At 68.7% G+C, this 56,742-nt stretch carries 56 protein-coding genes (2 of these 56 running past the window's edge); 17 read left to right on the top strand and 39 right to left on the bottom strand.

Annotated elements, in window-relative coordinates; all coding sequences use genetic code 11:
* The 4 genes in view from CI089_RS12640 to pgl are tightly spaced (at most 13 nt apart) and all read left to right on the top strand, a layout consistent with a single transcriptional unit that may run on beyond the window.
* Window positions 1–94: the end of a glucose-6-phosphate isomerase gene (locus CI089_RS12640; protein ID WP_094261858.1), read on the top strand. 1,529 nt of this gene lie to the left of the window's left edge; only the last 94 of its 1,623 coding nucleotides appear in the window; its start codon lies off the left edge, out of view; it ends in the stop codon at window positions 92–94.
* Window positions 95–107: 13 nt separating this feature from the next.
* On the top strand, window positions 108–1,655 hold the full coding sequence (gene zwf / locus CI089_RS12645; RefSeq protein WP_094261859.1) for a glucose-6-phosphate dehydrogenase: 1,548 nt from the start codon (window positions 108–110) through the stop codon (window positions 1,653–1,655).
* Entirely contained in the window at window positions 1,652–2,593 is a 942-nt protein-coding gene (locus tag CI089_RS12650) for a glucose-6-phosphate dehydrogenase assembly protein OpcA (protein ID WP_094261860.1), read from the top strand. The genes zwf and CI089_RS12650 overlap by 4 nt, the downstream gene beginning before the upstream one ends.
* 1 nt (window position 2,594) lies before the next feature.
* Window positions 2,595–3,368, top strand: coding sequence for a 6-phosphogluconolactonase (gene pgl / locus CI089_RS12655; RefSeq protein ID WP_094261861.1), 774 nt, complete (start codon window positions 2,595–2,597; stop codon window positions 3,366–3,368).
* 78 nt (window positions 3,369–3,446) lie between these two features.
* On the opposite strand, the gene CI089_RS12660 is transcribed toward pgl, so the two are convergent.
* The 11 genes from CI089_RS12660 to CI089_RS12710 form a co-directional block, all read right to left on the bottom strand.
* Window positions 3,447–3,803, bottom strand: coding sequence for an RNA polymerase-binding protein RbpA (locus CI089_RS12660; RefSeq protein WP_023951465.1), 357 nt, complete (start codon window positions 3,801–3,803; stop codon window positions 3,447–3,449).
* On the bottom strand, window positions 3,803–4,051 hold the full coding sequence (gene secG, locus CI089_RS12665; protein ID WP_091500670.1) for a preprotein translocase subunit SecG: 249 nt from the start codon (window positions 4,049–4,051) through the stop codon (window positions 3,803–3,805). Before secG ends, CI089_RS12660 begins: the two co-directional genes overlap by 1 nt.
* 114 nt (window positions 4,052–4,165) lie before the next feature.
* A complete protein-coding gene (gene tpiA, locus CI089_RS12670; RefSeq protein ID WP_094261862.1) occupies window positions 4,166–4,954 on the bottom strand; it encodes a triose-phosphate isomerase in 789 nt (262 codons plus the stop codon).
* Entirely contained in the window at window positions 4,945–6,159 is a 1,215-nt protein-coding gene (locus CI089_RS12675) for a phosphoglycerate kinase (protein ID WP_094261863.1), read from the bottom strand. Before CI089_RS12675 ends, tpiA begins: the two co-directional genes overlap by 10 nt.
* A 5-nt stretch (window positions 6,160–6,164) precedes the next feature.
* Window positions 6,165–7,169: a type I glyceraldehyde-3-phosphate dehydrogenase gene (gene gap, locus CI089_RS12680; RefSeq protein ID WP_094261864.1), complete on the bottom strand. Its 1,005-nt coding sequence runs from the start codon at window positions 7,167–7,169 to the stop codon at window positions 6,165–6,167.
* 137 nt (window positions 7,170–7,306) lie between these two features.
* Window positions 7,307–7,927, bottom strand: a complete 621-nt coding sequence (locus CI089_RS12685) for a superoxide dismutase (RefSeq protein ID WP_023951473.1) — start codon at window positions 7,925–7,927, stop codon at window positions 7,307–7,309.
* 156 nt (window positions 7,928–8,083) lie between these two features.
* A complete protein-coding gene (gene whiA, locus CI089_RS12690) occupies window positions 8,084–9,061 on the bottom strand; it encodes a DNA-binding protein WhiA (protein ID WP_023951475.1) in 978 nt (325 codons plus the stop codon).
* A 41-nt stretch (window positions 9,062–9,102) separates the two neighbouring features.
* On the bottom strand, window positions 9,103–9,978 hold the full coding sequence (gene rapZ, locus CI089_RS12695; RefSeq protein ID WP_094262488.1) for an RNase adapter RapZ: 876 nt from the start codon (window positions 9,976–9,978) through the stop codon (window positions 9,103–9,105).
* Window positions 9,979–10,012: 34 nt separating this feature from the next.
* Window positions 10,013–11,911 (bottom strand): excinuclease ABC subunit UvrC, encoded by a 1,899-nt coding sequence (uvrC, locus tag CI089_RS12700; protein ID WP_094261865.1) that lies wholly within the window; start codon window positions 11,909–11,911, stop codon window positions 10,013–10,015.
* A 1-nt stretch (window position 11,912) separates the two neighbouring features.
* Window positions 11,913–14,798: an excinuclease ABC subunit UvrA gene (gene uvrA, locus CI089_RS12705; RefSeq protein ID WP_094261866.1), complete on the bottom strand. Its 2,886-nt coding sequence runs from the start codon at window positions 14,796–14,798 to the stop codon at window positions 11,913–11,915.
* 52 nt (window positions 14,799–14,850) lie between these two features.
* Window positions 14,851–15,297 carry a MarR family winged helix-turn-helix transcriptional regulator gene (locus CI089_RS12710; protein ID WP_094262489.1) on the bottom strand — a complete coding sequence of 149 codons (447 nt, stop codon included), beginning with the start codon at window positions 15,295–15,297 and terminating at the stop codon, window positions 14,851–14,853.
* A gap of 60 nt (window positions 15,298–15,357) precedes the next feature.
* Between CI089_RS12710 and CI089_RS12715 the strand changes: the two genes are divergently transcribed.
* Window positions 15,358–15,594, top strand: a complete 237-nt coding sequence (locus tag CI089_RS12715; RefSeq protein WP_370877317.1) for a hypothetical protein — start codon at window positions 15,358–15,360, stop codon at window positions 15,592–15,594.
* Between the two features lie 21 nt (window positions 15,595–15,615).
* On the opposite strand, the gene uvrB is transcribed toward CI089_RS12715, so the two are convergent.
* Both uvrB and coaE read right to left on the bottom strand, forming a co-directional pair.
* Window positions 15,616–17,697 (bottom strand): excinuclease ABC subunit UvrB, encoded by a 2,082-nt coding sequence (gene uvrB, locus CI089_RS12720; protein ID WP_094261868.1) that lies wholly within the window; start codon window positions 17,695–17,697, stop codon window positions 15,616–15,618.
* A 63-nt stretch (window positions 17,698–17,760) separates the two neighbouring features.
* On the bottom strand, window positions 17,761–18,369 hold the full coding sequence (gene coaE, locus CI089_RS12725) for a dephospho-CoA kinase (RefSeq protein ID WP_094261869.1): 609 nt from the start codon (window positions 18,367–18,369) through the stop codon (window positions 17,761–17,763).
* A 91-nt stretch (window positions 18,370–18,460) separates the two neighbouring features.
* Between coaE and CI089_RS12730 the strand changes: the two genes are divergently transcribed.
* On the top strand, window positions 18,461–19,189 hold the full coding sequence (locus CI089_RS12730; RefSeq protein WP_094261870.1) for a response regulator transcription factor: 729 nt from the start codon (window positions 18,461–18,463) through the stop codon (window positions 19,187–19,189).
* An 18-nt stretch (window positions 19,190–19,207) separates the two neighbouring features.
* Here the strand turns inward: CI089_RS12730 and CI089_RS12735 are convergent, their stop codons facing one another.
* The 4 genes from CI089_RS12735 to CI089_RS12750 form a co-directional block, all read right to left on the bottom strand.
* The gene (locus CI089_RS12735) at window positions 19,208–20,371 is read right to left on the bottom strand and encodes a diguanylate cyclase domain-containing protein (protein WP_094261871.1); all 1,164 of its coding nucleotides are present in this window, start codon (window positions 20,369–20,371) and stop codon (window positions 19,208–19,210) included.
* Entirely contained in the window at window positions 20,368–22,044 is a 1,677-nt protein-coding gene (locus CI089_RS12740; RefSeq protein WP_094261872.1) for a sensor histidine kinase, read from the bottom strand. The genes CI089_RS12735 and CI089_RS12740 overlap by 4 nt, the downstream gene beginning before the upstream one ends.
* 124 nt (window positions 22,045–22,168) lie before the next feature.
* A complete protein-coding gene (gene rpsA, locus CI089_RS12745) occupies window positions 22,169–23,626 on the bottom strand; it encodes a 30S ribosomal protein S1 (protein ID WP_023951490.1) in 1,458 nt (485 codons plus the stop codon).
* A gap of 229 nt (window positions 23,627–23,855) precedes the next feature.
* Window positions 23,856–24,386 (bottom strand): YchJ family protein, encoded by a 531-nt coding sequence (locus tag CI089_RS12750; protein ID WP_306426975.1) that lies wholly within the window; start codon window positions 24,384–24,386, stop codon window positions 23,856–23,858.
* On the opposite strand from CI089_RS12750, the gene CI089_RS12755 reads away from it, so the two are divergent.
* From CI089_RS12755 to CI089_RS12765, 3 genes are all read left to right on the top strand, one after another.
* The gene (locus tag CI089_RS12755; protein WP_094261874.1) at window positions 24,366–24,914 is read left to right on the top strand and encodes a hypothetical protein; all 549 of its coding nucleotides are present in this window, start codon (window positions 24,366–24,368) and stop codon (window positions 24,912–24,914) included. The genes CI089_RS12750 and CI089_RS12755 overlap by 21 nt on opposite strands.
* A gap of 233 nt (window positions 24,915–25,147) precedes the next feature.
* Complete coding sequence (locus CI089_RS12760; RefSeq protein ID WP_094261875.1) at window positions 25,148–25,606, top strand: hypothetical protein; 459 nt, start codon at window positions 25,148–25,150, stop codon at window positions 25,604–25,606.
* Window positions 25,607–25,651: 45 nt separating this feature from the next.
* Window positions 25,652–26,569, top strand: coding sequence for a 5'-3' exonuclease (locus CI089_RS12765; RefSeq protein WP_094261876.1), 918 nt, complete (start codon window positions 25,652–25,654; stop codon window positions 26,567–26,569).
* Window positions 26,570–26,587: 18 nt separating this feature from the next.
* On the opposite strand, the gene CI089_RS12770 is transcribed toward CI089_RS12765, so the two are convergent.
* The 3 genes from CI089_RS12770 to trpD all read right to left on the bottom strand — a co-directional run bounded on the left by CI089_RS12770 (window position 26,588) and on the right by trpD (window position 29,270).
* Complete coding sequence (locus tag CI089_RS12770; protein ID WP_179223326.1) at window positions 26,588–27,586, bottom strand: PHP domain-containing protein; 999 nt, start codon at window positions 27,584–27,586, stop codon at window positions 26,588–26,590.
* A 49-nt stretch (window positions 27,587–27,635) separates the two neighbouring features.
* Window positions 27,636–28,127, bottom strand: a complete 492-nt coding sequence (locus tag CI089_RS12775) for an aromatic ring-opening dioxygenase LigA (RefSeq protein ID WP_094261878.1) — start codon at window positions 28,125–28,127, stop codon at window positions 27,636–27,638.
* 93 nt (window positions 28,128–28,220) lie between these two features.
* Window positions 28,221–29,270: an anthranilate phosphoribosyltransferase gene (gene trpD / locus CI089_RS12780; RefSeq protein ID WP_094261879.1), complete on the bottom strand. Its 1,050-nt coding sequence runs from the start codon at window positions 29,268–29,270 to the stop codon at window positions 28,221–28,223.
* A gap of 121 nt (window positions 29,271–29,391) precedes the next feature.
* Between trpD and ctaE the strand changes: the two genes are divergently transcribed.
* From ctaE to CI089_RS12805, 5 genes are all read left to right on the top strand, one after another.
* Entirely contained in the window at window positions 29,392–30,036 is a 645-nt protein-coding gene (ctaE, locus tag CI089_RS12785; protein WP_094261880.1) for an aa3-type cytochrome oxidase subunit III, read from the top strand.
* 18 nt (window positions 30,037–30,054) lie between these two features.
* The gene (gene qcrC / locus CI089_RS12790) at window positions 30,055–30,855 is read left to right on the top strand and encodes a cytochrome bc1 complex diheme cytochrome c subunit (protein ID WP_094261881.1); all 801 of its coding nucleotides are present in this window, start codon (window positions 30,055–30,057) and stop codon (window positions 30,853–30,855) included.
* A 36-nt stretch (window positions 30,856–30,891) separates the two neighbouring features.
* Window positions 30,892–31,968, top strand: a complete 1,077-nt coding sequence (gene qcrA, locus CI089_RS12795; RefSeq protein ID WP_023951508.1) for a cytochrome bc1 complex Rieske iron-sulfur subunit — start codon at window positions 30,892–30,894, stop codon at window positions 31,966–31,968.
* On the top strand, window positions 31,965–33,815 hold the full coding sequence (gene qcrB / locus CI089_RS12800) for a cytochrome bc1 complex cytochrome b subunit (RefSeq protein WP_094261882.1): 1,851 nt from the start codon (window positions 31,965–31,967) through the stop codon (window positions 33,813–33,815). Before qcrA ends, qcrB begins: the two co-directional genes overlap by 4 nt.
* Window positions 33,816–33,896: 81 nt before the next feature.
* Window positions 33,897–34,304: a rhodanese-like domain-containing protein gene (locus CI089_RS12805; protein ID WP_094262490.1), complete on the top strand. Its 408-nt coding sequence runs from the start codon at window positions 33,897–33,899 to the stop codon at window positions 34,302–34,304.
* Window positions 34,305–35,103: 799 nt separating this feature from the next.
* Here CI089_RS12805 and CI089_RS12810 read toward each other — a convergent pair.
* From CI089_RS12810 to CI089_RS12830, 5 genes are all read right to left on the bottom strand, one after another.
* On the bottom strand, window positions 35,104–35,541 hold the full coding sequence (locus tag CI089_RS12810) for a cytochrome c oxidase subunit 4 (protein WP_023951514.1): 438 nt from the start codon (window positions 35,539–35,541) through the stop codon (window positions 35,104–35,106).
* Window positions 35,542–35,544: 3 nt separating this feature from the next.
* Window positions 35,545–37,311, bottom strand: a complete 1,767-nt coding sequence (gene ctaD, locus CI089_RS12815; protein WP_094261883.1) for an aa3-type cytochrome oxidase subunit I — start codon at window positions 37,309–37,311, stop codon at window positions 35,545–35,547.
* Complete coding sequence (ctaC, locus tag CI089_RS12820) at window positions 37,311–38,219, bottom strand: aa3-type cytochrome oxidase subunit II (RefSeq protein WP_094261884.1); 909 nt, start codon at window positions 38,217–38,219, stop codon at window positions 37,311–37,313. The genes ctaD and ctaC overlap by 1 nt, the downstream gene beginning before the upstream one ends.
* 109 nt (window positions 38,220–38,328) lie before the next feature.
* Window positions 38,329–38,688, bottom strand: coding sequence for an iron-sulfur cluster insertion protein ErpA (gene erpA, locus CI089_RS12825; protein WP_023951519.1), 360 nt, complete (start codon window positions 38,686–38,688; stop codon window positions 38,329–38,331).
* Between the two features lie 98 nt (window positions 38,689–38,786).
* Window positions 38,787–40,181 carry a dipeptidase gene (locus CI089_RS12830; protein WP_094261885.1) on the bottom strand — a complete coding sequence of 465 codons (1,395 nt, stop codon included), beginning with the start codon at window positions 40,179–40,181 and terminating at the stop codon, window positions 38,787–38,789.
* 47 nt (window positions 40,182–40,228) lie between these two features.
* Between CI089_RS12830 and CI089_RS12835 the strand changes: the two genes are divergently transcribed.
* Window positions 40,229–40,798 (top strand): DUF3043 domain-containing protein, encoded by a 570-nt coding sequence (locus CI089_RS12835; protein WP_094261886.1) that lies wholly within the window; start codon window positions 40,229–40,231, stop codon window positions 40,796–40,798.
* Here the strand turns inward: CI089_RS12835 and CI089_RS12840 are convergent.
* Genes CI089_RS12840 through dnaE form a run of 5 tightly spaced genes read right to left on the bottom strand, consistent with a single transcriptional unit; the run spans window position 40,773 to window position 48,471 of the window.
* A complete protein-coding gene (locus CI089_RS12840; protein ID WP_094261887.1) occupies window positions 40,773–41,816 on the bottom strand; it encodes a quinone-dependent dihydroorotate dehydrogenase in 1,044 nt (347 codons plus the stop codon). The two genes, CI089_RS12835 and CI089_RS12840, sit on opposite strands and share 26 nt — an antisense overlap.
* A gap of 11 nt (window positions 41,817–41,827) precedes the next feature.
* On the bottom strand, window positions 41,828–42,310 hold the full coding sequence (gene nrdR, locus CI089_RS12845; RefSeq protein ID WP_094261888.1) for a transcriptional regulator NrdR: 483 nt from the start codon (window positions 42,308–42,310) through the stop codon (window positions 41,828–41,830).
* A gap of 12 nt (window positions 42,311–42,322) precedes the next feature.
* Window positions 42,323–43,621: a histidinol dehydrogenase gene (gene hisD, locus CI089_RS12850; protein ID WP_094261889.1), complete on the bottom strand. Its 1,299-nt coding sequence runs from the start codon at window positions 43,619–43,621 to the stop codon at window positions 42,323–42,325.
* A gap of 31 nt (window positions 43,622–43,652) precedes the next feature.
* Window positions 43,653–44,903, bottom strand: coding sequence for a hypothetical protein (locus CI089_RS12855; RefSeq protein WP_094261890.1), 1,251 nt, complete (start codon window positions 44,901–44,903; stop codon window positions 43,653–43,655).
* Window positions 44,904–44,952: 49 nt separating this feature from the next.
* Window positions 44,953–48,471: a DNA polymerase III subunit alpha gene (gene dnaE, locus CI089_RS12860; protein WP_094261891.1), complete on the bottom strand. Its 3,519-nt coding sequence runs from the start codon at window positions 48,469–48,471 to the stop codon at window positions 44,953–44,955.
* A gap of 47 nt (window positions 48,472–48,518) precedes the next feature.
* Here dnaE and CI089_RS12865 point away from each other — a divergent pair, with 47 nt between their 5' ends.
* Complete coding sequence (locus CI089_RS12865; RefSeq protein ID WP_094261892.1) at window positions 48,519–48,992, top strand: NUDIX hydrolase; 474 nt, start codon at window positions 48,519–48,521, stop codon at window positions 48,990–48,992.
* Window positions 48,989–49,591, top strand: coding sequence for a cyclodeaminase/cyclohydrolase family protein (locus CI089_RS12870; protein WP_094261893.1), 603 nt, complete (start codon window positions 48,989–48,991; stop codon window positions 49,589–49,591). The genes CI089_RS12865 and CI089_RS12870 overlap by 4 nt, the downstream gene beginning before the upstream one ends.
* Before the next feature lie 33 nt (window positions 49,592–49,624).
* Here the strand turns inward: CI089_RS12870 and CI089_RS12875 are convergent, their stop codons facing one another.
* The 9 genes from CI089_RS12875 to murC form a co-directional block, all read right to left on the bottom strand.
* Window positions 49,625–50,545, bottom strand: coding sequence for an RluA family pseudouridine synthase (locus CI089_RS12875; RefSeq protein ID WP_094261894.1), 921 nt, complete (start codon window positions 50,543–50,545; stop codon window positions 49,625–49,627).
* 1 nt (window position 50,546) lies between these two features.
* Entirely contained in the window at window positions 50,547–51,125 is a 579-nt protein-coding gene (gene lspA / locus CI089_RS12880) for a signal peptidase II (protein ID WP_094261895.1), read from the bottom strand.
* Between the two features lie 3 nt (window positions 51,126–51,128).
* Window positions 51,129–51,707: a DivIVA domain-containing protein gene (locus CI089_RS12885; protein ID WP_094261896.1), complete on the bottom strand. Its 579-nt coding sequence runs from the start codon at window positions 51,705–51,707 to the stop codon at window positions 51,129–51,131.
* A 121-nt stretch (window positions 51,708–51,828) separates the two neighbouring features.
* On the bottom strand, window positions 51,829–52,131 hold the full coding sequence (locus CI089_RS12890) for a YggT family protein (RefSeq protein ID WP_094261897.1): 303 nt from the start codon (window positions 52,129–52,131) through the stop codon (window positions 51,829–51,831).
* Between the two features lie 6 nt (window positions 52,132–52,137).
* Window positions 52,138–52,596, bottom strand: coding sequence for a cell division protein SepF (locus tag CI089_RS12895; RefSeq protein WP_023951545.1), 459 nt, complete (start codon window positions 52,594–52,596; stop codon window positions 52,138–52,140).
* 31 nt (window positions 52,597–52,627) lie between these two features.
* Complete coding sequence (locus tag CI089_RS12900; protein WP_094261898.1) at window positions 52,628–53,314, bottom strand: YggS family pyridoxal phosphate-dependent enzyme; 687 nt, start codon at window positions 53,312–53,314, stop codon at window positions 52,628–52,630.
* 12 nt (window positions 53,315–53,326) lie between these two features.
* The gene (ftsZ, locus tag CI089_RS12905) at window positions 53,327–54,478 is read right to left on the bottom strand and encodes a cell division protein FtsZ (protein ID WP_088380394.1); all 1,152 of its coding nucleotides are present in this window, start codon (window positions 54,476–54,478) and stop codon (window positions 53,327–53,329) included.
* Between the two features lie 220 nt (window positions 54,479–54,698).
* Window positions 54,699–55,733, bottom strand: coding sequence for an FtsQ-type POTRA domain-containing protein (locus tag CI089_RS12910; protein ID WP_094261899.1), 1,035 nt, complete (start codon window positions 55,731–55,733; stop codon window positions 54,699–54,701).
* Between the two features lie 3 nt (window positions 55,734–55,736).
* Window positions 55,737–56,742: the 3' portion of a UDP-N-acetylmuramate--L-alanine ligase gene (murC, locus tag CI089_RS12915; protein WP_094261900.1), read on the bottom strand. Its footprint extends 395 nt past the window's final position; 1,006 of the gene's 1,401 nt are visible here — the last part of the coding sequence; its start codon lies off the right edge, out of view; its stop codon occupies window positions 55,737–55,739.

Here is a 56,742-nt window from a genome sequence, read left to right on the forward strand (position 1 = left end):
CGCAGTCCTCGCCGAGCGCGGCCGACCGGTCGTGACGCTCACCCTGACGGACCCCGCCACCGAGGTCCTCACCCTTTTCGAAGCCGCCCAGTAGGAAGTCCCCTCCCATGACCGTGGAGATCTCGCGCGCCCACAACCCCCTGCGCGATCCCGACGACCGCCGCATGAACCGCATCGCCGGGCCGAGCGCCCTGGTGATCTTCGGTGTGACCGGCGACCTGTCGCGCAAGAAGCTCATGCCCGCCGTGTACGACCTCGCCAACCGCGGGCTGCTTCCCCCGGGGTTCGCCCTCGTCGGATTCGCCCGGCGCGACTGGGAGGACCAGGACTTCGCCGAGGTCGTGCACGCAGCGGTGAAGCAGCACGCCCGCACCCCGTTCCGGGAGGAGACGTGGAAGCAGCTCCTCCAGGGCATCCGCTTCGTCTCGGGCGAGTTCGGCGACGCCGACGCCTTCCGCCGGTTGCGCGAGACGGTCGAGAAGCTCGACGTCGATCGCGGGACGATGGGAAACCACGCGTTCTACCTGTCGATCCCTCCGAAGGACTTCCCAATCGTCGCGAAGCAGCTGAAGGACTCGGGCCTGGTCGACGAGCACGCCGACGCGGACACCTGGCGGCGCGTCGTCATCGAGAAGCCGTTCGGCAGCGACCTGAAGACGGCCCGCGAGCTCAACGCGGCGCTCGAGGTGGCCTTCCCGGCGGATTCGATCTTCCGGATCGACCACTACCTCGGCAAGGAGACGGTGCAGAACATCCTCGCGCTGCGCTTCGCGAACGAGATGTTCGAGCCGATCTGGAACGCGAACTACGTCGACCACGTGCAGATCACGATGGCCGAGGACATCGGCGTCGGCGGGCGCGCGGGATACTACGACGGCATCGGCGCAGCGCGTGACGTCATCCAGAACCACCTCCTCCAGCTCCTCGCCCTCACCGCGATGGAAGAGCCCATCTCGATGGAGGCGAACCACCTCCGCGCCGAGAAGGAGAAGGTGCTCGCCGCGGTCCAGCTGCCCGACGACCTGTCGACGGCGACCGCTCGCGGGCAGTACGCCGGCGGGTGGCAGGGCGGCGAGGAGGTCACCGGCTTCCTCGACGAGGACGGGATGAACCCCGAGTCGACGACCGAGACGTACGCCGCCATCAAGGTCGACATCGCCACGCGTCGCTGGGCCGGTGTGCCGTTCTATCTGCGAACGGGCAAGCGCCTGGGCCGCCGCGTGACCGAGATCGCCGTCGTGTTCAAGCGTGCTCCGCAGCACCTGTTCCTGCGCAATCAGACAACCGAGCTCGGTCAGAACGCCCTCGTCATCCGGGTTCAGCCGGATGAGGGCGTCACGATCCGGTTCGGGTCGAAGGTGCCCGGTGCGGCCACCGAGGTGCGCGACGTCACGATGGACTTCGGCTACGGCCACGCGTTCACCGAGTCGAGCCCGGAGGCGTACGAGCGCCTCATCCTCGATGTCCTCCTCGGCGACCCGCCGCTGTTCCCCCGCCACGAAGAGGTGGAGCTGTCGTGGCGCATCCTCGACCCCGTGGAGGAGTTCTGGGCGAAGCAGGGCGGTCCGCTCGAGCAGTACGCCCCCGGCTCCTGGGGTCCCACTTCCGCAGATGAACTGCTGGCCCGCGACGGCCGCGTCTGGAGGCGTCCATGATCGTCGATCTGCCCGACACGACGGTGTCGAAGATCGCCCGCGAACTCGTCAACGTGCGCGAGGAGGGTGGCGCCGTCGCTCTCGGGCGGGTGCTGACCCTCGTCATCGCCACCTCGCACGGACTCGAAGAGGACGCTATCGAGGCGGCCAACGACGCATCACGCGAGCACCCGATGCGCGTGATCGTGCTGATCACCAATCCGGAGGGTGAATCGAAGCTCGATGCGCAGATCCGGGTCGGCGGAGACGCCGGCGCGAGCGAGGTCATCGTTTTGCGCGCCAGCGGCGGAGCCGCGAGCAACGACGAGGCGCTCATCACGGGGCTGCTGCTCCCTGACGCCCCCGTCGTGGCATGGTGGCCCGACCGTCCGCCGGCCGAGCCCTCGCAGTCCCCCATCGGCCGCATCGCGCAGCGCCGCATCACCGATGCCGCAACCCTGCCCTATGACAGCGGACGGCTCGCCGCCCTGGGCGCGGGCTACGCCCCCGGCGACACCGATCTCGCGTGGACCCGCCTGACGCATTGGCGCGAGCAGCTCGCCGCCGTGCTCGACCAGCCGCCCTACGACCCCGTGACCGAGGTCGAGGTCGTCGGAAGCGGCAGCTCGCCGTCGACGGGTCTGCTCGCCGCGTGGCTGTGCCTGATGCTGGATGTTCCCGTGCAGTGGCAGTACGCCCCCCGCGAGGAGTGGGAGCACGGCATCCGCAGCGTACGGCTGAAGCGTCCGAGCGGCGACGTGCTGCTCGAGCGCACCACGACGGTGGACGCGACCCTCACGCAGCCGGGTCAGCCCTCGCACGATCTCGTCCTCCCCCGTCGGACGCTCCGCGAGTGCCTGGCGGAGGAGCTTCGGCGCCTGGGACCCGATGTGCTCTACGGACGCGTCATCACCGACGGCTGGGCGCGGCTTCACCGGTCGCCGGCGGGAGACGCCTGACATGCCCACCGCCGAGAAACGCGTCGTCATCAGTCCCGACGTCGACACCCTCACCGGCTCCATCGCGTCGCGCTTCCTCGACCGCGTCGCGAAGTGGGGCGCGGACGGGCGGACCGTCAACGTCGGACTCGCGGGCGGCGGGATCATCGGCCACGTGCTCGAGCGGTTGGGCTCCCACCCGGATCGCGACAGCGTCGACTGGTCGCGGGTGCACTTCTGGTGGGTCGACGAACGCTTCGTTCCGCGCGACAGCGACGACCGGAACGAGGCCGTCGCCCGCCGGGCGTTCCTCGACGCGATCGCGGTGCCCGCCGAGAACGTGCACCCCATCGCGGCATCCGACGAGGCCTCGGATGCCGAGGCCGCGGCCACGGCGTACGCTGCAGAACTCGCATCGGCCGGATCGGACGGGGCGGCCTGGCCCGTGTTCGACATCTGCTTCCTCGGCGTCGGCCCCGACGGCCATATCGCCTCGCTGTTCCCGGACCGCGGTGAGATCCGCATCACCGACAGCCCAGTTTCAGCCGTCCACGACTCCCCGAAGCCGCCGTCCGACCGAGTGACTCTCACGCGCCCCGTGATCAACGCGTCCAAGCGCGTGTGGATGGTGCTGGCCGGACCCGACAAGTCGGCGGCGCTCGGGCTCGCCCTCGCCGGCGCCAGCTATCACAGCGTGCCCGCCGCCGGGGCGAAGGGCACGCGTCGCACGATCCTGTTCACCGACGAGGCGACCGCCGCTCAGGTGCCGCCGGAACTCATCGACGACCAGTACTGACGTCGCCGACCCAGACGAACGAGGAGAGCGGATGCCGTGGCATCCGCTCTCCTCGTTCGTCGCGATGTGTGTCTCGCGTCAGTTCAGTCCACGACGCTCGCGAAGCTGCTGCAGGGCCTCGTCGAGGAGCTGCTCGGCTTCTTCGTCGGTGCGACGCTCCTTCACGTAGGCGAGGTGCGTCTTGTACGGCTCGGTCTTGGCGACAGCCGGCGGATTCGCCTTGTCGCGGCCGGCCGGCAGACCCGAGTGGGGCGAATCGATGGTCTCGGGGATCTCTTCCTCGGCGATACCGGCAGCGAAGTAGCGCACGGTCTCGTTGCCGAGAGCATCCCAGTACGAGATCGCCACACGATCAGCGTGGTGACCGTGGTCCTGCTCGCCCATGGGGCCCGCGCCGACGCGGGTGCCGCGGATCGCGTTTCCTCCTGTGGCCATCAGATCACCGTGAACTTCGTGATGAGGCCGAGGGCGACGATGGAGAGGAACCACGCCAGCGCGAGCACGATCGTGAAGCGGTTGAGGTTGCGCTCGGCGAGGCCCGACGAGCCCATCGCGGAACTCATCCCGCCGCCGAACATGTCGGACAGGCCGCCGCCACGCCCCTTGTGGAGCAGGATCAGCAACGTCAGGAGCAGGCTGGTGATGCCCAGAAGCACCTGCAGCACGAACTCGAGGATCTGCACGGTGGTCGTCACCTTTCCGGCGATCGTTCCGATCGCACGAGGGTCAAGTATATCCAGCAGCCGCGCGGATACGCGTACGGCCCGGCGACCGGTGGGTCGCCGGGCCGTACGACGTCACACGCCGACGTGCTTCTGGTAGCGGATGATCGCGGCGAACTCGTCCGCGACCAGGCTCGCGCCGCCAACGAGGGCGCCGTCGACATCGGGCTCGCGCATGAATCCGGCGATGTTCGCCGACTTCACCGAACCGCCGTAGAGGATGCGCGTGCGCGCCGCCGCGTCAGCGCCGAGCACGGAGCCGACGACCTCGCGGAGCTTCGCGCACACGTCCTCTGCCTGCTGCGGCGTCGCCGCCTGTCCCGAGCCGATGGCCCACACCGGCTCGTAGGCCACGACGATGTCGGCATCCGCCGCCACGCCCGCGAGGGCCGCCTCGAGCTGCGCCACCGGAACAGCCGAAGCGCCGTGCTTCTCGAGGTCTTCCGCCGTCTCGCCCACGCAGATGACCGGCGACAGACCGTGACGGAGGGCCGCCTGGACCTTGGCCGCAACGACCTCATCGGTCTCGGCGTGGTACTCGCGACGCTCGGAGTGACCGATGATCACATACCGGCAGTCGAGCTGCTTGAGGAACGCTCCCGAGATCTCACCGGTGTACGCACCGGAGTCCTTCGTCGAGAGGTCCTGAGCGCCGAGCGCGAACGCGATCTTATCGGCGTCGAGCAGCGTCTGCACCGTACGCAGATCGGTGAAAGGCGGGAAGACCGCCACCTCGACCGAGTCGTCCTCGTGCTTGGCATCCTTCAGCGTCCAGTGGAGCTTCTGCACGAACGCGACCGCCTGCAGGTGGTCGAGATTCATCTTCCAGTTGCCCGCGATGAGGGGCATACGGTTCATGCCCATCCGAGCACCTCCAGACCGGGCAGCTTCTTGCCCTCCAGGAACTCCAGCGACGCGCCGCCGCCGGTCGAGATGTGGCCGAACGACGAGTCGGAGAATCCGAGCTGGCGCACCGCGGCTGCGGAGTCCCCGCCGCCGACGACCGACAGGCCGTCGACCTCGGTGAGCGCCTGGGCGACAGCGCGGGTGCCCGCGGCGAACGCTGGCATCTCGAACACGCCCATGGGCCCGTTCCAGAAGACGGTGCGGGAGCTGCGGATCGCGTCGGCGAACAGCTCCGCCGTCTTCGGGCCGATATCCAGGCCCATGCCGTCGGCACCGAAGGCGGTGTCCTCCAGCGCATCGGCCGGAGCGACGACGTGGTCGGCGTCGGCGGCGAAACCGGAGGCCATGACGGCATCGACGGGGAGGACGAGCTCGACGCCGCGCTCCTTCGCCGTGGCGATGTAGCCCTTCACGGTCTCGAGCTGGTCGCTCTCGAGCAGGCTCTTGCCGACCTTGTGCCCGAGCGCGGCGAGGAAGGTGAACAGCATCCCGCCGCCGACGAGGATCTTGTCGGCCCGCGGAAGCAGGTGCTCGATGACGCCGAGCTTGTCGCTCACCTTCGAGCCGCCGAGCACCACCGCGTACGGACGCTCCGGGTTCTCGGTGAGGCGGTCGAGGACGTCGACCTCCTTCTCGATGAGGAACCCGGCCGCCGACGGCAGGATCTCGGCGAGATCGTAGACCGACGCCTGCTTGCGGTGCACGACACCGAAGCCGTCCGAGACGAGCACGTCGCCGAGCGAGGCGAGCTGCTCGGCGAAGGCGCGACGCTGGGTCTCGTCCTTCGCGGTCTCCCCCGCGTTGAAGCGGAGGTTCTCGATCACCGCGACGTCGCCGTCGCCGAGCGAGGACACGACCTGCTGCGCCGACTCGCCCACGGTGTCGCCGGCGAAGGCGACGGGCTTGCCGAGCAGCTCGGACAGCCGCTGCGCGACGGGCTCGAGCGAGTACTTCGGATCGGGGGAACCGTCGGGACGGCCGAGGTGCGAGCAGGCGATGACGCGCGCGCCCTGGCCGATGAGGTGGTCGATGGTGGGCAGCGCCGCACGCACACGGCCATCGTCCGTGATGACTCCGTCCTTCAGGGGGACGTTGAAGTCAACACGGACGATGACGCGCTTGCCTGCGAGCGGGCCCAGCGAATCGAGGGTTCGCAGAGCCATGGTCGTCAGAGCTTGCTGGCGACGAGCTCGGTGAGGTCGACGAGGCGGTTGGAGTAGCCCCACTCGTTGTCGTACCAGCCGACGACCTTGACCTGGTTGCCGATGACGCGGGTCAGGCCTGCGTCGAAGATGCAGGAGTGGTCGTCGGTGACGATGTCGCTCGAGACGATCTCGTCCTCGGTGTACTTCAGGATGCCCTTGAGCGGTCCCTCTGCGGCAGCCTTGTACGCGGCCTTGATCTCCTCGACCGTGACCTCGCGCTCGAGCTCGACCGTGAGGTCGGTGGCCGAACCGGTGGGAACGGGCACGCGCAGGGCGAAGCCGTCGAGCTTGCCCTTGAGCTCGGGGAGGACGAGGCCGATGGCCTTGGCCGCACCCGTCGAGGTGGGGACGATGTTGAGGGCGGCGGCGCGTGCGCGGCGGAGGTCGCTGTGCGGGCCGTCCTGCAGATTCTGGTCGGCGGTGTACGCGTGGACCGTCGTCATGAGGCCCTTGACGATGCCGAACTCGTCGTTGAGGACCTTCGCCAGCGGCGCGAGGCAGTTGGTGGTGCACGACGCGTTCGAGATGACGTTGTGGTTCTCGGGGTCGTACAGGTCCTCGTTCGCGCCGATGACGAACGTGCCGTCCTCGCCCTTCGCGGGAGCCGAGATGAGAACCTTCTTGGCGCCGCCCGCGATGTGCTTCTTGGCGTCCTCGGCGTTCGTGAAGCGACCCGTCGACTCGATGACGATGTCGACACCCAGCTCACCCCAGGGGAGGTTGGCGGGGTCGCGCTCTTCGAAGACCTTGATGGTCTTGCCGCCGACCGTGATCGAGTCCTCCGAGTACGTGACCTCGGCGTCCAGGCGACCCAGGATGGAGTCGTACTTGAGCAGGTGGGCGAGAGTCTTGTTGTCGGTGAGGTCGTTCACCGCCACGATCTCGAGGTCCGCGCCCTGAGCGAGGGCGGCGCGGAGGTAGTTGCGTCCGATGCGGCCGAAGCCGTTGATGCCGATCTTGACAGACACGATGTCTCCCGTTTCTTGTCGCGCCGGAAAAGCCCGTGCTGGCTGACCGAAACGCGATCTGATGAAAAAGAAGAGGATGCCGGGTTCGGCTCCCGTTGCCGGGAGGAGCCCGGCATCCTCACCTGTTTATGACCCTACTACGCGAGCAGGCCGGCCGTCTTCTCCCGAGCCGTCACAAAGCGCTCAGCGACGTTCTGCCAGTTCGCGATGTTCCACGCCGCCTTGACGTAGTCCGCCTTGACGTTGAGGTAGTCGAGGTAGAAGGCGTGCTCCCACATGTCGAGCTGGAAGATGGGGATGGTGCCCTGGGCGGTGTTCGACTGCTGGTCGAACAGCTGCTGGATGATCAGCTGGGCACCGATCGGGTCCCAGCTGAGCACGGCCCAGCCGGAGCCCTGGATGCCGGTGGCGGCAGCCGTGAAGTGCGCCTGGAACTTGTCGAAGCCGCCGAAGAACTCGTCGATCGCCGCGCGGAGCTCGCCCTCGGGCTCGCCACCGCCCTCGGGCGAGAGGTTCGTCCAGAAGATCGAGTGGTTGACGTGTCCGCCGAGGTTGAACGCGAGGTCCTTCTCGAGCTTGTTGACGTTCGCGAGGTTTCCGGTCTCACGGGCCTCTGCGAGCTGCTCGAGAGCGGTGTTGGCGCCGTTCACGTACGTCTGGTGGTGCTTGGAGTGATGAAGCTCCATGATCTTGCCGCTGATGTGCGGCTCGAGAGCCGCGTAATCGTAGGGGAGCTCGGGAAGGGTGTACTTCGTCATTCTCTATCTCCTGTCAGCACCGCGCAGCGCGCGGCTCGTGCTGTCGAAGGCGCGCGACCGCACGCCTCGTGGACGTTTCTCATCCTATTGAGGGGCAACGCGTCGCACACCCCGTTGCTTCCCGTTCGGAACGCGGTGTAACGCGGGAGGGGTCGCTCAGTCGGAAAGACCCGCGGGGACGGCCGACTCGGTGTCGGGCAGACCCTCGGCGGCGGCCTTCTTGTCGGCCATCGCGAGAAGGCGGCGGATGCGGCCCGCGACGGCGTCCTTGGTGAGGGGCGGATCGGCGTGGTGCCCCAGTTCGTCGAGGCTCGCGTCCCGGTGCGCGAGGCGCAGGTCTCCGGCCTGCTTGAGGTGGTCGGGCACCTCGTCCCCCAGGATCTCGAGGGCGCGCTCCACGCGTGCGCAGGCTGCGACGGCGGCCTGGGCCGAACGGCGCAGGTTCGCGTCGTCGAAGTTGACGAGACGGTTCACGCCGGCGCGCACCTCGCGACGCTGACGCATCTGATCCCACGTGTCGGCCGTGCGGGTGGCGCCCATCTCGGCCAGCGTCTGACGAATCGCCTCGCCGTCGCGCACGACGACGCGCGGGATGCCGCGCACCTCGCGCGCCTTGGCGGCGATGCCCAGCCGGTGGGCGGCACCGACGAGGGCCATCGCGGCCTCCGGCGACGGGCACGAGATCTCGAGGGCCGCCGAACGCCCGGGGTCCGACAGCGACCCGGCGGCGAGGAACGCTCCGCGCCACAGGGCGGCAAGGTCGGGACGCGATCCCGTCGTCAGCCGGTTGGGAAGGCCGCGGACGGGGCGACGGCGCTGGTCGAGCAGGCCCGTCTGACGAGCCAGGGTCTCGCCGCCCTCGCGGACACGCACGGCGAACGTCGCGCCGTCGCGCCCGCCGGACGCCTGGATGCGGGCGAGCTCGGGGCGCACACCGTAGATCTCGACGAGCTCGCGGGCGACACGGCGCGCGAGGATCTCCGAGTCGACCTCGGCCTCGACGGCCACGCGGCCGGCGATGGAGTGCAGACCGCCCGCAAAGCGCAGGATCGCGGTCACCTCGGCCACCCGGGCGGCGGGTCGAGGGTCGCGCATCGCAGCCAACTCGGTCTTGACGTCAGCGGTCAGCGGCACGGCGCTCCTTCGGCAAAGGGTTCGGGGGACGAAGGAACAGCCTACTCGCGACCGAGGTCGCGATGCTTGAGTCGCACCGCCACACCCGGGAGGCCGGACAGCCGCTGAGCCAGCTCGCGCGCCGTCACGACGGAGCGGTGCTTGCCCCCGGTGCACCCGACGGCGACCACCGAGTGACGCTTGTTCTCCTCCTGGTACCCGCGCAGAACCGGGGCGAGCGCCGCGGCGTACGCGTCGATGAACTCGCGCGCGTTCTCGTGCGACAGCACCTCTTCGCGTACCGCGTCGTCTTCGCCGGTCAGGGCCTTGAGGTCGGGATTCCAGAAGGGATTCGGGAGGAATCGCATGTCGGCCACGAGGTCGGCGTCCGGCGGCAGCCCGTACTTGAACCCGAAGCTCATGACCGTGACGGTGTGCCGCGCCGCGCCGTCGTCGGCGAAGAGATCGGCGATGTAGGTGGCGAGCTGGTGGATGTTGTCGCGAGAGGTGTCGACGATCACATCCGCGCTCTCGCGGATGGGCGCGAGTCGCTCGCGCTCGCGGCGGATGCCGTCGACGAGCGTGCCGTCGCCCTGCAGCGGGTGCGGCCGCCGCACGGACTCGAACCGGCGTACGAGCACCTCGTCGGCGGCATCCAGGAACAGGATCCGCAGAGCGCGACCGTGTCGCAGCGCGCGGGTGATGTCGGGCAGCGCCGCGAACAGCTCGCCACCGCGCACGTCGACGACCGCCGCGACTCGTGGCAGCGCGTTGCCCGCGAGTTCGCTGAGCTCCAGGAGCGGGCGCAGCATCTGCGGCGGCAGGTTGTCGACGACGTACCAGCCGAGGTCTTCGAGGGCATTGGCGGCCGTTGTGCGTCCGGCCCCGGACATACCCGTGACGATGAGAATCTCGCCCGCCGGAACCTCGTCGGTCACCGTCACCACCCCTGTCTTTTCGCCGGTGTCCAGCCTATCCGTCCGCAAGGTGCCGATGGATCGCCTCTGCCAGGCGCGGTCCGATTCCCGGCAGCTCCTGGATCTCTTCGGGGGTGGCCTGCTTGAGCCTCGACACGGAACCGAAATGGCGCAGCAGCGCCTTGATGCGGGCCGCTCCCAGGCCGGGCACTTCGGAGAGCACCGAGGTGATGTCGCGCTTGCGCCGCTTGCGCTGGTGGACGATCGCGAAACGGTGCGCCTCGTCACGCAGTCGCTGCAGCAGATAGAGCGATTCCGAGGTACGGGGCAGGATGACGGGGTACTCCTCCCCCGGCAACCAGATCTCCTCGAGCCGCTTGGCGATGCCGCACAACGCGATCTCCGTGTGCCCGGCGTCCGCGAGCGCCCGCGCCGCGGCCTCGACCTGGGGCTTGCCGCCATCGACGACGAGCAGCTGCGGACGATAAGCGAACCGCGGTCGCTTGCGCGCCGTGACGACCTCGCCGTCGGCGGTCGCATCGGGAACCGGCTCGTCCTCCTCGTCGGGCCGGTCGAGGTAGGCGAGGCGCCGCGTGAGCACCTGGTACATCGAATCGGTGTCGTCCGTCGTCTCGTTGACGCCGAAGATCCGGTACTGATCCTTGCGCGGGAGGCCGTCTTCGAACACGACGAGCGAGGCGACCACGTTCGTGCCCGACAGATGGGACACGTCGTAGCACTCGATCCGCAGCGGAGCCTCGTCGAGGCCGAGCGCTTCCTGCAGATCCGTCAGCGCTTGGCTGCGGGCGACGTAGTCGCTCGTGCGACGCGTCTTGTGGAGCATCAACGCCTGCTGCGCGTTGATGTTGGCGGTCTTCATGAGGTCGGCCTTGCGCCCGCGCTGCGCGACCTGAATCGTCACGCGTTTGCCACGGCGCGTCTGGAGCCACTGCTCCAGCTCCCCCGCGTCGCCCGGGAGCGTCGGGACGAACACGTGGCGCGGGATGTCGCCGGCAGCGGCATCCCCGTACGTCCGCTGGAGCACCTGGTCGACCAGATCGGCGCCCGAGATGTCGATCTCCTTCTCGATAGTCGTCGCCCGGACACCGCGGATGCGGCCGCCGCGCACGACGAAGTGCTGGACGGCGGCGGCGAGCTCGTCCTCGGCGATGCCGAAGAGATCGGCGTCCATGTCGTCCTCGAGCACGAGCGCGCTCTTGTTCAGGACGGCGTCGATCGCCTGCAGCTTGTCGCGGTAGACGGCGGCCGACTCGTAGTCCATCGCGGCGGCCGCCTCGCGCATGCGCGTCGTGAGCTCGCGGGCGAACCGCTGATCGCCGCCCGACATGAAGGCGACGAAGTCGTCGACCATCGCACGGTGCTCTTCGATCGTGACCTTCATCGAGCACGGCCCGCCGCACCGGCCGATCTGACCGGGGAAGCACGGGCGCCCCGACGCCATGGCCTTCTTGTACGACGAGTCGCTGCAGGTCCGGATCGGGAAGACCTTGATCATCAGGTCGATCGTCTCGTGCACCGCCCAGACCTTGGGGTACGGGCCGAAGTACTTCGCGCCCGGAATCCGCCGGTTGCGCGTCACGATCACGCGGGGCGCTTCATCGGCGAGGGTGATCGCCATGAACGGATAGGACTTGTCGTCGCGGTAGCGGACGTTGAACGGCGGATCGAACTCCTTGATCCACATGTACTCCAGCTGGAGCGAGTCGACGTCGGTCGCCACCACCGTCCACTCGACGGATGCCGCTGTCGTGACCATCCGCCGCGTGCGCTCGTGGAGGGTGTGCAGCGGCGCGAAGTAGTTCGACAGGCGCGCCCGCAGGTTCTTCGCCTTGCCGACGTAGAGCACCCGCCCCTCCGCGTCGCGGAAACGGTAGACCCCGGGGTCGGTCGGGATCTCGCCCGCTTTGGGCCGGTAAGGAAGGACGTTCGCCACGTCAGCCCGCCTTGCGTGCCGCCGGGGCCCCCAGGATCTCGGCGAGGAACTGGCCGGTGTGACTCTCGGCGACGCCCGCGACCTGCTCGGGCGTACCGGTGGCCACGATCGTGCCGCCGCCGGCTCCGCCCTCGGGGCCGAGGTCGATGATCCAGTCGGACGCCTTGATCACGTCGAGGTTGTGCTCGATCGTGATGACGGTGTTGCCCTTGTCGACGAGGCCGTTGAGGACCTCGAGGAGCTTGCGGACGTCTTCGAAGTGCAGGCCGGTCGTGGGCTCGTCGAGCACGTAGATGCTGCGGCCGTTCGAGCGGCGCTGCAGCTCCGTCGCGAGCTTGACACGCTGCGCCTCTCCGCCCGACAGCGTCGTGGCGGACTGACCGAGCCGGACGTAGCCGAGCCCGACGTCGACGAGCGTCTTCAGGTAGCGGTGGATCGCCTGGATCGGCTCGAAGAACTCCGCGGCCTCCGAGATGGGCATCTCGAGGACCTCGGCGATGTTCTTGCCCTTGTAGTGCACGGCCAGGGTGTCGCGGTTGTAGCGCTTGCCGTGGCACACCTCGCAGTCGACGTAGACGTCGGGCAGGAAGTTCATCTCGATCTTCAACGTGCCGTCGCCGGAGCACGCCTCGCAGCGGCCTCCCTTCACGTTGAACGAGAAGCGGCCCGGCAGGTACCCGCGGACCTTCGCCTCGGGCGTCTCGCTGAACAGGGTGCGGATGCGGTCGAAGACGCCGGTGTAGGTGGCCGGGTTCGACCGCGGAGTGCGGCCGATCGGCGCCTGGTCGACGTGGACGACCTTGTCGAGGTTGTCGAGTCCGGTGACACGCGTGTGCTTGCCCGCGACGCGGCGCGCGCCGTTCAGACGGGTCGCCAGCACTTCGTAGAGGATGCCGTTGACCAGTGTGGACTTGCCCGAACCGCTCACACCCGTGACCGAGGTCAGCACGCCGAGCGGGAACTCGGCCGTGACGTTCTTCAGGTTGTTGGCACGCGCGCCGACGACCGTCAGCATCCGCTTCTTGTCGATCTTGCGGCGCTTGGTGGGCGTCTCGAGCGAGCGCCGCCCCGACAGATAGTCGCCGGTCATGGAGTTCTCGTCGGCGAGCAGAGCGTCGTAGGGGCCGGAGTGCACGACGTTGCCGCCTTCGACGCCGGCGCGGGGGCCGATGTCGACCACCCAGTCGGCCGCGGCGATCGTCTCTTCATCGTGCTCGACGACGATGAGCGTATTGCCGAGGTTCTTCAGCTTGACGAGGGTGTCGATCAAGCGCCGGTTGTCGCGCTGGTGGAGCCCGATCGACGGCTCGTCGAGGACGTAGAGCACCCCGGTGAGGCCCGAACCGATCTGCGTCGCGAGCCGGATGCGCTGTGCCTCGCCGCCCGAGAGCGATCCGGCTGCGCGCCCCAGGCTGAGGTAGTTCAGCCCGACCTCGATGAGGAAGTCGAGGCGAGCACGGATCTCACGCAGCACCGCTGCGGCGATCTTGGCCTCGCGCTCGGTGAGCTCGAGCTGGTTGAAGTAGGCCTGCGCCTCGGCGAGACTCAACCGCGCGACGTCGGCGATGGAGCGCTCGTGGACGAGGACGGCGAGCACCTCGGGCTTGAGCCGGTCGCCGTCGCACGCGGGGCACGGCACCTCGCGCAGGTACTCGGCCCAGCGCTGACGCTGCGTGTCGGTCTCGGCCTGAAGATACTGACGCTCGATGTACGGGATGACGCCCTCGAAGCCGGAGGCGTAACGCATCTCGCGCCCGTAGCGGTTCTTCCACTTGACGGTGACCTTGTAGTTCTCTCCGCGGAGCACCGCATCCTGCACGTCGCCGGGGAGGTCGCGCCACGGGGTCTTGAGCGAGAACTTCAGGTCGGATGCGAGCCCCTCGAGGAGGCGCTCGTAGTACTGGAAGAGACCCTTGCCCTGCGTCGTCCACGGCAGCAGGACGCCCTCGGCGATGGAGAGCTCCTCGTCGCCCAGCATGAGCTCCGGGTCGACCGACATCCGGGTGCCGAGGCCGGAGCACGTGGGGCACGCACCGAAGGGGGCGTTGAACGAGAACGTGCGCGGCTCGATCTCGGTGAGCTGCAGGGCGTGCCCGTTGGGGCAGGCGAGCTTCTCGCTGAAACTCTGCCACGCGGCGTCGCCCTCTTCGTCGACGAAGTTGATCTTGATGACGCCGCCGGCCAGGGCGAGCGCGGTCTCGACGGAGTCGGTGACGCGGCCGAGCAGGTCGGGACCGGCCACGAGCCGGTCGACGACGACGGCGATGTCGTGCTTGTAGCTCTTCTTCAGCGTCGGCGGCTCGGCGAGCGAGACGACGTCGCCGTCGACGACGGCGCGAGCGTAGCCCTTGGCACTGAGCTCCTTGAAGAGGTCGACGAACTCGCCCTTCTTCTGCGTCACCACGGGCGCCACGACCTGATAACGGGTGCGCTCGGGGAGCTCCATCAGCTGATCGGCGATCTGCTGGACCGTCTGACGCTGGATCCGCTCACCGCACTCGGGGCAGTGCGGAACGCCGATGCGCGCCCACAGCAGGCGCATGTAGTCGTGGATCTCGGTGATCGTGCCGACGGTCGACCGCGGGTTGCGGTTCGTCGACTTCTGATCGATCGAGACCGCCGGGCTGAGGCCCTCGATGAAGTCGACGTCGGGACGGTCGACCTGACCGAGGAACTGACGCGCGTAGGCGCTCAGCGACTCGACGTAGCGGCGCTGACCCTCGGCGAAGATCGTGTCGAAGGCGAGGCTCGACTTTCCCGAGCCGGAGAGGCCGGTGAAGACGACGAGACTGTCGCGCGGAATGTCGAGATCGACGTCCTTCAGGTTGTGGACGCGGGCTCCGCGGACGCTGAGTTTCGATGAGGAAGCGACGGGGACGATGGGCACCGCACAAGTCTAGGTGGGGCCTCCGACACTGGCTCCGAGGTTCGCCCTGGGCTCACTCCCGCAGGAGAGAAGCGTTCTCTCGAGGGACCCGGCGCCCAGCGAAGGGCTGGAGCCCGTCCCGCAGTGCGGTCACGTCGTCGACGGTCATCCCGACGGCGGCCATGACCTGTTCCGGCACGCGCACGGCATCCGCCCGCAGCGCCCGGCCGTCGGCGGTGAGGCCGATCTCGAGCACGCGCTCATCGCCTCGGCGCCGCTCACGTGTGACGAGCCCTTGGGCCTCGAGACGTTTGACGAGCGGGGACAGCGTCGCCGGTTCCATCGCCAGGTCGGCCGCCAGCTCCCCCAGCGCCTGCGGAGACGTCTCCCAGAGCGCGAGCATGACGAGGTACTGCGGATGGGTCAGACCGAGCGGCTCGAGGATCGGGCGGTAGATGGCCACGACGTTCCGGGCAGCGGTGACCAGCGCGAAGCAGAGCTGGTTGTCGAGCTTCAACATGTCGTCGGCGGAGTCCACGCTCGTATCCTATATGCCCTAATCGTTAGTACACTGATGATCATGACCGAGCCCGAGCGTCGCCCTCCTCTCCGCACGCGCGTCCGCGAGGCGGGCGGCTGGTACGCCTACGTCAACTCGCGCCTGATCCGCGCGGCCGGTCCCGCGTCGGTCGGCCCCTACGACACCGAGCCCGAGCCGGAGCGCACCGGACGCGCGTGCCCGCTGTGCGGCCACCCCATGACGGAGCACGACGTCGACCGGACCGGACCGAAGCCGCTCCTGCACTGCCCCCGCTGAGCCCCGGGCACCGCCGAGCCGTCAGGCGTGCCCGGCGCGCTCCATCGCGCGCAGCTCCTTCTTCAGATCCTGCACCTCGTCACGCAGGCGGCCGGCCAGCTCGAACTTCAGTTCCGCTGCGGCGGCGAGCATCTGCTGCGACAGGTCTTCGATCGTCGCCTCGAGCTGCTGAGCGCCTTCCGCAGCGATCCCTTCACGACGCAGCTGCGGTGTCGGGCTCTTGCCTTTGCCCGATTTGTTGCGAGCAGTCGCCTTGCCGTTCAGCAGATCGCGGGTGTCGGACGCCTCGCGCGCGAGCGCATCGGTGATGTCGGCGATCTTCTTGCGCAGCGGTTGCGGATCGATGCCGTTCTCGAGGTTGTAGGCGATCTGCTTCTCACGGCGACGCTCGGTCTCCTCGATCGCCGCGGCCATCGAGTCGGTGATCTTGTCGGCGTACATGTGCACCTGACCCGACACGTTTCGTGCCGCACGTCCGATGGTCTGGATCAACGAGGTTCCCGAGCGCAGGAACCCCTCCTTGTCGGCGTCGAGGATCGCGACGAGCGACACCTCGGGCAGGTCGAGTCCCTCACGCAGCAGGTTGATGCCGACGAGGACGTCGTAGGCACCCTGGCGCAGCTCGGTCAGGAGCTCCACGCGCCGCAGGGTGTCGACGTCGGAGTGCAGGTAGCGCACCCGCACGCCGTGCTCGCCGAGGAAGTCGGTCAGCTCCTCGGCCATCTTCTTCGTGAGCGTTGTGACGAGCACCCGCTCGTCACGCTCCACCCGCAGCCGGATCTCCTCGAGCAGATCATCGATCTGACCCTTCGATGGCTTGATGATGATCTCGGGGTCGACGAGGCCGGTCGGACGGATGATCTGCTCGACGACGCCGTCGGCGATGCCCATCTCGTAGCGCCCCGGCGTCGCGGAGAGGTAGACGGTCTGCCCGACGCGCTCCTTGAACTCGTCGAAGCGGAGCGGGCGGTTGTCCATCGCGCTCGGCAGCCGGAAACCGTGGTCGACGAGCGTGCGCTTGCGAGAAGCATCCCCCTCGTACATCGCTCCGATCTGGGGCACGGTCACGTGCGACTCGTCGATCACGAGGAGGAAGTCATCGGGGAAGAAGTCGAGCAGCGTGTGAGGCGGCTCTCCGGGGGACCGCCCGTCGAGGTGCCGCGAGTAGTTCTCGATGCCCGAGCAGAAGCCGAGCTGCTGCAGCATCTCGAGATCGAACGTCGTCCGCATCCGCAGACGCTGCGCCTCGAGCAGCTTTCCCTGGCTCTCGAACTCCTTCAGGCGCTCGGCCAGCTCGTGCTCGATCGTGCCGATGGCGCGCTGGACCGTCTCGGTGCCCGCGACGTAATGCGAGGCCGGAAACACCGGAACGCTGTCCATCTTCTGCACGATGTCGCCCGTCAGGGGATGCAGCATGTAGAGCGCCTCGATCTCGTCGCCGAAGAGCTCGATGCGGATGGCGTACTCCTCGTACACGGGGATGATCTCGATGGTGTCGCCGCGCACCCGGAAGTTGCCGCGCGAGAAGTCGACGTCGTTGCGGTTGTACTGCATCGCGATGAACTTGCGGATCAGGGCGTCACGGTCGTACCGCTCCCCCACCTGCAGCGCGACCATGGCGCGCAGGTACTCCTCCGGCGCACCGAGGCCGTAGATGCACGAGACGGTGCTGACGACGACGACGTCGCGGCGACTCAACAGCGAGTTGGTGGTCGAGTGGCGCAGCCGCTCGACTTCGGCGTTGATCGAGGAGTCCTTCTCGATGAAGGTGTCGGTCTGCGGAACGTACGCCTCGGGCTGGTAGTAGTCGTAGTAGCTGACGAAGTACTCCACCGCGTTGTTCGGCATGAGATCACGGAACTCGTTCGCCAGCTGCGCTGCGAGCGTCTTGTTGTGAGCCATGACGAGCGTCGGCCGTTGCACCTGCTCGATGAGCCACGCCGTCGTGGCCGATTTTCCCGTACCGGTGGCACCCAGCAGTACGACGTCGGTCTCGCCCGCGTTGATCCTGCCCGCGAGCTCGGCGATCGCCTGGGGCTGGTCACCGCTCGGGACGTATTCGCTGATGACCTCGAAGGGCCGCACGGAGCGCGTGGTCTGCATGATTCCAGCGTAGGCGGGGCCACCGACACCGGGCCCGGTCTTCGCTCAGAGCGTGCGCGCGTGCTACGAGGCGGCGGCCGCCGTCAGCCGGTCCCACAGGGCGTCGACCTGCCGGAGCGTCTGGTCGAGGTCACCCGCGGTGTCGATGACGACGTCCGCGATGGCGAGGCGCTGGTCATCGGGCACCTGAGCCGCGATCCGGCGGTCGGCCTCCTCGGCCGTCATCCCCCGAAGGCGCTGCAGCCGCTCGCGGCGGACCGGGGCGGGTGCGTGTGCGACGACGATCGCGTCCCACGGGTCGTCGACGCGGGCCTCGACGAGCAGCGGCACGTCGTACACGACGACTCTCGCGCGCTCCCGCCCGAGCGCCTCGTCGAAGCGACGCTGTGATTCCGCGCGCACTGCCGGGTGCACGATCTCGTTCAGCGTCGTCCGCGCTTCGGGGTCGGAGAAGACGATGGACGCCAGCGCGGCGCGGTCGAGCTCGCCGTCAGCCGTGATGACCCCCGACCCGAACGCCGCACGAATGGCCTCCAGGACGGGCGAACCCGCTCGCTGGACGTCTCGGACGATGGCGTCGGCATCGACGACGACGGCGCCGTGCTCGGCCAGCCGCCGTGCGATCGTGCTCTTGCCGGACGCGATCCCGCCGGTCAATGCGATCAGAGGCATACACCCGAGGATGCCACGGGCGCCAGGCCCGGCGCGAGGTCGCGCGATCGATACGATGGAATCCTGACAACCCGCGGAAGGTGGGATCACCGTGGAACGCACCGCCGTCATCGTCGAAGACCAGGCCGACATCCGGAGCCTGCTCTCGGCGATCCTCGAGTCGAGCGGTTTCACCGTGCACGCGACCGAGAACGGGCTCGAGGCGGTCGAGCTGATCCGAAGCGTCTCCCCCGACGTCACCACGCTCGACGTCAACATCCCGGGAATCGACGGGTTCGAGGTCGCACGCCGTGTCCGCGCGTTCAGCGACACCTACATCATCTTCATCTCGGCCTTCGTCGAGCCTGGCGACGCGGAACGCGGGCGCGCAGCCGGCGGCGACGAGTACCTCGGCAAGCCGTTCCGCCCGCGAGACCTCAAGGCGCGCCTCGCCGCGATCCCGTCACGACGGCGCCGCGACGAGGCTCCCGTCGACAACATCGCCCCTGCCGCGATGGCGGCGGGCGCGCCGGCCGGCTCCGCTTACGGTGACCTGTCCGTCGACGAAGGCGGATTCCGCGTCGCCGGCGCGCCCATCGACCTCGCGCCCACCGAATCGGCGGTGCTGCGCGACCTCGTCGTCGCGCATGGACGCACGCGGACCAAACACGAGCTGGCCCTCGCCCTGCGCTCTCGCTCGCGCGCCGACGCCCCCGATGCCGATGAGGTCCGTGCGGTCGAGCGCAGCGTCGAGTCGCTGCGACAGACGCTCGCCGCCGCGGCTGCGTCCACGCTCATCCTCTCGGACCAGGGCATCGGTTATCGCCTCGACCGTTCCTGAGCCGACCGGTTCACGCGATCAGGACGGCTCCGCGAGAAGCACGGCCGACGCCACCCCGGATGATGCGCGGGTCGCCGTCGTCGCGGCAACCTCGATGAGAGCATCCGCGTCGTAGCCCACGACGTCGCTCAGGGCGACTCCGATCCCGATCGCGGGGAGCACTCCCCCCTCGACCGATGCGAGCGCCTCGAAGAGCGAGCGGTACAGCGCCATGGCCTGGCGCCGTGCGTCGGCCGCCGAGCCCACGACGGTGATGACGCCGATCCGCTCGGAGCCGACCTCGCCGACGACAGCGAGCGTCGGCGCGTTGGTCGTCATGGTGTCACGCCACGTCCGCACGACCTCGTCGCCGACATCGAGGCCGAACGCCGTCGCGATGTATTCGAGTCCGTCGAGCTCGATCACCCAGACCGCCATCAGCTCCCGTCGGGCCCGCGCGCGCTGCGCGCTCACGGCGACAGCGCGGCGGAAGCCGGCGCCCGAGACGACCTCGCCCGGCCCGGCATCCCGTCCCTCCGGCGAATCGGAGCCGCGGACACCGGCCCGGCCGGCACGGAGCACGGACGCGCTCACGACTGCCGTGATCGAGAGGACGACGGTGAGGATGCTGGTCGGCACCGAGCCGACCCAGAGCTGAAACGTCTCGCCGTAGCCGAACATCGAGACGACGACGACGCGCGTGAGGTAGAACGCGGCCTGCACGCCGAACACGAGACCCAGCGGGAGCGCCGTGCGGGATGCCCCGAGCGCGCCGCGGAAGCACTCCACCGAGGCAGCCGCCGCCGCGAGGCTCAGGGCAGCGAACATCACGAGGGAGCCGGACCAGTCGTTGCCGCCCAATGCGAACTCGACGGACGCGGCGATCGCGGCGACGATGCCCGCGACCGCCACCAGCGCGCCGGCCCCGCGAACCGTCCGCCGGTTGTAGGCGCGGCATCCGAGCCACATGAGCCCCGTGCCCACCACCGACGCCGTGTTGCCGCACACGACGGCCCACGCGGTCTCGGGGGCGCTGGCCCACACGACGTAGAACATCGTCGTCAGCACGGCGCAGAGGAAACCGACCGCCCAGAAGCGGCCGCTCTGCTCGGGGCGCCGCAGCAGCGTGTCGAAGACGAAGAGCACGGCACACGCCAGAACCACGATCGCGGTGATCACGGATACGGAGAACTGGTCGATCATGACGGCGCTGCCCCCGGTCGACGGGCCGGAAGCGTCACCGAGAACGTCGACCCCACCCCGAGGACGCTGCTCACCGTGATGTCGCCGCCATGCCTGCGGACGATGTCGCGGCTGATGGCGAGCCCGAGCCCGTTGCCGGTGACGGCGGAGTCCCGCACCGCGGCTCCACGGTAATAGCGCTGGAACACCGAACCGAGGTCCTCCTCGTTGAGACCGACACCCGAGTCCTGCACCGCGATGAGTGCCCACTGATCGCCGACCGAGGTGGCGACCGAGACTCGTCCGCGCGGGCGGTTGTACTTCACGGCGTTGGAGAGCAGGTTGTCGAGCACCTGACGGATGCGAACCGGGTCGGCGTACGCGCGAGCGGGTTCGACGCGGGACACGTCGATCGCGATCCCGCGCTCGCCCGCGCTGACGAGGATGGACTCCACCGCGGCGTTGACGATCTCGACGAGATCGATGTCGGCCGGAGACACCGTCAGCTGTGCGGCTGACTTGTGCTGGCTCGACGCAGCGAGCACGTCGCCCACGAGACGCAGCAACTGGTCCGCGTTCCGGTCGGCCACGCGGAGGTTCTCGAGTGCTGCCTCGGGCACGCCGGGAGTGTCGATCGCGAGTTCGAGGTACCCGAGGATCGAGGTGAGGGGCGTGCGCAGCTCGTGCGAGACCGACGAGACCAGTGCGTCCCGTTCTCGAAGCGCGTCGGTCTCGGCGGTGACGTCACGGGTGACGACGACGGCTCCGGAGTCGCGTCCGTCCGGCTCGATGATGCGCCGTGCAGAGACGCTCAGGACGCGGCGGTCATCGTCGCGCCCGACCTGGATGCGGGCGTCGGTGAACGCCTCGCCGCGGCGCACGCGTGCGAGCGGATGGTCCTGCGGGTCGAGGGGCGTCGCCCCGTCCGCCGCGTAGACGTCGGGCTGTCCGCTGGTGCGGGATCCGCGCTGCAGGCGGGCGTGCGCGTCGTTGATGATCGAGGCCGAGCCGTCCGTCTCTATGCGAGCGACGCCGAAGTCCACGCGGTCGAGAGCCTCCGTGAGCACCTGCTCGTGCCGGCGGGCTCGCTCGAGTGACTGCGTCAGCACCGTCGCCTGGCGGTCGAGGAGGAGCCGCTGGGCGGCGGCCCGCCTGCTGCTGAGATACGTAGAGGTGCTCACGGCGATCAGAAGCAGCGGCAGCAGGAGGAAACCGAACGAGGAGGGCGACGCATGGATGACGGCCTCCGTCACTCCGTACGCGGTCAGGGCGAGCACGATGCCGCCGATCCACCCGATCGTGCCGAACCCGGCGGCGAGCCAGATGACCGGGAACACCCAGAGCAGCCCGAATCCACCGGTCGGTTCGGCGACCCGCATGACGCCGATCGCCGCGACGTCGCCGAGCGGGATCATCGCGAGCCACAGCGGCGGGAGGTGGCCCCAGGGGACGATGATCGCGGCGCCGGTGAGCACGAACACGGCGGTGACCGCGAGGAAGAAGAGGGCGGTGTCGCCGCGGAATCCGATGACGAGGCCGGCTATCGCGACGACGAGCACCACGGACGTGGTGACGATCTGATTGAGCATCGCCGATCGCGTGCGGTCGCCGTCGCCGAGGACGGCGTCGACCCATCGCGGGGGTGCGGGGAGAACATAGGTCGCCCGCGTGCGCTGCGGCGTGTCCGTCTCCATGATCTGAAACTATCGCGTCCCGGACCGGCCCGGGCACGTGGCGGGCTGATGATCCCGCCTGCGCACGAAACGGCGGAAGGGCCGGAGCACGAGGCTCCGACCCTTCCGTCGTGTCAGTGTCGGCTCAGCGGCCCGAGAGCTTCTCGCGCAGAGCAGCGAGAGCCTCGTCGTCGGCGAGGGTGCCACCGCCGGTGCTCGCGGACTGGACGTCCGACGAGAACGACGAGCCGTTGTCGGCGGGAGCCGCGGCCTCGGCCTCGAGAGCCTTGACGACGGCGGCCTTGTGAGCCTCCCAGCGACCCTGAGCTGCCGCGTACTCGGCCTCCCAGGCAAGACGCTGCTCGTCGAAGCCTTCCTTCCACTGGTTGGTCTCCGGGTCGAAGCCCTCGGGGTACTTGTACTCCCCGTTCTCGTCGTACTCGGTGACCATGCCGTAGAGGGCCGGGTCGAACTCGGTGCCGTAGGGGTCGACCGACTCGTTCGCCTGCTTGAGCGACAGCGAGATGCGGCGACGCTCGAGGTCGATGTCGATGATCTTGACGAAGACCTCTTCGCCGACCGACACGACCTGCTCCGCGAGCTCGACGTGCTTGCCCGACAGCTCGGAGATGTGCACGAGGCCCTCGATGCCGTCCGCGACGCGCACGAACGCACCGAACGGAACGAGCTTGGTGACCTTGCCCGGAGCGACCTGGCCGATCGCGTGGGTACGGGCGAAGACCTGCCACGGGTCCTCCTGCGTCGCCTTCAACGACAGCGAGACGCGCTCGCGGTCGAGGTCGACCTCGAGGATCTCGACGGTGACCTCCTGGCCCACCTCGACGACCTCGGAAGCGTGCTCGATGTGCTTCCACGAGAGCTCGGAGACGTGCACGAGGCCGTCCACGCCGCCGAGGTCGACGAACGCACCGAAGTTGACGATCGACGAGACGACGCCCTTGCGGACCTGACCCTTGTGCAGGTTGTTGAGGAACGTGGTGCGCGACTCGGACTGCGTCTGCTCGAGCAGGGCGCGGCGCGAGAGCACGACGTTGTTGCGGTTCTTGTCGAGCTCGAGGATCTTCGCCTCGATCTCCTGGCCGAGGTACGGCGTGAGGTCGCGGACACGGCGCAGCTCGATGAGCGATGCGGGCAGGAAGCCGCGCAGGCCGATGTCGACGATCAGACCACCCTTGACGACCTCGATCACGGAGCCGGTGACGACACCGTCGTTCTCCTTGATCTTCTCGACGTCGCCCCAGGCGCGCTCGTACTGCGCACGCTTCTTGGAGAGGATGAGGCGGCCTTCCTTGTCCTCCTTCTGGAGAACGAGGGCTTCGACCTCGTCACCGACCTTGACGACCTCGTTGGGGTCGACGTCGTGCTTGATGGAAAGCTCGCGCGAGGGGATGACACCCTCGGTCTTGTAGCCGACGTCGAGGAGGACCTCGTCGCGGTCGATCTTCACCACGGTGCCTTCGATGAGGTCACCGTCGTTGAAGAACTTCAGAGTCTTCTCGACCGCGGCCAGGAAGTCCTCAGCAGATCCGATGTCGTTGATAGCGACCTGCTTGGTGGCCGGGGCGGTCGTTGCGTTAGTCATGTAGTGGGTTGTCCTTGTTGGGTCAGGGTGTCGGGCCGCGGCTCTCGGGCGTCATCTCGACGATGACGGCCCCGACCGTGGCGGATGGTTGTGGATGATGCGTCGTGAACGCATGGCGACAAGGCCACACGAGTGACGATCCAGGGTATCAGAGCCCGCCCGCGCGATTCCAGTCCCCCAGCGCTTCCCCGACACCCGGCGACATCCGGCCCGAGACCCTGCCCGATGGTCAGTGCAAGGGGTCGACGACGCCGCCGACGTAGAGCCAGCGACCGCGTATCCGCGTGAAGCGGCTGACCTCGTGGAGTTCTCCCGAATCCGTGCCGGAACGCCACCGCGCCCGGAACTCGACGGTGCCCTCGGTGTCGTCGGGGCCACCGGCCGCACGAACGACCGTGAGCCCGGTCCATTGCTCGGGGCCGTCCGACTCGAGGTCATCCGGGCGCGTCGCGGGATGCCAGGTGCGCGCAAGGTGGGCACCGTCGTGGACGGCGAACGCGGTGTAGCGCGAACGCATCAGCTGCTCCGCGCTCTGCGCGGCCCGACCGTCGAGAACGGGACCACAGCACGACCCGAACGACCCGCCGCCGCAGGGGCAGGGGGCGGTTGCAGCCGGCCGCCGTCGCAGCGCCGCTTCACCGAACGACATGTGCACCCCGTCTTCGCATTCCTCCAGGCTACGAGACCGCCCTGTGGACAGTTCCCCCGCGCGCCGGGCCGGGCTCGGTACGTTCGGGGCATGTTCGTCCGACGCCGCCATGCCGTTGCCGCTCTCGTCGCCGCCCTCCTGCTGACGAGCGGATGCGGCTCCCCCGCGTCACCGCCCGCCTCGCCGACGACCGCGACGACGCCCTCGCCCGCGGACAGCGATGCCGCCGCTTTCGCCGCCGCCGAGGCGACCTACCGCGCCTACGTCGACGCCCTCAATGCTGTGGACCTCGCTGACCCGTCGACCTTCGAGCCCGTCTACGCCCTCACCACCGGCGAAATACTCGAGTCTGATCGAAAGGCTCTTAGCGCGTATAACTCTTCCGGAGTCACGATAAGCGGGCGGACAGAGGTGCGACAGGTCTTCCCTCACTCTGTTGACGGCAATGTCGCGGAGCTCTACGTCTGCATCGATGTCTCGTCCGTAACTCTCACGAATGCCGACGGCCAGAGCATGGTTCCCCCTGATCGCGACCCAGTACAAGCGATGCTGGTGACGGCTGAAAGGGACACACAGCTCGGCACTGGCGCACGGCTAATCGATGTCGTCGCCACCGCGGAGGGGCCGACGTGCGACTGACGCCCATCGCCGTGATTATCGTGAGTTTGACCGGCACCACCACCCCTCCCGATGAGCCGCCCCGCGGAACCATCGGCAGCTGGTCAGCGAGCGCAAGTCAGACTGAGGTACACATCGGAGCAACTATCAGGCGTCCCGGAACTGCGCGCATCGACTCGGGCAGCGCTCCTCGGACAGACCAGCCAGCCCCGCCGCGGGACTGCGGAGCGCTCAACCGATGCGACGACTTCACGGTGTCGCTCCTGCCGCAGGCGACGCTCGCCGATGTCGCATCCTTCGCTCCGCAGCCCGCCGCGCTCAGCAGTCAGCCGGCTGGCTTCGCGGTCGCCGGGCTTCCCGTGGACTTCGTGATCGCGGCACCGCAGCACAGCGCCACCGGGACCCTCTTCGATCTTCCGGTGACCGTTCGATTCACGCCCGACGACATCGTGATCGCGCCCGGCGACGGGTCGACCCTCAGCGTCGGGAGCACCGCTCGGACCTCCGCGAGCCACGTCTACCGCTCGCGAGGCAGCTACGTCGCGACCGCCACGGTCCGTTACCGGGCGGAGGTCGACTTCGGCCGCGGGTGGCGGCCCGTCCCGGGCCTCCTCGACATCCCGACCGCCGGGTATCCGATCGAGGTGCTGGAGGCGCGCGGGACGCTCGTCGACCGCACGTGCACCGAGCCGCCGTCGGGCCCCGGATGCTGAGCGGCAGGATGCTGCGAGTCCGGCATCCCGTGCCAGGATGATGCGATGAGCGACCGCCTCATGCTGCTCGACAGCGCATCCCTCTACTTCCGCGCGTTCTACGGCGTGCCCGACACCGTCAAGGATTCCGAGGGCCGGCCCGTCAACGCGGCCCGCGGCTTCCTCGACATGATCGCGAAGCTCGTCGCGACCTACGAGCCGACCCACCTGATCGCCTGCTGGGACGACGACTGGCGCCCGCAGTGGCGGGTCGACCTGATCCCGACCTACAAGACGCATCGCGTCGCGGAGACGATCGAGACCGGTCCCGATGTCGAGGTCGTGCCCGACCCGCTCGAGGCGCAGATCCCCACGATCCGCGAGAGCCTCGAGGTTCTCGGCATCCCGATCGTGGGCGCGCCTCACCACGAGGCCGACGACGTCATCGGCACGCTGTCCACGCGGGCGACCATGCCCGTCGACGTCGTCACCGGAGACCGTGACCTCATCCAGCTGGTCGACGACGACCGCGGCATCCGGGTCGTCTACACCGGGCGCGGGATGAGCAACCTCGACGTGCTGACCGGAGAGAGCGTGCTGGCGAAGTACGCCGTGCGCCCCGAACAGTACGCCGACTTCGCGACGATGCGCGGTGACGCCTCCGACGGGCTCCCCGGCGTCGCGGGGGTGGGCGAGAAGACCGCGGCGACCTTGCTGGCCGCTCACGGCGACCTCGCCGGGATCCTGGCAGCGGCCGAGAGGGGCGAGGGCATGACGGCCGGCGTGCGGGCGAAGCTGGCCGCGGCCGCCGACTACCTCGCGGTGGCGCCTCAGGTCGTGCGGGTGGTGCGCGACCTGGACATCGATGCTGTCGACGGCCGCATCCGTTCCACCGATGGCGACGCCGCCGCAGAGGTCGCCGAGCGCCGCGGGCTGGGCGGCTCGCTCGCACGCGCGGCAGCCGCGCTGCGTAGCCGCGCCTGACTCCCCCGCACCGCGGCCTCAGGAGCGGGGTCGGCCGGCCCACTCCCGCAGTCGGTCGAGCGACCATGTCGTGACGATGCGATCGGCGGGGACCCCCAGCCGCTCGGCGCGCTCCGCCCCGTAGTCGATGAGCGACAGCTGGCCCGGTGCGTGCGCATCCGAGTCGATCGAGAAGAGACAGCCTGCGGCGATAGCCTGCTCCATGAGATCGTCCGGTGGATCCTGGCGCTCGGGCCGGGAGTTGATCTCGACGGCCACCCCGTGCTCTGCGCAGGCGGCGAAGACGGGTTCGGGATCGAAGTCCGACTGCGGCCGCGTGCCGCGCTCACCTTCGACGAGTCTGCCGGTCACATGACCGAGCACGTCGACGCGAGCATCGGATGCCGCCGCCACCAGTCGCCGGGTCATCGCGCCACGGGCCATCCGCAGCTTCGAATGCGCCGAGGCGACGACGATATCGAGCCGCCGCAGCAGAGCGTCCTCCTGATCGAGGGAGCCGTCGTCGAGGATGTCGACCTCGATGCCGCTGAGCAGCGTGAACCCGTCGCCGCTCATCCCGGCGACGACGTCGAGCTGGTCGCGCAGGCGTTCCGGCGACAGGCCACGGGCCACGCGCAGGCGCGGCGAGTGATCCGTGAGCGCGAGGTACTCGTGCCCGAGCCCGCGAGCCGCGGCGACCATCTCGGCGATGGGGGTCGAGCCGTCGGACCAGTCGGAGTGGCAGTGCAGATCGCCGCGCAGCCGGCGGCGCAGCTCTCCGGCGACGACGACGCCCCGCCGTTCGCGCAGATCCGCCAGGTAAGCCGGCACGCCGCCCGCCCGCGCCTCGACGATCACCGCGAGGGTCCGTTCGCCGATGCCGGGGCGGCGGCGCAACGCGAAGGTGTCGTCGAGCTGATCATCGGACAGATCCCGAATCGCGTCGGCCGCAGCTCGGAATGCCTTGGACTTGTATTTCGACGAACGCTCGCGCTCGAGCAGCTCGGCGATCTCGGTCAGGGCGTCGATGGGATCCATAGGCATGTCTGGGGCCCGTGCCGAAGCACGGGCCCCACGTCCTCCCCGTTCAGCCGGAGGTGACCGCCGAACGGCGGACGACCACCGGGGCCGAGGCCAGGCGGTGTACCGCGAAGCCGAAGATGATCGACAGGATACCCACGCCCATCGCGAAGGCGGCGACGCCGAACGAGACCACGGAGGTGAACAGCGATGCGCGGAGGAACGAGGCGTTCATCATCGTCGCGCGGACGGGATCATCCTTGTCCAGCTCGGCATAGGTCTTGCCGCCGGAGGCGTCGAGCGCGTGGTGCTGGATGATGTCGGCCTGCACGTAGGCGGTGAACGGTCCGGCGACGGTCTGCCCCTGGAAAGCGGCGGCGTCATCGGGAACCGTGATGTTCTCGGCGCGCAGCTGCCCCGACACGATCGACCAGACGACGACTCCGCCGATGATCAGGACGACTCCGCCGAGCATCCCCAGGATGCCCAGGAGCTTCACGAGACCGGTGCGGCGGACGGGGGCCTCCACCGTATCGGCGGTGGGGGTGGTGTGGGACATCAGTTCCTCCTCGGGTGCGTTGCGCCTCACGCTATTCACCCGGTCTCACGGCACCGCTGGCGTGATGCCGTGAAAAACCGATGTGGTCTGACCTCAGCGCGCCGACGCGGCGATCCACCGCTCGAGGGTCTTCGAGGCATCCCCCGAGTCGATCGCCCGCACCGCCGCCTCGGAAGCCTCGGCGAGCCTCTCGAGAATCGGGCGCTGCACCTGAGCGGCATCCCGCCACAGCCGGTAGGCGACGATTCCGGCCGCCGCGTTCAGAACGACGATGTCGCGCACCGGACCGCTCTCTCCGTCGAGCACGCGGCGGACGATCGCGGCGTTGTGCTGCGGGTCGCCGCCGATCAGGTCCTCGATGCGCGCAAGGGGAAGGCCGAGATCACGCGGATCCAGATCGTGCTCGTGGATGTCGCCGAGGCTGACCTCCCAGATCCGGCTGTGCCCCGTCGTGGTCAGCTCGTCGAGGCCGTCATCGCCGCGGAAGACGAGAGCAGTCGCACCGCGAGTGCGGAAGACGCCCGTGATGAGCGGCACCCGGTCGAGGTGCGCGACACCGACGGCGTTCGCCTCGGCGCGAGCCGGGTTGCAGAGCGGCCCGAGGAAGTTGAAGACGGTGGGGATGCCGAGCTCCGCGCGTGCTGCCCCGGCGTGACGGAAGCCCGGATGGAAGGCCGATGCGAAGGCGAAAGTGATCCCCGCCTCCTCCAGCACCCGCGCGACATGGTCCGGGTCGAGCGACAGGTCGATGCCGAGCGCGCCGAGCACGTCCGACGAACCGGACTTCGAGCTCGCGGCCTTGTTGCCGTGCTTGACGACCGGCACGCCGGTGGCCGCCGCGACGATCGACGCCATCGTCGAGACGTTCACCGTGCCGAACCGGTCGCCTCCGGTCCCGACGATGTCGAGCGCGTCTGTGGGCACCGCCAACGGCAGTGCCGCCTCGAGGATCGCGTCGCGGAACCCCACGATCTCGTCGACCGTCTCGCCCTTCGCTCGCAGTGCCACCAAGAAGCCTCCGAGCTGAGCCTCGGTCGCGCGGCCGCCCATCACCTCGCGCATCGCCCATGTGGCCGCCGACACGCTGAGATCCCGCTTCTCGAGAAGATCGGTCAGGATGTCGCGCCACGCGTGCTGAGCCATGACACACGATCCTATCGGCCAGTTGTCGGGCGACTTTGAGCTGATTCTTAGGCAGCCCTAACCGCGACGCGATCCGATCAGACCTTCAGCGATGCAGAAACCACCCTGCAGATCGGCCATAATGGATGCCGTGACGACCACTCCAGCGACGTATTCCCAGGCCCTGCGCTCGGTCAAGCGGCCGGACCCGGTCGCTGTGGGCACCATCGTGTGGCTCGGCAGCGAGGTGATGTTCTTCGCGGGCCTCTTCGCGATCTACTTCACTCTGCGCAACACCTCTCCCGAGCTGTGGGCCGACCGCACCGAACTGCTGAACATCCCGTTCGCCGCGGTCAACACCCTCATCCTCGTGTTGTCGTCGGTGACGGCACAGATCGGTGTCCACAACGCCGAACACTTCCGCCCCTACCGCTCGGGCTCCATTTGGAACCTCCGCAAGTGGGGAATGGTGGAGTGGTTCTTCCTGACCTTCATCATGGGCGCGATCTTCGTCTCCGGCCAGGTGTGGGAGTACGCCACACTCGTCGCCGAGGGCATGCCCATCCAGGCCGACTCCTACGCGTCAGCCTTCTACATCACCACCGGCTTCCACGCCCTCCACGTCACCGGTGGTCTCGTGGCGTTCCTCCTCGTCATCGGGCGCGCCTTCGCCGTCAAGAACTTCGGCCGGAAAGAGATGACGTCCGCCATCGTCGTGTCGTACTACTGGCACTTCGTCGACGTGGTGTGGCTCGTCCTGTTCGCCGTCATCTACTTCCTGAAGTAACCCGGAGCTGATTCACCCATGGCATCCAAGAACCCGCGCCGCAACGGCGGACGTCGCAGCAAGTGGGCTGCCGCCGCGCTGATCGGCATCGGACTGCTCGTCACCGGCGGAGGCTACGCCGGCGCCACCGCCGCGATGGCTGCGGGAGACACGACGCAGACGGCATCCACGCTCACGGTCGAGGACGGCAAGAAGCTGTTCCAGGCCAACTGCGCCACCTGCCACGGCCTCGACCTGCAGGGCACGAACGACGGCCCCTCGCTCTACGGCGTGGGCGAGCTGTCGGTCGAGTTCCAGGTCGCCACCGGCCGCATGCCGCTTCAGATGCAGGGCCCCCAGGCTCCGCAGAAGCCCGTGCAGTTCACGCAGGAGCAGATCGAGGCGATGGCTGCCTGGGTGCAGTCCGAGGCCCCCGGCCCGACCTACCCCGACTCCGAGGTGCTCGACGCGGAGGGCGACGTCTCCCACGGCGCAGAGCTCTTCCGCATCAACTGCGCGATGTGCCACAACGTCGCCGGTGCCGGCGGTGCGCTCACGGAGGGCAAGTACGCCCCGCCGCTGACGACCACGTCGCCGCTGCACATGTACGCCGCCATGGTTACGGGCCCGCAGAACATGCCCGTCTTCAACGACATGACCCTCACCACCGAGGAGAAGCGCGACATCATCAGCTACCTGATGATGCGCCCGACCGAGAACTCGCCCGGCGGCTTCTCGCTCGGTTCGCTCGGCCCCGTCTCGGAGGGTCTGTTCATCTGGATCTTCGGCATCGGCTCGCTCGTCGCCATCTCGGTGTGGATCACCGCGAAGTCGAACTGAGAACCGTGACGATCGAAGCAACGCACAAGGAGCAAAATGGCTGACGAGAAGGCGCCCGAGCAGGTTCCTGCTTCCCCGGTGCCCTCATCGGGGCTCGCCGTAGCGGTGTCCGACCCGGTGCACAACCCCGGGCTCGCACCTCACCGCAAGCGCATGACCGACAAGGACCCCGCCGCCATGACGCGCGCGGTCCGCACCGTGTACACCCTGTTCTACCTGTCCGCCGCGGCGAGCATCTGGGCCATCGCGGCGTACCTGCTCTTCCCGATCGAGAGCGGGCTGATCAGCGACATCCGCCGGAACAACCTGTTCATCGGTCTCGGCATCGCCACGGCTCTCCTCGCCATCGGCATCGGCGCGATCCACTGGTCGAAGGCCGTGATGAACGACACCGAGTTCATCGAGGAGCGCCACTCGACGCGCGGCAGCGAGAAGACCCGTGCCGCAGCGGTGCAGGTGTTCGCCGACGCGAACAACGAGTCCGGCTTCGGCCGCCGCACGATGGTGCGCAACTCGCTCTTCGTCGCACTCGCGGCATCCGTTCTGCCCGGCATCACGCTGTTCCGCGGCCTCGCGCCTCACAGCTCGCCCGAGCACCCGCACGCGGGTGACCCGGTCCACCTGCTCAAGCACACGATGTGGGAAGAGGGCATGCGCCTGGCGCACGACCCGACCGGCAAGCCGATCCGCGCCGCAGACCTCACCCTCGGCTCCGCCGTGCACGTCATTCCCGAGTCCCTCGCGACGCTCGCGCACCACGACGGCTACCTCGAGGAGAAGGCCAAGGCCATCGTCCTCCTCATGCGTCTGCTCCCCGAGCAGCTGAACGAGGCGGATGACCGCAAGGACTGGTCGTACGACGGCATCGTCGCGTACTCCAAGGTGTGCACGCACGTCGGATGCCCCGTCGCCCTCTACGAGCAGCAGACCCACCACCTGCTGTGCCCGTGCCACCAGTCGCAGTTCGACGTCACCAACGCGGCCGCCGTCATCTTCGGCCCCGCAGCACGTCCGCTGCCCCAGCTCCCGATCACCGTCGACGACGAGGGCTACCTGATCGCACGCAGCGACTTCACCGAACCCGTCGGCCCGAGCTTCTGGGAGCGTCATTGAGCACCTCCACCCACCCCACGGAGAACGTCACGACCGCGCCCGCGGTTCACGCTGACGGCCCTGCGCGTCCCTCGGACAAGCCGCTCGGCGGCAAGTTCGTCGGCGGCGTCGCGAACTACCTCGACGAGCGCACGAGCATCTCGGGCCTCGTCAAGGAGCTGGGCCGGAAGATCTTCCCCGACCATTGGTCGTTCATGCTCGGCGAGATCGCGCTGTGGTCGTTCGTCGTCGTCCTGCTCTCGGGAACGTTCCTGACGTTCTTCTTCGAGGCGTCGATGGCGGAGACGCACTACTACGGCGCCTACGCACCGATGCGCGGCCTCGAGATGTCGGCGGCCATGGCCTCGACCCTCGAGATCTCGTTCGACATCCGCGGCGGCCTCCTCGTGCGTCAGCTGCACCACTGGGCGGCGCTCGTGTTCGTCGCCGGTATCGGCGTGCACATGCTGCGCGTCTTCTTCACCGGCGCCTTCCGCAAGCCGCGTGAGCTCAACTGGGTCATCGGGTTCATCCTCTTCATCCTCGCGATGGCGGAGGGCTTCACCGGATACTCGCTCCCCGATGACGTTCTGTCGGGCAACGGTCTGCGCATCATCGACGGCATGATCAAGGGCATCCCGCTGATCGGCACCTGGACCTCGTTCCTGCTGTTCGGCGGCGAGTTCCCGGGCACCGAGATCGTGGGACGCCTCTACGCCCTGCACATCCTGCTGCTGCCGGCGATCCTGGTCGCGCTCCTCGCCCTGCACCTGATGCTCATGATCGTGAACAAGCACACGCAGTTCGCCGGGCCGGCCCGGACGAACAACAACGTCGTCGGCTACCCGATGATGCCGGTCTACATGTCGAAGATGGGTGGCTTCTTCTTCATCACCTTCGGCGTGCTGGTGCTCATCGCGGCCCTCTTCACGATCAACCCGATCTGGAACTACGGCCCGTACGACCCCTCCCCCGTGTCGGCCGGTACGCAGCCCGACTGGTACATCGGCTTCGCCGACGGCGCGCTACGCCTCGTTCCGCCGCACTGGGAGTTCGTCCTGTTCGACCGCACCTGGTCGTTCAACATCCTGGTTCCGCTGGTCGGACTCGGTCTGTTCATCGTCATCGTCATGCTCTACCCCTTCATCGAGGCGTGGGTCACCGGCGACAAGCGTGAGCACCACATCGCCGAGCGTCCTCGCAACGCGGCCACCCGCACCGCGATCGGTGCGGCCGGTGTGACCTTCTACGCCGTCCTGTGGGCTGCTGCCTCGTCCGACATCATCGCGACGCACTTCCACCTGACGATGGAGGGCGTGATCCACACCCTGCAGGCGTTGCTGATCCTCGGGCCGATCATCGCCTACTTCGTCACGAAGCGCATCTGCATCGCGCTCCAGAAGAAGGACCGCGAGATCGCTCTGCACGGTTACGAGTCGGGTCGCATCGTGCGCCTGCCCGGTGGCGAGTACATCGAGGTGCACCAGCCTGTCGACGAGTACGAGCTCGTCAAGCTGGTCGACTACACCACGAACGCTCCCCTGGTGGTTCGTCCGAACGACAAGGGCCAGATCCCGTGGCACGAGAACCTGCGTGCCGGGCTCTCACGCTGGTTCTTCGAGGACCGCCTCGCACCGCTCACTCAGGCCGAGATCGAGGCCGCGCGAGCACACGCTCACCACGACCTCGAGCACATCGCCGAGGAGGAGGACGCCGAGATCCAGGGCGCCCACGAGCGCGCCGGCGTCCCGGACGCTCCGCACCAGCCGATCGATGAAGGCAAGGGCGTCGAGACGGCCAACCGTCCCTCGAACATCATCGTCCCCGACGAGGATGCCGACGGCGGAGAGTCGCCCAAGAAGAGCTGACGCCGGACCTGTCCGGATTACGGCGGGGTGTGACCGATCGGTCACACCCCGCCGTTCTTCTGTCTGCGTAGCGTGTTCACCATGACAGACGCACTCTCCTACTTCACGGCCAAGCTCGAGCATGAGACGGATGCTTCCGACGTCTACGACGCGCAACGCAGCGGTGATCGCTTCGTCTTCGTCGACGTCCGTAGCGACGAGGCGTGGGCCCAGGGGCACGCTGTCGGCGCCGTGCACCTTCCCCACCGCGAGATCGCCGCACGCGCGGCCGACGAGATCGACCGGGACCTCGATGTGGTCGTCTACTGCTGGAGCCCTGGCTGCAACGGTGGCACCCGCGCCGCTATCGAGTTCGCCAAGCTCGGCTACCGCGTACGGGAGATGATCGGCGGCTTCGAGTACTGGGCGCGGGAGGGCTACCCAGTGGCGAACGCCCACGGCCCCCTCCCCCGCACCTATGACCCCCTGGTCGCCCTCGTGCGCTCCTGAGACGACATCTGCCGCACCGACCCGGCCTCGCCCGAGCTGTCCACCGCCTCGCGCCCCGGGTCGGCGCACGCAGCGCCCTCAACGCCGCGTCGCCCAACGCCGAATGGATGCGGGTGCGCGGTGCCGCGATGCAATGGATCAAGCGCGACACGCCGGGGCGGCCGTGCCCGATCCGGGGTGTCTGTTCCGTTCCATTGCATCGCGGCGCGCGCGTGTCCGCAGGACCTGCAGCGCGACGTTCCCGTCGTGGCACGGGGTCGTCCCCGTCCTGGCACAGGGTCGCTGATAGGGCACCCGGTCGCGGCCGCGGCGGCACCCAGAGTGCCACGCCCGGATCCCGCCGGTCGTGCGACGGTTCTCGATGCAAGAGATCAGCGGCGACGCGCCGAGCCCTGGCGCTCCGATGCGGCGTGTCGCTGCGGCCGCCTTGCATTCCGGCGCGGCCAAGAGCTGGGGCGCTCGCTACTCGGGTCGGGAATAGCGTGCTCGGCAGACACGGGCGGCCGAGCACCAGCCTGGGCGCCGGCAGTGACCGAACCGCCTCATGCTGCCCGCGCAGAGGCGACAGGCATGGCGCAGCGGCGACGCGCGCGTCACACGCCCCTCGGCCGACGCTTCGGGGGCCCCGGGGCGCGCCACCGTGCACGATGACAAGCGCGCCCCACACGAGGGGGCGGCGCGGACAGCGGCGCACTCTATCCGCGGGCACCAACCGTGGGCGCACGACGGATGCCGGCAACACGGCGTGAACGACGACGGCCACCGCACCGGAGTGCGATGGCCGTCGTGAGGCTCGGGATCAGCGCGCGAAGTAGCCGCGGTAGTACTCGTACACCCATCCGACGATGGCGACGATGAAGATCGCGAAACCGATCGGCAGAAGGAACTGGCCGACCGCGAGTCCGATGATGAACACCGACGCCGCGAACGCCAGCACGAGCGGCCACCAGGACCACGGGCTGAACTCGCCGACCTCGGGGTCACCGTCGTCGATGTCAGCGGTGAGGGAGTCCTCGGGCAGCACGCCACCCTGCGCCTTGTGCACGCGCGAGACGTAGAACGCGATCATCGCGCCCATGAAGCCGGTGAACAGGAGGGCGGTCGAGCCGACCCACTCGATACGGTGCCACCAGACACCCTGATCAGTGTGAGCGACGAGGTTCCACACGGTGTACGTGATGAACACCGCGAAGAAGAACCACGTGAGCACCCACCACAGGTTGATGTTGGTCTTCACGGCTTACTTCACCTCTCCATCGGCGACATCCACAACCGGTGCGTCGGGGGCGTCCTTCGCGGGACCCACGCCGACCGGGATGGCGGCCTCGGGGTGGTTCAGGTCGAACGCCGGACGCTCGCTGCGGATGCGCGGGATCGACGTGAAGTTGTGACGCGGCGGCGGGCAGCTCGTGGCCCACTCGAGCGACGCTCCATAGCCCCAGGGGTCGTTGACCGTGACCTTGGGAGCGGTGCGGGACGTGATCCAGACGTTCAGGAAGAACGGGATCATCGACGCGCCGAGGATGATGGCACCGATCGTCGAGACCTGGTTCTGCCAGGTCCAGCCGTCCGCAGCCGAGTAGTCGGCATAGCGACGCACCATGCCGTCGACGCCCAGCCAGTGCTGGATGAGGAAGGTCATGTGGAAGCCGATGAACAGCATCCAGAAGTGCACCATGCCGAGGCGCTCGTTGAGCATCCGTCCGGTCCACTTCGGCCACCAGAAGTAGAAGCCCGCGAACATCGCGAACACGACCGTGCCGAACACGACGTAGTGGAAGTGAGCCACCACGAAGTACGAGTCGGACAGGTGGAAGTCGAGCGGCGGCGACGCGAGGATCACACCGGTGAGACCACCGAAGACGAACGACACGAGGAAGCCGAGGGTGAACACCATGGGCGTCTCGAACGTGACGGAGCCACGCCACATCGTGCCGATCCAGTTGAAGATCTTCACGCCCGTCGGAACCGCGATGAGCATCGTCATCAGCGCGAAGAAGGGCAGGAGCACAGCGCCCGTGACGTACATGTGGTGCGCCCAGACGGCCACCGACAGCGCCGCGATCGCGATGGTCGCGTAGATCAGCGTCTTGTACCCGAAGATCGGCTTGCGGCTGAACACCGGGAGGATCTCCGAGACGATGCCGAAGAACGGCAGCGCGATGATGTACACCTCGGGGTGGCCGAAGAACCAGAACAGGTGCTGCCAGAGCAGGACGCCGCCGTTGGCCGGGTCGTAGATGTGCGAGCCGAGGACGCGGTCGGATGCCGCTGCGAAGATCGCCGCCGCCAGCACCGGGAACGCCATGAGGATCAGGATGCTCGTGACGAGCGTGTTCCACGAGAAGATCGACATCCGCCACATCGTGAGGCCGGGCGCGCGCATCGTGATGATCGTGGTGATGAAGTTCACGGCGCCGAGAATGGTTCCGAAACCGCTCATGCCGAGGCCGAGCATCCAGAGGTTTCCGCCGGCACCCGGTGAGAACGTCGCGTTGGCCAACGGCTGATACGCGAACCAGCCGAACGAGGCGGCACCCTGCGGGGTGAGGAAGCCCGAGATCGCGATGATCGATCCGAACAGGAACAGCCAGAAGGCGAACGCGTTCAGACGCGGGAAGGCGACGTCGGGAGCACCGAGCTGCAGCGGCAGGATCGCGTTGGCGAAGCCGGCGAACAGCGGCGTCGCGAACATCAGCAGCATGATCGTGCCGTGCATCGTGAAGAGCTGGTTGTACTGCTCCTTCGTCGGCACGATCTGCATGCCGGGCTCGAAGAGCTCAGCACGGATGATGAGCGCCATCACGCCGCCGAGGAGGAAGAACATCACCGAGGCGATGAGGTACATGTACCCGATCGTCTTGTGGTCGGTGGAGGTGATCCACTTGACGATGATGTTGCCCTTCTGCTCGACGCGAGATGCGCTGAGCAGTGCCGCCTGGCGCGGCGGCAGGGTCGTGGGGCGGCCTGCGGGCTGGTCGCCCTGGAGCGGAAGTGTCGTGGCCATCAGTGGCTTCCCTCGCCGGAGTCGTCGGTGACCGCGCCCGTTCCCGGAGCGTTCTGGAGGCGGTCGTATGCCTTGTTGATGTCACCGGTCTGGCCGCTGACGCGCAGCGACTCGAGGTAGTCCTCGTACTCCTGCTCGGAGACGACCTTGACGTTGAACAACATCATCGAGTGGTACTCACCGCACAGCTCGGCACACTTGCCGGCGTACGTTCCCTCGCGGGTGGGGACGAAGGACCACGAGTTGGTGTCGCGGTGCGGGTACATGTCCTTCTTGTAGAGGAAGTCGATGACCCAGAACGAGTGGATGACGTCGCGCGACTGGAGGTTGATCTTGACCTCCTTGTTCACCGGCAGCACGAGCGTCGGCAGCGCTGCCTGGTCGACGTTGCCCTCGGCGTCGGGCTGCGCCTGCACGCCCATCGTCCAGACGGCGTCGGCGTTGTCGGACTCGTCGCCGTTGTACTGGAAGTCCCACGCCCACTGCTTGCCGATCGCGGTGATCGATACGTCGGGGTCGTCGTACTGCGTCTCGAGGATCGACTGATCGCGCGCCGTGAAGGCGAAGAAGCCGATGACGAGGATCAGCGGGACGATCGTGTAGAAGATCTCGATCGGCATGTTGTAGCGCAGCTGGACCGGCAGGCCCGTCTGGCCACGACGGCGGCGGTACGCGATCGCGGCGAAGGCCATGAGGCCCCATGTCAGAACGCCGACGGCGAGGAGGACGATCCAGGAGTTCACCCAGAGCCCCGACACCATCTCGGTGCGGTTGGTCGCCTGCGTACCGTCGTCGGTGAAGCCGGGAAGGTAGCCGTTCAGCTCCGTCGGTGTACAAGCTGCGAGGGAGACTGCCGTGACGATCCCGAGCGGGATCACGGCCCAGCGGAGGCGGCGTTTGAAGCGCACAGTGCACCTTTCCGGGACGAATGGTTCGACCTTCAGTCTAGGGCAAGCTTTCACCCTATTCAGGCCATCCATTCAGGATGTCGGAGACGAGGGTTGTCGCGGACGGGGCTCAGTGGAAGCTGTCGCCGCACGCGCACGAGCCCGCCGCGTTGGGGTTGTCGATGGTGAAGCCCTGCTCCGAGATCGTGTCCTTGAAGTCGATCGTGGCGCCGTCGAGGTAGGGCACCGACATGTCGTCGACGATGACCTCGACGCCGTCGAAGTCGACGGCCTTGTCGCCGTCGAGGAAACGCTCGTCGAAGTAGAGCTGGTAGATCAGTCCGCTGCATCCGCCGGGCTGGACGGCGACGCGCAGTCGCAGATCGTCGCGGTTCTCCTGCGAGAGCAGGCTCTTCACCTTGAGCGCCGCCTCATCGGTCAGCGAGACGCCGTGGGCACGGACGGTGTCGGACGTGGCGATGTCGGTCATGATTCTCCCGAGGTCTCGGGCCGCATGACATGCGGCCGGTGCCACGATTCTACGCGCGAGCACCGGCCGCGGGTCGGTCCGAGACGACCTCGTGATCGTCAGTGCGAAGCGGCGTCCAACCGCTCGAGGAGCAGCGCCTCCGAGACGAGGGCATGCCGGAAGGTGTCGAGGTGGAGCGATTCGTTCGGGCTGTGTGCGCGCGCGTGCGGGTCCTCGACCCCGGTCACGAGGATCTGCGCCGCCGGGAACTCGCGCACGAGGTCGGCGATGAAGGGGATCGATCCGCCGACGCCGATGTCCACCGGCTCGACGCCGTACCCCTCCGCGAGGGCTCGCCGCGCGTGCGCGACGGCGTCGCCCGTGGTGTCGACGAGGAAGGGGTTGCCGGTCTCGACGTCTCGGAAGGTCAGTTCCGCGCCGAACGGCGCGTGCGCGCGGAGGTGCGCCTCGATGGCCCGGTACGCGTCCTCGGCGGACTGTCCCGGCGCCACACGCGCGGAGAGGACGACCGAGACCTCGGGGCTGAGCGTGTTCGACGCGTTGCGGACGCTCGGGGCGTCGATCCCGGTCACGGTGATGGAGGGCTTGTTCCAGATGCGCGAGAGGATCGTCCCCGATCCGATCGGCGAGACGCCCGACGGGAGACCGGCCTCGGAACGGAGCGTCTCCTCGGAGTACTCCGGCGTCTCCGCGTCGCGCGCGGTCAACCCCTCGACGGCGACGCCGCCCTCGTCGTCCCAGAGCGTCGCGAGCAGCTTCACGGTCGCCAGCATGGCGTCCGGGACCGCTCCCCCGAACATGCCCGAGTGCGAGGCGTGCTCGAGCGTGCGGACCGTCATGGTGAAGCGGGCGTTTCCGCGCAGCGACACGGTGAGCGCGGGCGTCTTCGCATCCCAGTTGCCCGAGTCGGCCACGACGATCACGTCAGCGCGCAGCGCGTCGGCGTTCTCGGACAGGAACGCGGCGAAGGATGCCGAGCCGGCCTCCTCTTCGCCTTCGATGAAGAGGTTCACGCCGAGATCGAAGTCCGGTCCGGCTGCCTCCACGAGCGCTCGCAGGGCACCGATGTGCGCCATGACCCCGGCCTTGTCGTCGGCGGCGCCGCGGCCGTAGAGACGGCCGTCTCGGACGGTGGGCTCGAAGGGAGCGGACTCCCAGAGGTCCTCGTCGCCGACCGGCTGAACGTCGTGGTGCGCGTAGAGCAGGATCGTCGGCCGACCGTTTCGGGCGGGCCGGGTCGCCAGCACTGCCGGCATCCCCTCCTCGCCCGTCTCCGGCACCGTCGCGGTCGCGACCTCGACGCGATCGAAGATGCCGAGCCCGCGTGCCAGCTCGGCGACCGCTTCGGCGCTGCGCTCGACCTCGGCCCGGTCGAATCCGGGGAAGGCGACCGACGGGATCCGCACGAGGGCGCCGAGATCGGCGAGGGCGGCGGGAACGGCGGACAGGGCGGCGTCGCGCACAGCGGCGGACCGAGGAGATTCGGAGGTCATGCGGGTAATCTTAAGAGGCACGTTCGTCGCAGAACCCGAGGATCCCCGTGGCCAAAACTCCCGCTGCCCCCGCTCCGGACGACGCCGACCAGGCGTCGACGGGCACCGGCAAGAACCGTCCCACCCCCAGCCGCGCCGCCCAGGAGGCGGCTCGCAAGCGCCCGCTGGTGCCCGACACCAAGGAGGCGAAGGCGCGTGCCCGCGCCGAGCTCGCCGAGCGCCGGGACAAGGCGCGGATCGGCATGGCAAACGGCGACGAGCGCTACCTGCCGATGCGCGACAAGGGTCCGCAGCGGCGGTTCGTCCGCGACTACATCGACGCCGGCTGGCACCTCGGAGAGCTCGTGATGGGCGCGATGGTGCTCGTCATCATCGTCACTTTCCTCGGCTCGAACGCGGTGACCTTCTACGCCTTCATCGCGCTGTGGGCGTTCATCCTGCTCGTCATCGGAGACATGGTGATCACCAGCATCCGGGTGAAGAAGGCCGCCCGCGCGAAGTTCGGCGCCGAGCGGATGGAGAAGGGGCTCGGCTGGTACGGCGCGATGCGCTCGATCCAGATGCGCTTCATGCGGCTCCCGAAGCCTCAGGTCAAGCGCGGTCAGCGCCCCGCCTGAGCTGCACGAGCCCGCGATTGATCTGCCGCGCCCACAGCGGGCCGCGGTAGATGAACGCGGTGTACCCCTGCACCAGGTCGGCACCCGCCGCCAGCCGTTCCTGGACGTCAGCAGCGGTCTCGACTCCCCCGGCTGCGATGACGCAGAAGTCCCGGGGCACCGCCGAACGCACCAGACGCAGGACTTCGAGCGCGCGGCGGCGGAGCGGTGCCCCCGACAGCCCGCCGGCGCCGATCCGCTCGATCGTCGCCTCGTCCGTGAGGAGTCCGTCGCGCGAGATCGTCGTGTTCGTGGCGATGAGACCGGCCAGTCCGGCATCCACAGCCATCTCGGCGATGGCGGTCACCTCGTCATCGGCCAGGTCGGGCGCGATCTTCACCAGCAGCGGCGTCGCTCCCGCCGCGTCGCGCACGGCCTCGAGCAGGGGACGCAGCGTCTCGACCGCCTGCAGCCCGCGCAGACCGGGAGTGTTGGGTGACGAGACGTTGACCACGAGGTAATCGGCCTCGGGCGCGATGAGACGTGTGCTCTCGACGTAGTCGGCGGTCGCGTTCTCGACGTCGACGACACGGCTCTTGCCGATGTTCGCGCCCACCACCGCGTGAGTGCTCCCGCGCCGGAGACGCCGAAGGCGGGATGCCGCCGCGCCCGCGCCCCGGTTGTTGAAGCCCATCCGGTTGATGAGCGCGCGGTCCTGAACCAGTCGGAACAGGCGTGGGCGGGGGTTGCCGTCCTGCGGCTTCGCCGTGACCGTGCCGACTTCGACGTGGCCGAACCCGAGCGCTCCGAGGCCGCGCACCATGACCGCGTCCTTGTCGAATCCGGCTGCGACGCCGAACGGCGAGTCGAAGACGAGACCGAGGGCCTCGGTGCGGAGCGACGGGTCGGGGCGGGTGAGCGCCCGGGCGACGATCGAGAACGGCGGGATGCCCAGCAGACGGATGACCGGGACCACGAGGTGATGCGCGGTCTCGGGCTCCATGCGCGAGAAGACGGTGCGGAAGATGAACGGATACATCGCCGTCCAGCCTAGAGCGAGGCCGAGCCCTCCGATGTCCGCGCGGCGACGTGATCGGCGCGCAGCTGTTCGATCGCGGCCTCGAAGTCCTCGAGGGTGTCGAACGCCTGGTAGACGCTCGCGAACCGCAGGTAGGCGATCTCGTCGAGGTTGCGGAGCGGCCCGAGGATGGCGAGGCCGATCTCGTTCGTGTCGATCTGCGACGAACCGGTCTGACGCACGGCCTCTTCGACCGCCTGTGCGAGCACGGCGAGGTCGGCCTCGGTGACCGGTCTGCCCTGGCAGGCCTTGCGTACGCCGGACATCACCTTCTCGCGGCTGAACGGCTCGATGACGCCCGACCGCTTGATGACGTTCAGGCTCGCCGTCTCGATCGTCGAGAAACGGCCGCCGCACTTCGGGCACTGACGCCGGCGGCGGATGCTGAGACCGTCATCGCTCGTGCGCGAGTCGATGACACGGGAATCGGGATTGCGGCAGAAAGGGCAATGCATGACGAGCCCAGATTACGCGTCGAACCGCGCCGACACGGCTTCGCCGTGCGCGGGGAGCTGCTCGGAGTCGGACAGGGCGAGGATGCCGTCGTGCACGGCACGCAGGGCTTCCCGGTCGTAGGAGATGACCTGCTGCGAGCGCAGGAAGGTCGCAGCACCCAGACCGGCGGCATAACGCGCCTGTCCCCCGGTCGGCAGGACGTGGTTGCTGCCGGCCAGGTAATCGCCGAGGCTCACCGGCGTGTGCGAGCCCACGAACACCGCACCCGCGTTGACGTAGTCGTCGGGTCGCGGGTCGCGCAGGTGCAGCTCGAGGTGCTCGGGGGCGTAGGCGTTCGAGAAGGCCGCGGCCGCGGGGATGTCGTCGACCAGGACGATGGCCGACTGGGGACCGTCCAGCGCGATCGCGACGCGCTCGGCGTGGCGGGTCGCGGCCGCGCGAGCGGAGACTCGCTTTGCGACGGCCTCGGCCAAGTCGGTCGAATCGGTGACCAGGACGGCGGCGGCCTGCTCGTCGTGCTCCGCCTGGCTGACGAGATCGGCGGCCACGAGGTCGGCATCCGCTTCGCCGTCGGCGACGATGAGGATCTCGGTGGCGCCCGCTTCCGAGTCGGTGCCGACCACACCGGCGACGACGCGTTTCGCGAGTGCCACGAAGTTGTTCCCCGGTCCGGAGATGACGTCGACGGGATCGAGGCCGAGCGAGCCGACGCCGTACGCGAAGGCGCCGATCGCTCCCGCGCCTCCCATCGCATAGACCTCCGAGATGCCGAGGAGGCGCGCGGCCGCGAGGATCACGGGGTGGATGCGTCCGTCGTGGTCGCGCTGCGGTGGAGATGCCAGCGCGACCGACTCCACGCCGGCGACCTGGGCGGGGACGACGTTCATCACGACGCTGGAGGGGTAGACCGCCTTGCCACCGGGGACGTAGACCCCGACGCGACGCACCGGCCGCCAGCGCTGCTCGACCCGTGCGCCCGGGCCGAGCTCGGTCACGCGGTCCGGCGGGATCTGGGCGGCGGAGGCCAGCCGCACACGCCGGATGGACTCCTCGATCGCGGTCCTGACCGCCGGTGGAATGGCCGCCAGCGCCTCGTCGAGGTGCTGGGCGGGAACCCGAACGGAGTGGCCTTCCACGCCGTCGAAGCGCGCCGCCTGCTCACGGAGCGATGCCTCTCCGCGAGCGGCGACATCATGGACGATCTCGGCTGCGGTGGCCAGGGCGAGCCCGCGGGCGGCCTCTGCCCGGGGAACGGCGGCGAGCAACTCGGCGGGCGTCAGACGACGGCCGCGAAGATCGATGGTGCGCATCGTTCCAGGCTAGCGCGCGGCCACGGCGGACTCAGCCGCGCGTGACATCGGTGGTGTCGTGGAGGTAGCCGACGCGACCGTCCTCGTGGCGGACCACGAAGACCTCGCCGCGGTCCTCGATGACGAGGGCCCACGCCGTCGGCCCGATCCGGAAGAGCGGCGCACCCATCTCGTCGAGGACATCGCGCTCATCCGGGGCGAGCGCCCAGAACGCCTGGGGCGCGGCGAGAGGCTCGATGACCGTCGTCGCGCCGGTGTCGAACGGCTCCGCCGCGTCGGCCGGTGCCGACTCGGGCGCGCCGGAGGACGCCGGAGCCTCCGCGGGGACGGCGTAGCCGGCCGGAGCGGCGTAGCCGGTGTACGCGGGGGCGCCGGTGCCCGCTGCGTACGGAGCGCTGTGCGCCGATGCGGTGTGCGCCGGACCGGTGTGCGGTGCCGGGCGGGCGGATGCCGGCCGGGCGACGACCGGACGCGTCGCCCGCGCCACCCGGTGCGCCGGCGACTCGGGCCGGTGCGCGAAATCGTCGCCGAGAACGGGGAGGTGGGGCGCGACGACGGTGAGCACGACCCCAGCCAGAGCCAGGATCACCTCGACCCACACGACCCAGCTCGCGAGGAACACGCCGGACTGGGCGAGGCCCGCGAACGAGCTCCAGATGATCCCGAGCCAGACGGTGGCGGAGACCGAGAAGGCGACCGACGCGAACTGGTCGATGCCGAGCGAGCCGACACGGCGGATGCCCTGCGGGGAGAAGCGGCGCAGCAGCACCAGGAAGACCGCGACCGTGGGCACGCCGATCGTCAGGATCCAGTCGATCCCCGCGCCCCACACCGACACCCCGGCGCCGAATCGGCCGTACACGGGGAAGAACGAGCAGATGAACGCGACAGCCCAGACACCGGCGAGAGCGACCTCGCGGATCGAGAGCGGACCCACTCCGTACTGCGGCGGCACCTCCCCCGACGAGCCCGCGGCGGACGCGGCGGAGGTGTCTTCGGACGACGACGGCATCTCCGCAGCGTCGTCGACCGGGGCGTGCTCGGCGGACGCATGCTCGGCGGACGCGTGCTCAGCGGGCTCATCGATCACGACGGGCTCGACGGCCGACTCGTCGATCACGACCGCCGCATCCGGTGCGGGCGCGAACGCGTCCGAGGCCGCGTCGGCCTGCGCACCGTCGACGTCGCCGGCGGCCGTGGTCTCGTGTGCCGGCTCGGCAACGCCGGGCGCTGCGTCCTCGGGACGGCCGTCGTCGGAGTGGATGTTCTTCTCGTCGGTCACGATGTTCCCTTCGTCGCGGCGGTTGCGCTGCGGTGGAATCCTACCCGGCTCAACCCAGACACTGAGGTCCCAGAAGTCCCTTGAGCTCACCGTAGAGATCAGGCGTCACGCGTACCGGATGAGGCACCTCGAACACCTTCGCGGTGCCGGCTCTGTGGAGCTTGAGCGACACCTCGGTCTCACCGCTGTGCCGACGCAGGACGGCCGCCAGCTCGCCGATCGTCGACTCCGTCGCTCGCTGCTCCGGAAGCAGCAGCACGAGCGGCCCGGCGGCATCGAACGAACCGAGGTCGGGAGAGAAGGCCGACTGACCGTGGAGGTTCAGCCCGTCGTCTCGACGCGACACCCGTCCTCGCACGACGAGGATCGAGTCGGCCACCAGCATGCTCTGGAACTCCGTGTAGGTCTTTCCCATGAACATCACGGTCACCTCACCGTCGAAGTCCTCGATGGTGATCATGCCGTAGGGATTACCGCTCTGCTTCGCCACGCGGTGCTGCACGCTCGTCACGAGCCCGGCGACGGTGACCTGATCGCCGTCCTGGACGTCTTCCGACGCGAGCAGGTCGTGGATCGAGGTCGACGCGTGCTTGGCCAGCGGTATCTCCAGTCCGGCCAGCGGGTGGTCGGACACGTAGAGCCCGAGCATCTCGCGCTCGAACGCGAGCTTGTCCTTCTTCGTCCATTCGGGCCGCTCGGGCACCTTGGCCGGCATGACCTCTTCGGCCTCGTCGTACAGGCTGTCGAAGTCGAATCCGATCGCACCGGTCGCGGCCTTGCGCTTCGCATCGACCGCCGCTTCGACCGCATCCTCGTGGATCTCCATCAGGGCGCGCCGGGTCGATCCGAGCGAGTCGAAGGCCCCCGCCTTGATGAGGGACTCGACGGTGCGCTTGTTGGCGACGTGGAGCGGGACCTTCGTGAGGAAGTCGTGGAAGCTGACGTAGTTGTCGTCGGCGCGAGACGCGATGATGCCGTCTACGACGTTCGCACCGACGTTGCGGACCGCACCCAGGCCGAACCGGATGTCCTCACCGACGGCCGCGAAGTATCGGATCGACTCGCCGACGTCGGGCGGCAGCACCTTGATGCCCATGCGGCGGCACTCGTTCAAGTACACCGCCATCTTGTCCTTCGAGTCGCCGACGCTCGTGAGCAGGGCGGCCATGTACTCGGCCGGATAGTGAGCCTTGAGGTACGCCGTCCAATAGGACACGAGGCCATAGGCGGCGGAGTGCGCTTTGTTGAAGGCGTAGTCCGAGAACGGGAGCAGGATGTCCCAGAGCGCCTGGATCGCCCCTTCGCCGAAGCCGCGCTCCTTCATACCGCCCGAGAAGCCCTCGTACTGCTTGTCGAGCTCGGACTTCTTCTTCTTGCCCATCGCGCGGCGGAGGATGTCTGCCTGACCGAGCGAGAAGCCGGCGACCTTCTGCGCGATGGCCATGACCTGCTCCTGGTAGATGATCAGGCCGTAGGTCGTGTCGAGGATGTCGCGCAGCGGCTCTTCCAGCTCAGGATGGATCGGTGTGATCGGCTGCAGGCCGTTCTTCCGCAGCGCGTAGTTCGTGTGCGAGTTCGCGCCCATGGGTCCCGGGCGGTACAGCGCGATGACGGCCGAGATGTCCTCGAAGTTGTCGGGCTTCATCAGGCGGAGCAGTGATCGCATCGGCCCGCCGTCGAGCTGGAACACCCCGAGCGTGTCGCCGCGGGTGAGCAGGTCGTAGGCCGGGCGGTCGTCGAGTGCGAGATGCTCGAGGTCGAGCTCCTCGCCCCGGTTCATGCGGATGTTGTCGAGCGCGTCCGAGATGATCGTGAGGTTGCGCAGCCCCAGGAAGTCCATCTTGATCAGTCCGAGCGTCTCGCACGACGGGTAGTCGAACTGCGTGACGATCTGGCCGTCCTGCTCGCGGCGCATGATCGGGATGATGTCGAGGAGCGGCTCCGACGACATGATCACGCCGGCCGCGTGCACGCCCCACTGCCGCTTCAGGCCTTCGAGCCCGAGGGCGCGGTCGAACACGGTCTTCGCCTCGGGATCGGTGTCGATCAGGGCGCGGAACTCGCTGGCCTCCTTGAACCGCGGGTGGTCCTTGTTGAACATGCCGTCGAGCGGCATGTCCTTGCCCATCACGGCCGGCGGCATCGCCTTGGTGAGCTTCTCGCCCATGCTGAAGGGGAAACCGAGCACGCGTCCGGCATCCTTCAGGGCCTGCTTCGACTTGATCGTGCCGTAGGTGACGATCTGCGCGACACGCTCGGAACCGTACTTCTCGGTCACGTACTCGATGACCTCGCCGCGGCGACGGTCGTCGAAGTCGACGTCGAAGTCGGGCATGCTGACGCGGTCGGGGTTGAGGAATCGCTCGAAGATCAGACCGTGCTCGAGCGGATCGAGGTCGGTGATGCGCATCGCGTACGCCACCATCGAACCGGCGCCCGACCCGCGCCCGGGGCCGACCCGGATGCCGTTGTCCTTCGCCCAGTTGATGAAGTCGGCGACGACGAGGAAGTAGCCCGGGAAGCCCATCTGCAGGATGATGCCGGTCTCGTATTCGGCCTGCTTGCGCACCTTGTCGGGGATGCCGCCGGGGTAACGGTAGTGCAGCCCCGCCTCGACCTCCTTGACGAGCCAGCTGTCTTCGGTCTCGCCGTCGGGCACGGGGAACCGCGGCATGTAGTTGGCCGAGGTGTTGAACTCCACTTCGCAGCGCTCGGCGATGAGCAGGGTGTTGTCGCACGCCTCGGGGTGGTCGCGGAAAAGCTGCCGCATCTCCTGCGCGGTCTTGATGTAGTAGCCGTCGCCGTCGAACTTGAAGCGATTCGGGTCGTCGAGCGTCGAGCCGGACTGCACGCAGAGCAGCGCCGCGTGGGCATCGGCCTCGTGCTGATGCGTGTAGTGCGAGTCGTTGGTCGCCACGAGCGGGATGTCGAGGTCTTTCGCCAGCCGCAGCAGGTCGGTCATCACCCGGCGCTCGATCGACAGGCCGTGGTCCATGATCTCGGCGAAGTAGTTCTCCTTGCCGAAGATGTCCTGGAACTCGGCAGCCGCAGCGCGAGCGGCGTCGTACTGACCGAGGCGGAGCCGCGTCTGCACCTCGCCCGAGGGGCATCCCGTCGTCGCGATCAGCCCCTTGCCGTAGGTCTGCAGCAGCTCGCGGTCCATGCGCGGCTTGAAGTAGTAGCCCTCCATGCTCGACAGCGAGCTCAGCCGGAAGAGGTTGTGCATGCCCTCGGTGCTCTGGCTCCACATCGTCATGTGGGTGTAGGCGCCCGAACCCGACACGTCGTCGCTCTTCTGCTCGGGCGACCCCCACGCCACACGCGACTTGTCGCTGCGGTGCGTTCCCGGAGTCACGTACGCCTCGAGACCGATGATCGGCTTGACGCCCGCCGCCTTGGCGGCGCGGTAGAACTCGAAGGCGGCGAACGTGTTGCCGTGGTCGGTCACCGCGATCGCCGGCATGCCGTAATCGGCCGCTGCCTGGGTCATGGCCGCGATCTTGGCTGCACCGTCGAGCATCGAGTACTCGCTGTGCACGTGCAGATGAACGAAGGAGTCGGATGCCACCAGACGAGTCTACGTTCGGCCCCGGACACCGGTCCTAGGCTGGGCCCATGGCCACTCCCGACTTCGTCCTCGATCTGCGCGAGAAGATCGGCACCGCTCCGCTGCCCCTCGTGGGGGTGACCGCCGTGGTGTTCCGCGATGAGAAGGTGCTCCTGGGGAAGCGCGCCGACAACGGCAGGTGGCAACCCGTGTCGGGCATCGTCGATCCCGGCGAGGAGCCCGCCGACGCCGCGGTCCGTGAGTGCCACGAAGAGGCCGGGGTCGTCGTCCGCGCCGAGCGGCTCGCGCTCGTGCACCAGATCCCTCGCATCGTCTATGCCAACGGCGACCAGGTCGACTACCTCGACCTGGTGTTCCGCTGCTCATGGGTCTCGGGCGAGCCGCATCCCGCGGACGGCGAGCTGACCGAGGTCGGGTTCTACGATCTCGGGCAGATGACCGACGTGGCACCCGAGCACGTCCGCAAGATCGCCCTGGCCGTCGCGGAGGACGACCCGGCGACCTTCCGGGGCGGGCGATGACCTCGCGGGTCGCGCTGGGCGACCTGCTCGATGCCCTCGCGCGCGATCAGGGCGATCCGGGCGGTGGTGCCGCCAGCGGCGTCATCACGGCTGTCGCGGCCGCGCTCGCGCAGATGGTCAGCCGCTACAGCTCCGCAGAGCCCGCCGCGCCCGGCATCGATGCTCGGCTCGCGCGCCTTCGCGACGCGGCCATCGCCGCCGCCGACGACGACGGGCGGGCGTCGGGCGCCCTCGGTGCCGCGCTCCGTCCGGTCCCGGGCGACGACCCCGGCGTGCGCGACCGGCGCATCGTCGAGGCGGCGACCGGGGCCATCGAGACGTCCGCGGCTCTCGGCGGGATCGCCCTGGGCGTCTGGAGGGAGGTGCGTCTCCTCGCCGACGTGGGCAACCGCCACCTCATGTCGGATGTCGCCGTCGCCGCCGACGCCGTTGCGGCCGGACTCGGCGGCGCGGCGACGAACCTGTCGGGCGGACTCACCCTCGTCGCGGCGCACGGTGACCCGGCACCCCTCGAATCCGCGCACGGCACTCTGCGCGACCGCCTCCTCGCGGCACGGCGTGAGGCCCGCAGCCTCGCCGACCGGCTCGGCGAGGGGTGACCGCACGCGACACGGCGTACGCCGGCCTGCGGGTCAGTCGCCCCTGAGCGTCTCGAGAGCCCGCGCGAGGTCGGCCGGGTACGGCGACGTGAAGGTCGCCCACTCCCCCGACACCGGGTGGTCGAAGGCGAGCCGATGCGCGTGCAGCCACTGGCGGGTCAGGCCGAGCCGAGCCGACAGCGTGGGGTCGGCTCCGTACAGCGGGTCCCCGACGCAGGGATGCCGGTGCGCGGCCATGTGCACGCGGATCTGATGCGTCCGTCCCGTCTCGAGGTGGATCTCGAGCAGCGAGGCGCCGGGGAACGCCTCGAGCGTCTCGTAGTGGGTGACCGAGTCCTTGCCCGCCGGGGTGACGGCGAACTTCCACGAGTGCGACGGATGGCGTCCGATCGGAGCATCGATCGTTCCGGCGAGCGGGTCGGGATGCCCCTGGACCACCGCGTGGTACACCTTCTCGACCTCGCGCTCCTTGAACGCGCGCTTGAGGGCGATGTAGGCCCGCTCGCTCTTCGCGACCACCATGAGTCCGCTCGTGCCGACATCGAGTCGGTGCACGACCCCCTGACGCTCGGCGGCGCCGGTCGTGGCGATGCGGTACCCGGCCGCAGCCAGTGCGCCCAGGACCGTCGGTCCGTCCCACCCCAGGGAGGGGTGCGCGGCGACACCGGCGGGCTTGTCGACGACGACGATGTCGTCATCGTCGTGCACGATCCCGAGGTCGGGAACAGCGACCGGGACGATCTGCGCCTCCGCGCGCTCCTCCCAGAACACATCGAGCCATGAGCCCGCGACGAGCTTGTCGGACTTGGCGAGCGTGCGACCGTCGAGGGTCACCCCGCCCGCGGTCGCCACCTCTGCGGCGAAGGTGCGTGAGAATCCGAGCAGCTTGGCCAGTGCGGCGTCGACACGGACACCGTCCAGTCCGTCGGGGACGGGCAGCGCGCGCTGGGGCATCTCAGCGGTCCGTGACCGTGGTCGTCGGCGCGTCGGCCGAGTCGTCGGCGTGCCGGCGCTCGCGCGAACCGTCGAAGCGGATGCCGACGACGACGAGCACCGCAACGGAGATCATCATCGTCACGATGAACATGTCGGCGACGTTGTAGATCGCCGAGGGGAACCACAGCCACATCCACGGGGTATGGATGAAGTCGATGACGTGCCCGACGAGGAAGCCGGGTTCACGCAGCAGGCGGTCGGTGAGGTTACCGAGCACGCCTCCCAGGAGCAGACCGAGGACGATGGCCCACGACCGCGTGCGGACACGGCGGACCGTGAGCACGATCACGACGACGGCCACGGCCGCGAGCGCGAGCGTGAAGATCCAGGTCACGCCCGTGCCCAGCGAGAACGCGGCGCCGGGGTTCTTCGTCAGGTAGAGCTGGAAGAAGTCGCCGAGGACGGGAACCTCGCGCTGATAGGGCAGATTCTCCAGGGCGAGGTACTTCGTGAACTGGTCGGCGGCCAGTACCACTGCCGCGAGAATCGCGACGAGGGCACCGGCCGCCGGACCGTTCAGACGCTTGCGCGACGCCAAGGATTACGCGCCGGCCGAGACGCCGGTCGTGTCGAGGTCGCGGAGCTTGCTCTCGATGAAGCCGCGGAGCTGACCGCGGTAGTCCTTCTCGAACTGCTGCAGCTCGGAGATGCGGCCCTCGAGCGACACGCGCTCGGCCTCGAGGCGCGCCACCTCGTCGCGGCCGCGGGCCTCTGCCTCGGAGATGATCGATGCGGCCTGTGCCTGCGCGTCGGCGATGAGCTTGTCGCGCTGAGCCTTGCCCTCGGCGACGTGCTCGTCGTGCAGGCGCTGGGCCAGCTCGATGATGCCGGCGGACGCGGCGGCCGGAGCCATGTCGGCGGCGGGGGCGGGCTGCTCGACGGCCGGAACCGGTGCGGGCACCTCCTCGACGACCGCGTCGTCGGTGGAAGCCGCGGCGGGGGTCTCACCCGACTCGTACGCGGCGAGCTTCGCCTTGAGCTCTTCGTTCTCGGCGATCGTCTTGCGCCATTCCACGACGATCTCGTCGAGGAAGTCGTCGACCTCGTCGGGGTCGAATCCTTCCTTGAAACGCACGTGCTGGAACTGCTTGGTGACGACGTCTTCAGGGGTCAAAGCCATGGTGTTGTCCTCTTTCAGGGCTCACGACGCGGGCCGGTCAGCCGGCACCCGCCGCAGCGGGCCGTACCCACCCAGCATAGTCCGACGCCTTCGCGGCCGCGACGATCCCGCCGGGACCGCCTCAGACGAAGGCGATCACGCGCGTGATCGACAGCAGGATGAAGCAGGCCAGCATGGTGAGCGGGAATGCCAGATCGATTGCGATGACGCCGAGTCTGATCGGAGGGATGACGCGGCGCAGTGTCTTGATCGGGGGGTCCGTGATCGTGTAGACGACCTCGGCGAGCACGAGGGTGAATCCCCTCGGGCGCCACTCCCGGTTGAACAGGGGGATGTACTCCAGGATCAGTCGGACGAACAGAACGAGGATGTACAGCAGGAGAGCGAAGTAGACGAGTGCGGCGATCAGCCGTACGACATCCACGTCAGATCACTGCGCGAACGGCGCCGCCTCAGGCTCAGCCTGAGCCACAGCGCCGTCGCCGGAGACGGCGATGTTCTCGGGCGAGAGCAGGAACACCTTGCTCGTCACGCGCTCGATGCGGCCGTAGAGACCGAGGGACAGGCCGCTCGCGAAGTCGATGAGCCGGCGCGCGTCGGCGTCGCTCATCTGCGAGAGGTTGATGATCACCGGCACGCCCTCGCGGAAGTTCTCGGCGATCACCTGCGCGTCGCGGTACTGCTTGGGGTGGACGGTCAGGATCTCGCTGACGGTGCCCGTGGTGGGCTGACGCACGACCGCCGGACGGTGCAGGGGCGTCACCGGCGCGGCCGGCTTCTCGACAGGCTTGTCACGGCGAGCCTGCTGCTCGGCCTGCGGCTCTTCGTACATTTCTTCCTCATCTGCGAGGCCCAGGTAAACCATGGTCTTCTTCAGCGGGTTCGACATCGCATCCTCCGTTTGCTCGTCTGTTCCGAGGCTATCCGCGGTCCGGGCGCGGTCCCGTGATTGCCGATCCGATCCGCAGGTGTGTCGCACCGGCGGAGATCGCTTCGACGAAATCGCCGGTCATGCCGGCGGAGATCCAGGTCGCGTCGGGCGCGACGGAGCGCAGGACGTCCGATGCCTGCGCGAGACGGGCGAAGGCCGATGCCGGCTCCTCGCTGAGCGGGGCGACGGCCATGACGCCGCGAACGCGCAGGCTCGGGCAGTGCTCCACGATGTGTGCCGTCAGCGCCTCGACACCGGCAGGCGCGACACCGCCACGACCGGGGTCGTCGGTCAGGTTCACCTGCACCAGCACGTCGAGCGGCTCCCCCTCGGGATCGGCGCCGTGGAGCGAGTCCGCAATGCGCGAGCGATCGACGGAGTGGACGACATCCGCCGCCGCTCGCACCGCCCGCGCCTTGTTCGTCTGCGCCTGGCCGATGAAGTGCCAGCGCATCCCGTCGAGCGCGGGAAGCGCGGCGCGCTTCGCGCTGAGCTCCTGCTGCCGGTTCTCGCCCACGTCGCGCACGCCGAGGGCATGGAGCTGAGCGATGAGCTCGGGTGGATGGAACTTGGTCACGACGATGCGGGTCACCTCGTCGGGCGCGCGACCCGACGCCCGCATCGCAGCGGCGATGCGGGCGTCGACGTCGGCGAGCCGTTCGGCCAGGTCCGGCATGGGGCGATCGGCCTACTTCAGGAAGTCGGGGATGTCGAGGTCGTCGTCGCCGAAGACCGAGTCGTACGACTCGCTCTTGGCCGACACCGGCACCGTCTCCTTGGCCTCGCGGCGCTCGGCGGGCTCGGATGCCGCGGCCTCCTCGGCCGGGATCTCGGGGAGGACCGGCGGCGCCGAGGGACGTGCGGCCGCGATCGGCTCGATGCGAGCCTGCGGCTCGCCGCCGTCGAACCCTGCGGCGATGACCGTCACCCGCACCTCGTCGCCGAGGGTGTCGTCGATGACCGTACCGAAGATGATGTTCGCCTCGGGGTGCGCAGCTTCCTTGACCAGCTGAGCGGCATCGTTGATCTCGAAGATGCCGAGGTTCGAGCCGCCCTGAATCGACAGCAGGACGCCGTGGGCGCCCTCGATCGAGGCTTCGAGCAGAGGCGACTCGACGGCGAGCTCGGCGGCCTTGATCGCGCGATCGGCGCCGCGGGCGGAACCGATGCCCATGAGCGCCGAACCGGCTCCCTGCATGACCGACTTGACGTCGGCGAAGTCGAGGTTGATGAGACCCGGGGTCGTGATGAGGTCGGTGATGCCCTGGACACCGGCGAGGAGCACCTGGTCGGCCGTCGCGAAGGCCTCGACCATCGAGATGCCGCGATCGCTGATCTCGAGCAGGCGGTCGTTCGGGACGACGATGAGGGTGTCGACCTCTTCCTTCAGCTTCGACACGCCGGCCTCGGCCTGGCTCTGGCGACGGCGACCCTCGAAGGAGAAGGGCTTCGTGACGACACCGATCGTGAGCGCGCCGATCGACTTGGCGATGCGCGCCACGACGGGCGCACCACCGGTGCCGGTTCCACCGCCCTCGCCGGCGGTGACGAACACCATGTCGGCACCCGCGAGCGCCTCCTCGATCTCTTCGGCGTGGTCCTCGGCCGCTCGACGCCCGACCTCGGGGTCGGCGCCGGCACCGAGGCCGCGCGTCAGCTCACGGCCGACGTCGAGCTTGACGTCCGCGTCGCTCATGAGGAGCGCCTGCGCGTCGGTGTTCACCGCGATGAACTCGACACCCCGCAGCCCCAGCTCGATCATCCGGTTGACGGCATTGACGCCGCCACCGCCCACACCGACGACCTTGATCACCGCGAGGTAGTTCTGGTTCTGGCTCATGCCGGCCTCCATCTCGTCCCGAACCCTGCTCGTAAACCTTCAACCTCACGTAGAGGTTTAAAGAATTGCCGGGTATGCAATTCCTGAGTTGAAGCTACGCACTCATGGACTCACCCGACGGACGTGAGCGGCGTGTCGCGACATCCCGCGTTTCACGGCACCGGAAGAGGGGCGTAGACGGCCGTGGCGACTCGATCGGCGCGGCGTCGATCGACGCGGTTCAGCGGACGACGGCTGCCTGCGGCGACGAGACGTCGTAGCCGGAGGCATCCGCTCGCGCGTTCATCAGCGCTTCGAGCGCCTGCACCTTCTTGCCGGAATCGGACGGCCCGCCCCAGACGACCGAACGGCCGTCGGCGAGCGTCAGGGTGACGTCGTTGGGCGTCGTCGCCGAGAGCACGGTCACCTGGGACCGCAGCGAATCCGGCAGGGAACGGAACACCTGACCCGCGGCGGCGAAGGTGCTGGAGGACAGACCGCCCTCGACCTCGAGGAGCGGTTGTCCCGCGGGCGGCTCGGGGGTCGTCGAGAGGGCGACCCCGGCCGCGTCGACGAGCGTGTAGCCCGCTTCGCCCTGCACGGCACCCACCGGCGTCCGCTCGACGATGCGCACCACCAGCTCATGCGGGGGCCTGGCCTCGAGACTGTAGGACTCGACCAGCGGGAACGAGACCAGCGCCGCCTTGACGGCGCTCTCGTCGACGAGGGGCATCGGCGTGCCCAGCTGACCCGCGAGCGCCGTCTCCACGGCCGCCGCGTCGAGCTGCGCGGTGCCGACGATCGTGATGCGCTCGACGGCGAACAGCGGGCTGTAGGCGGCACCGATCGACCCGAGGACGAGGGCGACCAGCACGCCCGCGGAGACCATCCAGATGCGTCTGCGCCGACGCTGGCGCGCCGTGAAGCGCCGCACCTCGCGGCGGAGCGCACGTCGTCGCGCACGCGCGGCGCCCCACAGGTCGCGCGCCGTGAGCGGGCGATCGGCCGAGTCGGCGTCCGCGGCATCCGGCGGCGGCGTCGTGGACTCCGCCCGCGCCGGCGGATCGAACGGAATGATCGGGGCGATTCCGTAGTCCCGGCCGCGCTGGTGCCACAGCTCCTCGACGGGCTGAGTCTGCGTGGAGTCCGGCGAGGCGACCTCGGCCCCGTTGCCCGCGTCCTGCCCCGCAGGGGCGCGACGCTTCCCGGACGCGCCTGCGCCGTCCTGCCCGCCGGCGGGCCGTGACGAGGGCGGCAGCGGACTCGGGCGGCGCACCGGCTAGTCCTCCGCCCGGGCGAGCGCGTCGAGCACCTGCGGGATGATCAGGTTCACGTTCCCGCAGCCCAGGGTGACGATGAAGTCGCCGTCGCGCGCGACACCGGCCGTGTAATCCGCGGCTTCCTGCCAGTCGGGGACGAAGTGCACGCGCTCGGCGTCGGCGAACGCGCCGCTGACGAGCTCGCCGGTGACACCCGGGACCGGGTCCTCGCGTGCTCCGTAGACATCGAGGACGACGGTGTGGTCGGCGTGCGTCTCGAGGACGTCGGCGAACTCACGGAACATCTCCTGGGTACGCGAGTACGTGTGCGGCTGGTGGAGAGCGATGATGCGCCCCTCCCCCACGACCGTCCGTGCCGCGGAGAGTGCCGCCGCCACCTCGGTCGGGTGGTGGGCGTAATCGTCGTACACACTGACACCGCGAGTGACCCCGTGGAGCTCGAAGCGCCGAGCCGTGCCCCCGAAGCCCTCGACGGCGCGCAGTGCGCGCTCGAGCTCGTACCCGAGGGCGGTCAGCACCGCCACGGCACCCGCTGCGTTGATCGCGTTGTGGGCACCCGGCACCGAGAGGCGCCCGTGGACCGTCTCGTCGCCTACGGTGAGCGAGAACGACACCGGACCGTCGGTCACGATGTCCGAGACCCGCACGTCCGCGTCGGCAGCCTCGCCGAACGTGATGACCCGCCGGTGCGTGAGGGCCGCCGCGACGCGGCCCGCACCGGGGTCGTCGGCCGAGATGACGACGGCTTCGCGGGCGCCGTCGGCGAAGCGGACGAACCCGTCGTAGAACGCGTCGCGCGTCTGCCAGTGGTCCAGATGATCCGGATCGACGTTGGTGATGAGCGCGATCGAGGTGTCGTAGAGCAGGAAGGTGCCGTCGGACTCGTCCGCTTCGATCACGAAGACATCGTCGTCGCCGGTCGCGCTCGAGACCCCCAGATCCGCGATGACGCCGCCGTTGACGAAGGTCGGACGGGTCCCGAGACCGCGGAGCGCCGTGACGATC

The sequence above is a fragment of the Microbacterium sp. Yaish 1 genome (genome assembly GCF_002245215.1).
In the GTDB taxonomy this organism is placed as follows: Bacteria; Actinomycetota; Actinomycetes; order Actinomycetales; family Microbacteriaceae; genus Microbacterium.

Bases quoted from the DNA above. Each gene is read 5' to 3' on its own strand.
- zwf (WP_094261859.1), top strand. From the start codon at position 108: ATGACCGTGGAGATCTCGCGCGCCCACAACCCCCTGCGCGATCCCGAC.
- CI089_RS12650 (WP_094261860.1), top strand. From the start codon at position 1,652: ATGATCGTCGATCTGCCCGACACGACGGTGTCGAAGATCGCCCGCGAA.
- pgl (WP_094261861.1), top strand. From the start codon at position 2,595: ATGCCCACCGCCGAGAAACGCGTCGTCATCAGTCCCGACGTCGACACC.
- CI089_RS12660 (WP_023951465.1), bottom strand. From the start codon at position 3,803: ATGGCCACAGGAGGAAACGCGATCCGCGGCACCCGCGTCGGCGCGGGC.
- tpiA (WP_094261862.1), bottom strand. From the start codon at position 4,954: ATGGGCATGAACCGTATGCCCCTCATCGCGGGCAACTGGAAGATGAAT.
- CI089_RS12675 (WP_094261863.1), bottom strand. From the start codon at position 6,159: ATGGCTCTGCGAACCCTCGATTCGCTGGGCCCGCTCGCAGGCAAGCGC.
- CI089_RS12685 (WP_023951473.1), bottom strand. From the start codon at position 7,927: ATGACGAAGTACACCCTTCCCGAGCTCCCCTACGATTACGCGGCTCTC.
- CI089_RS12710 (WP_094262489.1), bottom strand. From the start codon at position 15,297: ATGTTGAAGCTCGACAACCAGCTCTGCTTCGCGCTGGTCACCGCTGCC.
- CI089_RS12715 (WP_370877317.1), top strand. From the start codon at position 15,358: ATGACCGAGCCCGAGCGTCGCCCTCCTCTCCGCACGCGCGTCCGCGAG.
- uvrB (WP_094261868.1), bottom strand. From the start codon at position 17,697: ATGCAGACCACGCGCTCCGTGCGGCCCTTCGAGGTCATCAGCGAATAC.
- coaE (WP_094261869.1), bottom strand. From the start codon at position 18,369: ATGCCTCTGATCGCATTGACCGGCGGGATCGCGTCCGGCAAGAGCACG.
- CI089_RS12735 (WP_094261871.1), bottom strand. From the start codon at position 20,371: ATGATCGACCAGTTCTCCGTATCCGTGATCACCGCGATCGTGGTTCTG.
- CI089_RS12740 (WP_094261872.1), bottom strand. From the start codon at position 22,044: ATGGAGACGGACACGCCGCAGCGCACGCGGGCGACCTATGTTCTCCCC.
- rpsA (WP_023951490.1), bottom strand. From the start codon at position 23,626: ATGACTAACGCAACGACCGCCCCGGCCACCAAGCAGGTCGCTATCAAC.
- CI089_RS12755 (WP_094261874.1), top strand. From the start codon at position 24,366: ATGTTCGTCCGACGCCGCCATGCCGTTGCCGCTCTCGTCGCCGCCCTC.
- CI089_RS12750 (WP_306426975.1), bottom strand. From the start codon at position 24,386: ATGGCGGCGTCGGACGAACATGCCCCGAACGTACCGAGCCCGGCCCGG.
- CI089_RS12765 (WP_094261876.1), top strand. From the start codon at position 25,652: ATGAGCGACCGCCTCATGCTGCTCGACAGCGCATCCCTCTACTTCCGC.
- CI089_RS12770 (WP_179223326.1), bottom strand. From the start codon at position 27,586: ATGGATCCCATCGACGCCCTGACCGAGATCGCCGAGCTGCTCGAGCGC.
- CI089_RS12775 (WP_094261878.1), bottom strand. From the start codon at position 28,127: ATGTCCCACACCACCCCCACCGCCGATACGGTGGAGGCCCCCGTCCGC.
- trpD (WP_094261879.1), bottom strand. From the start codon at position 29,270: ATGGCTCAGCACGCGTGGCGCGACATCCTGACCGATCTTCTCGAGAAG.
- ctaE (WP_094261880.1), top strand. From the start codon at position 29,392: ATGGATGCCGTGACGACCACTCCAGCGACGTATTCCCAGGCCCTGCGC.
- qcrC (WP_094261881.1), top strand. From the start codon at position 30,055: ATGGCATCCAAGAACCCGCGCCGCAACGGCGGACGTCGCAGCAAGTGG.
- qcrA (WP_023951508.1), top strand. From the start codon at position 30,892: ATGGCTGACGAGAAGGCGCCCGAGCAGGTTCCTGCTTCCCCGGTGCCC.
- CI089_RS12805 (WP_094262490.1), top strand. From the start codon at position 33,897: ATGACAGACGCACTCTCCTACTTCACGGCCAAGCTCGAGCATGAGACG.
- ctaD (WP_094261883.1), bottom strand. From the start codon at position 37,311: ATGGCCACGACACTTCCGCTCCAGGGCGACCAGCCCGCAGGCCGCCCC.
- erpA (WP_023951519.1), bottom strand. From the start codon at position 38,688: ATGACCGACATCGCCACGTCCGACACCGTCCGTGCCCACGGCGTCTCG.
- CI089_RS12830 (WP_094261885.1), bottom strand. From the start codon at position 40,181: ATGACCTCCGAATCTCCTCGGTCCGCCGCTGTGCGCGACGCCGCCCTG.
- CI089_RS12840 (WP_094261887.1), bottom strand. From the start codon at position 41,816: ATGTATCCGTTCATCTTCCGCACCGTCTTCTCGCGCATGGAGCCCGAG.
- nrdR (WP_094261888.1), bottom strand. From the start codon at position 42,310: ATGCATTGCCCTTTCTGCCGCAATCCCGATTCCCGTGTCATCGACTCG.
- hisD (WP_094261889.1), bottom strand. From the start codon at position 43,621: ATGCGCACCATCGATCTTCGCGGCCGTCGTCTGACGCCCGCCGAGTTG.
- CI089_RS12865 (WP_094261892.1), top strand. From the start codon at position 48,519: ATGGCCACTCCCGACTTCGTCCTCGATCTGCGCGAGAAGATCGGCACC.
- CI089_RS12870 (WP_094261893.1), top strand. From the start codon at position 48,989: ATGACCTCGCGGGTCGCGCTGGGCGACCTGCTCGATGCCCTCGCGCGC.
- CI089_RS12875 (WP_094261894.1), bottom strand. From the start codon at position 50,545: ATGCCCCAGCGCGCGCTGCCCGTCCCCGACGGACTGGACGGTGTCCGT.
- CI089_RS12885 (WP_094261896.1), bottom strand. From the start codon at position 51,707: ATGGCTTTGACCCCTGAAGACGTCGTCACCAAGCAGTTCCAGCACGTG.
- CI089_RS12895 (WP_023951545.1), bottom strand. From the start codon at position 52,596: ATGTCGAACCCGCTGAAGAAGACCATGGTTTACCTGGGCCTCGCAGAT.
- CI089_RS12900 (WP_094261898.1), bottom strand. From the start codon at position 53,314: ATGCCGGACCTGGCCGAACGGCTCGCCGACGTCGACGCCCGCATCGCC.
- ftsZ (WP_088380394.1), bottom strand. From the start codon at position 54,478: ATGAGCCAGAACCAGAACTACCTCGCGGTGATCAAGGTCGTCGGTGTG.